This window comes from Marinobacter maritimus, assembly GCF_007671675.1.
GTDB classification, from domain to species: Bacteria; Pseudomonadota; Gammaproteobacteria; order Pseudomonadales; family Oleiphilaceae; genus Marinobacter; species Marinobacter maritimus.
The window spans coordinates 572,956-630,626 of the sequence record NZ_VCGW01000003.1; the positions used below are offsets into that span (position 1 = coordinate 572,956).

Genomic DNA, 57,671 nt, shown 5'->3' on the forward strand with positions numbered 1-57,671 from the left:
ACTTGCCTCGGATTTTGGTTGGTTGTCACCGCCAGCCAGTGGAGCTGACTCATCTCTTTGACCGGAACGGGTTTAGGTTCGGCAGGTTGGCATAGAGCGTTGCGGAAGACTTTGGCCTGTAGGAGCTTACTTCTTGGGCTTAATGGTATCGAGGTAATCCGCCGAAGTCTGCATCATTTGTCGGCGATCCTCAATGAAGTCGGTTCTGTTGTAAGCCCGCCCATGCATATCGGCGACGCGATGGCCTAGCTGCATTTCAATCGGATAAGTCGGCTGTAATGGCGAGTGTTGATGGCGGCCTAGGCCGGTCTTCAGGCGGGCTGTTACACCAGCAGCGTTCTGCTGAGTGGGGAGTATATTGGGTAGTAGGAGAGATGCTTTTTGTTATTGTTGGTCGCAAGATATTGAATATTTTATTAATTTTCTTCCCGCTCTATCTTTAGGTGCAGAACGTCGAGTGAGTCAGCACCGTCCGTTCAGGTCGGATCCAGGCTGCTCAGTGGCTCCGGCAATTCCAGTTTCAGCCGTTGGCGGCTTAGCGGGCAGTCAAACTCAACGCTGACGGCCAGCAGTTGTAAGGGAGCCTTGGCGGGCTTGCCATACAGGCGGTCGCCGACAATGGGGTGGCCTATGCTCTCTAAATGCTTGCGGATCTGGTGTTTGCGGCCTGTTTCGATGTTGATCTGCAGAAGACTGGTTTCGGTGGTTTTATCGGTACTTAGCGTGGAGGCGCGACTGATGGCGGCTTTGCCGTCAATCGGCGTGTCGATCAGTTGATCTTGCACCTCTATAACGCCGGTCACTCTGGCCAGGTAGTGCTTGGTCATGGTGCGCCCGGCGAAGCACTGGGAGAGTGCGCCGGCGGCTTTCGGGTCGTGTGCGATGAGCATGAGCCCGGCGGCATCGGCATCGAGCCGGTGGATAAGGAAGCAGGGGCGCTTTAGCTCAAGCTCCACGCAGCGCAGCAGGCTGCAGTGGTCGCCCCATTGTGAGCCTTGAGCCAGTAAGCCGTGTGGCTTGAACCAGATGCTATAGCGGCTCTTGTCCGCTATCAACGTTGCCGCTTCGGGCTTTCGATCCAGCACGCTCTCGTCGTAGTAAAGCTGGAGTCGCGTGCCAACCTTGAGCTCCTTGGTGGCGCGCCGCAGCCGAACCTGCTTGCCTTTAAGCGTCCACCAGCATGCGCCTTTGTTCATGGCGTCTTTGATGCGCTGGCGCGAAAGCCCTGATTTCCGGCTCAGGGCCTCAATAGCGGTTTCGGGCTGCTCAGTTGTAACGTCAAATTTTCTGCGCATTACTGGCCAGCCTCTCCAGGCTTGATGGCGAGCAGATCGGTTCTCAGGTGAGTGAGCACTTTTTCAGCGGTATTGCCAATAACCCTGGCTCTGAGACCGGTTTTACCACTGGTGCCAATCACCACCATATCGGCTTTCAGCTTGCTGGCAACGCTGGGGATAACCTTGTGTGCCGGGCCAACGGCCAAGTGAATCTGGTTCCGGCTCAGCTTCCAGGTATTGCACAGATGCGTGATGGCGGGCTCCAGCGCCTCCTTGCGCTTATGCTCATGCTCGACCACGTTGATGATCTCAAGATCTGCCAGTACCTCGGAAATGTGCAGGGCGTGCACCAGGTGAATTTCCGTTTCGAAGGCTTTAGCCAGTGTGCTGGCCTGTTCGATGATCTTGGTGTTGAGCGCTTTTTTAACCGGTTTGGTGGAGCTCAGGTCTACCGCTGCCAGAATAGGGTGGGCGTGATTCCACTTTTGCTCTGCGACCAGCATGACCGGCACCGGGCACTCTCTGATCAGGTGCCAGTCGGTAGGCGTATAACGCCAGGTTTCCGAGCGACTACCGGTTTTGATCACCGCTTTGAATCGGTTGGGGTGGCAGTGCTCGATAATCCACTGATGTATGTTCTTTTCCCACACTGTGTGTGTGGTGACGTGCAGGTCGCTGCAGTCTGCAAGAGCCAGCATCTGATCCAGCCAGCGCTGTCGAAGTCCAATCAGGGCGTCCCGGGCACTCTGCTGCACTGCGGGGTCTGAGGGCAGGGCGCCGAGATGTTCATGGGTGAACGCTACTATTTCCAGGTGGGCACCAGTCGCGCGCGCCAGTTCGATTCCCCGGGCCAGAGCTTTCTGGTGCTTGTGGGCCGGATCCATGACAATCAGAAGTTTATCCATGCTGCCTTTCCGTCGTTTTGCTGAGCTTTAGTTTGGTTCTGCGGTGTTGAGCTGCCACATTCTCTGATGTTACCAGTTGTGACGGCATCCGGGATGCGGTGTTTGGTCAAAGGCCGTATAATTAACGGTTTTCCGGGGCCTCGTTAATGGTGGCCAGATCAAGTTCAGGAGTTTTCGAGTCATGAGCCAGGCCGGTGAAACGGGTACGCTGTTTGTTGTTTCTGCTCCATCGGGTGCTGGCAAGACCAGTCTCGTAGCAGAAATGTTGCATGCAGATCAAAAGCTGGGAGTGTCTGTGTCTCATACCACTCGCCCTATGCGTGAAGGCGAGAAAGACGGCATCAACTACCATTTTGTCAGCCGGGATGAGTTTGAAGCCATGATTGCCCGTGGGGACTTCCTGGAGCATGCTGATGTTTTCGGGAATTACTACGGCACGTCTCAGGTTTGGGTTCGGGAAATGCTGGCTCGTGGGCGTGACGTTATTCTGGAGATCGACTGGCAGGGCGCCGCCCAGGTGCGACGCCTTGTTCCTGAATGCGTCAGTGTTTTCATTGTTCCACCTTCGGCTGAAGTCCTGCGGGACCGCCTTGTGGGCAGAGGTACTGATGCGCCCGAAGTGGTAGTGCGGCGCCTCACTGAAGCCCGGGAAGAGTGTCGTCACGCTGCGGAATTTGATTACCTGGTGGTGAATGATGACTTCCACGATGCGCTGGGTGACTTGCTGGCGATTGTGCGCAGCCAGCGTCTGCAGATAGTTGCCCAGCAGGCACGGCATAGACATCTGCTCTCGACGCTTTCAGGGGGAACCGGCAGCGCTGCCTGATACGGGCTTTTTCTGTATACAAATTGTGCCGTTGGCAGTAGACTACGCGGTCTGCTAAATCAGTCATTTTTATTTTGTCGGGGAAGTTATGGCACGAGTTACCGTTGAAGATTGTCTGGAACACGTTGATAACCGTTTCCAGCTGGTCATGTTGGCTACCAAACGTTCCCGTCAGCTTGCCACCAAAGGTGCCGAGCCGATGGTCGCAGAAGAAAACGACAAGCCTACGGTAATCGCCTTGCGCGAAATTGCTGCAGGCTTGGTTAGCCGCGATCTGCTGAACGAAATCGAAGAAGATTAAGAAAGCATTGAAATCTGCCTCCGCAGTTTTATAGTGTATCTATAGATTGTTGCTGGAAGGATAGAGAAAAGACCCGAGTGCATGCATTCGGGTCTTTTTGTTTGTGCTCCCGGTAGCCTTGGGGAACTAATATTACGGAGGTGAAGTGTCGCTTGAGGCTACGGTAGAAGGACTGGCGGGTGACCTCAGTACCTATCTGGATACCAATCGCATTAATCAGGTGCGAAGGGCCTACTATTATGCCGAGCAGGCCCACGAAGGCCAGATGCGCAAAAGCGGTGATCGTTATATCACCCATCCCCTTGCCGTTGCCCATATTCTTGCCGGCCTGAAGCTCGATCATCAGAGCCTTATGGCGGCCATGCTTCATGATGTTATAGAAGATACCGGAATCCCCAAGGATGCACTTGCCGAGCAATTTGGCGAGGATGTGGCGGAGCTTGTGGATGGCGTCAGCAAGTTGACGCAGATAGAGTTTCGCACCCGTGCCGAAGCTCAGGCGGAGAACTTCCAGAAAATGACCCTGGCCATGGCCAGGGATATACGGGTTATTCTGGTCAAACTGGCCGACCGCCTGCACAACATGCGCACTCTGGGTCCCATGCCCTACGAAAAGCGCCAGCGCATTGCTACAGAAACTCTCGATATATACGCCCCCATCGCCAACCGCCTTGGCATGCATGCGATTTCCACCGAGCTGGAAGATCTTGGCTTCGCATCGCTGCACCCGATGCGCTCCCGCTATATCTCCAAAGCCGTCGACAAACTGCGTGGCAGTCACCGTGAGATTATTGAGGATATTCGGGGGCGGCTGCAGGAGAAGCTTGAGGAACGGGCCCTTCCAGGGCGGATACTCGGGCGTGAAAAGCATCTGAACAGCATCTACAACAAGATGAAGCTCAAGCAGAAATCGTTCTACGAAATCATGGACGTATACGCCTTCCGCATCATTACCGATACCGAAGACGACTGCTACAGGATTCTGGGGGCGGTTCACAGTCTTTATAAGCCTATGCCCGGCAGGTTCAAAGATTACATTGCGATGCCCAAGGCCAATGGCTATCAGTCACTGCACACCACCCTGTTCGGTATGCATGTGAATATCGAAATCCAGATCCGCACTGAGGAAATGGAGCATATTGCCAACGATGGTATTGCTGCACACTGGATGTACAAGAACGAGCCGACCAGCGCGACCAGCGTTAACCAGACGAGGGTCGACCGCTGGGTCAAAGGCCTTATGGAAATGCGGGAGCGGGCAGACGACTCTCTCGAGTTTATTGAACACGTAAAAGTGGACCTCTTCCCGGACGAAATCTATGTATTTACCCCAAAGGGTAAAATTATGGAGCTGCCAAGAGGTGCAACCCCGGTAGATTTCGCTTATGCAATCCACACGGATATAGGCAATGCCACCGTGGCTTGCCGGATAAACCGGAATCTCGGTTCTTTGAGCAAGCCCCTGCAGAGCGGACAGACCGTTGAAATCATTACGGCACCTGGTGCTCGTCCTACGCCTGCATGGCTCGGTTTTGTGGTAACCGGCAAGGCCCGTAGCAGCATCCGCCACACTCTCAATAGCCAGAGACTGGCGGAATCGCTGGACCTGGGGCGGGCGTTGCTGAAAAAGTCTCTCAATGGCTTTGGTGCCCGCTTGTCCGATATTGATGATGCCCAGAAACAAGCCGTTGTGACTCACAATCAGGTGAACAGTTTTGATGACCTGATCAGTGATATTGGCTTGGGCAACCGCATGGCTTACCTGGTCGCACGCCAGCTTGTCACGGGTGCTGAAAGCGCAGAATCCAGTGAGTCTGCGAAGAATATTCAAGGTGGTGATGATGCCCCTGTAACCATCCAGGGGACCGAGGGAATGCTGGTTCACTTTGCTACCTGCTGCAAACCGATCCCGGGGGATCCCGTTGTCGGCGTGATGGGGTCTGGCAATGGCATGGTCATCCATTCAGACACCTGCTCTCGCCTGCCGGAAGATAATGAGGGCCGGTCCCGCCTGACCAATCTTACCTGGGCCAAGGATATTACCGATGAGTTCTCCGTAGAGCTGCGCGTTGAACTGGAGCGCCAGCGCGGTGTGATTGCAGAAATCGCCAACGCCGTCGCCATGGCAGATGGCAATATTGAGCGTATTAATGTGGACGAGCAGGACGCCCGTTTTGGCGTGGTCAGCCTGATCGTCAAGGTCCACGGTCGCAAGCACCTGGCTCGCGTAATGCGCCGGGTTCGCAACGTCAAGGCCGTCACGTCGATAAACCGGGTGAAATACTGAACTCGCAGAAGGGGTGTGGTTGACAGTTCCTGTGCCGAAGGGCGACGATTAGTGTTTTAGACGAAAGGAAGTTCAACGGTATGACCAACAAATCCGTAATCCAGACTGAAAATGCACCTCAGGCAATTGGTACCTACTCTCAGGCCGTAAAGGCAGGTGACACGGTTTATATCTCTGGTCAGATTCCGCTGGTCCCCGAGACCATGGAAGTGGTCGGAGGGGACTTCGCTGCCAAAACCCGCCAAGTGTTTGAAAACCTGAAAGCGGTATGTGAAGCGGCTGGCGGCGAGCTGAAGGATATCGTCAAGGTGAACATATATGTGACCGATCTGGCGAACTTTGCCACGGTCAATGAAATTATGGCGACGTATTTTCCGGAGCCTTATCCGGCCCGGGCGGCCGTTGAGGTTTCAGCCCTGCCCAAGGGTGTTCCGGTGGAAATGGAAGCCGTGATGGTGCTGAGCTGACAGCGCTGGGTCGAGGGCGCACAGAACCTCAATGTTTGTAGTTATAAAGGCGGCCTTGGCCGCCTTTATTTTTTCCAGGTCTAGCCTTTCTCAATCATTTCGCGGTATCCAGCCCGGAAATCCGGATAGCGAAAGGTGAATCCGGTTTGTAGCAGGCGCTTATTGTTACAGCGCTTACTGCCAGCCCGGCCGCCTTTTCTGGCGTCTGGCACTGGTTCAGCGCAAGGGACCTGTTGGCGGACCCACTCAACCACCTCATCCAGACGAACCGGCTCGCAGTCGCTGGCCACATAGCAGGTATCCAGAGGCTTTCCGGAAAGCGCCAGCCCGTTGAGCCAGGCCACAGCGGCAGCTGCGTCTTCCTCGTGAATGCGATTGCTGAACGACGCCGGTTTCAACGGGTTCATGCGGCCCTCAATAACCTCCTCCAGAAAACGCCTCCTTGAGGGCCCGTAAATTCCGCTGAAACGGATAATGGTCGCGGGGTGGCCACTGTCCAATGCCGTCTGTTCACCGGCCAGAATTTGCTGACCGGTAACGCGGGCGGGAGAGGCGGCGCTGGTTTCATCGACCAGGCTGTCATCATCCTGCGCGTAGACACTGGTGCTGCTGATAAAAAACAGCCGCTTTAGCGGCTGATCACCCAGCGCCTCAAGCAGATTGGCCAAACCGTTAACATACGCTTCGCGATACCCCTGCTCGTCATAACTCGAGGGGGTCAGGCAGTAGATAACGGTATCCAGATTGTCAGGCAGCTTGCCACCCAGAGACTCCGGGCGAGTCAGATCTGCACCTATACCTTCAACGCCTTCAGGTACTTTTCCCGGATTACGCCGTAATCCGTAAACCTGTGCGGACTCTTTGAGCATAACGGCGATGGCGCCACCGAGCTTGCCACAACCCGCTACGAGAATTCCCGGCATACTATTGCGATCAGCGATTGCCATAGACAATATCAATCCTTATCCTCTAATCCATTAATCAGTGAAACTTCGACCCGTATCCTTTTGACCGGAGATCACCATGACTCTTACCGAGTTACGATACGTCGTTACACTTGCCCGCGAAAGGCATTTTGGCCGCGCCGCCGAGCGCTGCCATGTGAGCCAGCCAACACTCAGCGTTGCGGTCAAAAAACTGGAAGACGAGTTGGGTGTGCCTCTGTTTGAGCGCAGCAAAAGCAGCATTCGCGTAACGGAAACCGGTCAGCGCATTGTAGAGCAAGCCCAGCGTGTTCTGGATCAGGTAGGTGTGATCCGTGATATGGCGCAGGATGGCAAAGATCAGCTGAATTCGCCGCTCAAAGTCGGTGCCATATACACCATAGGCCCTTACCTGTTTCCGCATCTTTTGCCGGAACTTCGTCGTGCGGCGCCAGAAATGCCCCTGTACATCGAAGAAAACTACACTGCCAATCTGCGTCTAAAGCTGCGTCAGTCTGAGCTCGATGCCATTATTATCGCGCTGCCGTTTGAAGAGGCGGAAGTGCTCACGCTGCCGTTATACGACGAGCCCTTTGTTGTGCTTCTGCCGACCGGTCACCCGTTGGCAAAAAAAGAGCACATCACTGGCGCTGAGCTTGCTCGCGAGCAATTACTTCTGCTTGGCCCAGGGCACTGCTTTCGGGATCAGGTGCTCGAATCCTGCCCGCCTCTGGTGGAAGCCGTTACCCGACGCGCTGATGTTGGATCGCCTTCACTGGTTACTGAAGGCAGCTCCCTGGAGACCATACGCCACATGGTTGCCTCCGGCTTGGGGATTACTGTACTACCACTCTCGGCGGCCACGGCCATGCAATACCACAAAAATGTTCTGGTAACCCGGCCTTTCGCCCCGCCAGTGCCTTTCCGTACGGTGGCTTTGGCCTGGCGAGTGACCTTTCCCCGGCCCAAAGCCATTGATGTCCTCTCGCTTGCCGCCAGTCAGTGCCGCGTAATCGAGAAAGCGAAAGTGGACACGCCGGTTGTTGCCGAGACGGACTGATCTCTGCCATGGCCTCACTGGAAGATATCCCTGTTACTGAACTTAAAGGCGTAGGGAGTGCTCTGGCTGAGAAACTTGCGCGGCTGGGTATCGCGTCCTTGCAGGATCTGCTGTTTCACCTTCCCCATCGTTATGAAGACCGTACACGCATCATCCCTATGGGTAGCCTGAGGATCGGCGATGTAGCCGTGGTTGAGGGGGAGGTGATGAGGGTGGACCTGGTGATGGGGCGCCGTCGTAGTTTGCAGGTTACGCTGAAAGACAATAGCGGATTTTTGGTGATGCGCTTTTTTCACTTCAACGCAGCTCAAAAAAACCAGCTGGCTGAAGGCGCGCTGGTTCGATGCTTCGGCGAAGTGCGCCCTGGACGCGCGGGTTACGAGTTTTACCATCCGGAATATCAGGTTAATCCGCCGCCTATGCCTGCAGCCGGGCAGGCAACCCTTACACCGGTTTACCCGCTGACTGAAGGCATTCAGCAGCCCCGCGTCAGAGGGCTGTGTCAGCAGGCCCTGGGGTACCTTCAGCGCCACCCCATACGTGACTGGCTGCCAACCGAACTGTTAGCAGGTTACCAGCTGCCAGGGATCACCGAAGCCGTCCAGATCGTGCATTCTCCGCCGGCCAGTGCGCCGGTCCATCTGCTGATGGAGGGTCGGCATCCGGCGCAGCAACGATTGGTAATGGAGGAGCTGCTTGCTCATCAGCTGAGTATGCTGCAAGTGCGGGAGCAGATTCAGGCGCGCAAAGCACTGCCATTGCTGCCTTCTGGAGATCTGGCTGGGCGCTTCCTTGAAGATTTGCCATTTTCACTGACCGGCGCGCAGCGCCAGGTTGTGAGTGATATCCGTCAGGATCTCAGCCAGCCACTGCCCATGCTCAGATTGGTTCAGGGTGACGTGGGATCAGGTAAAACCGTGGTTGCAGCACTGGCGGCAATTCAGACCATCGGTGCGGGTGCCCAGGTCGCGCTGATGGCACCGACAGAAATACTCGCTGAGCAGCATTATCAGAACTTCCGCAGCTGGCTTGAGCCCCTCGGTATTCAGTTGGCCTGGCTGTCTGGCAAGGTGAAAGGAAAGGCCCGTAAAGAAGCGCTGGAGGCTGTCCATTCAGGTGCCGCCAGTGTGGTAATAGGTACTCACGCGCTGTTTCAGGATGACGTGCAGTTTCACCGTTTGGCTCTGGTTATCGTGGATGAGCAACACCGGTTTGGTGTGCATCAACGCCTGGCACTGAGGGAAAAAGGTGTTGGCGGGACATTGGCGCCGCATCAGCTGATCATGACCGCCACGCCCATCCCGCGTACCTTGGCCATGAGCGCCTACGCAGACCTTGATACCTCGGTGATTGACGAACTACCCCCGGGCCGCAAGCCTATAGAAACGATTGTTATCCCTGATAGCAGGCGAGACGATGTGATTGAGCGTGTGCGTAGCGCCTGCACTGATGGCCGTCAGGCCTATTGGGTCTGTACCCTGATTGAAGAGTCAGAAGCCTTGCAGTGCCAGGCGGCTGAAGTATCTGCGCAAGAGCTGGCTGAGCGTTTGCCGGGGCTTAAGGTCGGGCTCGTTCATGGGCGGCTCAAGTCGGCAGAAAAAGCCGATGTGATGAACAGCTTCAAGCAGGGTGAGCTGGATCTGCTGGTTGCTACAACTGTGATTGAGGTGGGCGTGGATGTACCCAACGCTTCCCTGATTATTATTGAGAATCCGGAGCGTCTTGGTCTCGCCCAACTTCACCAGCTTCGCGGTCGGGTAGGACGTGGCGAACAGGCCAGCTTTTGTGTGCTCATGTACCATCCGCCCCTGTCGGCAAATGGCAAGGCACGGTTGCAGGCCCTGCGTGACAGCCAGGATGGCTTTGTTATTGCAGAGAAGGATCTGGAGATCCGCGGGCCGGGAGAAGTGCTGGGTACGCGCCAGACTGGCATGATGCAGTTTCGGCTGGCAGACTTTGAGAGAGATAAGGGCTGGATTGAGCCGGTGCGAGAGATGGCGCCGGGGCTGATGAAGCACCCCCGGTTAGTGCAGGCTTTGATAAGACGCTGGCTGGGCGAGAAATTACGTTATGGAGATGTATAAACCGGTCTGATACGCAAGGCTGACCGTAGATTCATCTGCATGAATTGTTTCTATATCAACGTTCAGGCCCGAATCATGCCCTATACTGAAAACCCTGCGGCGGACTCCAATCGCCGGATGGCAAGCAGCAATACTCGGGAGAAAATGATGGAATTACCTGTCACAGTTCAGCAAGCTCTGGGCGATGCAGCCAAGGGCGTGTCGCTGAGGGACGCACGCCAGGCAAGCAGACATGAGCTATTGCGGATGGTGTTGCTCAACGACGGGCAAGAAAACCTCCAGGCTATCTGTTGTAAAGAAGACCTGATTGATCTGGAACGGCTGAACAAGGAGTTGGGGCGGGATTTTCGCCTGATGAAATCCCGAGAGCAGGTTCGCGTGAAAGAGCGTGCCGGGCTGAGGGAGCTTCCAGCATTGCCTTCGCTCACAGGCTGGCCCACCATTGTCGATCGCCGGGTGGATGATTTGCCTTCGGTCGCTTTGGAGTTGGGAGAGCAAAATCTGGCGATGGTGATGCCCGCTGAAGATTTTCGCTCATTGACGGAAAATGCAGATCGTCGGTCGTTTACGGTGGCATCGGAAAACATAGCGGTAAACCTGGATGATCCAGATAACGACCGTGTCCAACTGACGTTCGCCATCAAAAAGTTCACCAGCCTTCGCATTCAGCAGCGCCTGGAAGACACGCTGGAGCTTCCGCCGCTGCCGGAAACGGCGCAACGCATCATTCACTTGCGGGTGAACCCGAATGCTGTGATGGGAGATCTGGTGGATATTGTCGAGAGTGACCCCAGCCTGGCAGCTCAGGTTATCAGCTGGGCATCGTCTTCATTTTATGCGGCCGCCGGGCAGGTTCGTTCTGTACACGATGCCATATCAAGAGTGCTCGGGTTTGATATGGTCATGAACCTGGCCATGGGGTTGTCTCTTGGGCGTGCACTCAGGCAGCCTCAGGATCATCCGGACGGGTACGTCGACTACTGGCAGCAAGCCATCTGGCAAGCCCAGTCGGCAGGTGTTCTGGCGAGTATGATGCCCCGTGGTGAGCGCCCTGTATTCGGGCTGGCTTATCTTGCAGGCCTGCTGCATAACTTTGGCTACCTTTTGCTGGCCCAGGTTTTTCCTCCCCATTTCAGCTTGGTATGCCGCTCTCTGGAGGTGAATCCCGGTATCGATTCCTCGGTATCAGAGCATTATCTCTTGGGCATTACCCGTGAACAGATTGCAGCCCAGCTTATGGAGAACTGGGGCATGCCGGATGAGGTCAATCTTGCTCTCAGGTATCAGAAAAACCGGAGCTATAAAGGCGCCAACTGTGTTTATGCCAGGCTTTTATGGTTGGGCCGGCAACTACTTGCGGCCCGAGGTGTGGCTTTGGGCGCAAGCGAGCCCATCGGGCAAGAGATCTATGATGAACTGGGCCTGGATCGCGAGCAGGTAGAAGTGCAGTTTGACGAACTGGTCGCCAGTAAAGATAACATTATGGCGATGGCCGGAATGATGAACCAGCAATAAAAAAACCGGCCTTGTGAAAAAGGCCGGCAAGGCTTCTGCTCATAGCAGAGTCGTCCGAACGTGTCAGGAGAAACAACGCAGGGCGGAAATCGATGCAGTAAAAACTCACCGCCCTATCTTCAATCTAGACAAGGCCTGGGAAAAGAAAAGGGGATTGAGGCGGGGCTCAGAACCTGAGCCCTATGTCACTTTTCATGGTTTGAGCAAGCTGCTGATATTGAATTGGTAAAAGCCCCTTCCGTAATATTTTCAGTTACAAAAAGATACAAAATTAAGATGGGTCAAAAAGTGTGATTCCGGATGGCTGTTGCAGCCCGTCGTATTTCATCGGCGTGGCGTTCTTCTACAGCGAATCGCTCCTTGTCCATTTTCTCCACAAAACGCGCTTCCGTATCCTGGCGTGCCTGATGGGTGGGCATATGGCGGAGTTGCTCATAGACCTCCATAAACACCCCATAGGGTGGTTTTTCCATAAGCTCTGGCGCGAGATGATCAAGAAGACCTTTGATGCGCAGGCACGCTTCTGAGTATTCGACCTGATCTTCCTCTATGGCCATAGCGATAACGCGGATACTGTCGATCATATCCTGGCGCCGCTTCGCCTGAAAAACCTCAGCTTTTTTCTGACGCTTGCGGCTTTCAGACAGCACAGTCATTTGCCGCCGGATAAAGCCCAGCAGCATGAGGATGGCGATAGTGCCAACAGTAATCAGGCTCCATTGCAGCCATTGAGGCATTCTTTTCTCCCTGTTTCGTTCAGGCCGGTATGCGTTGCTGTTCCGGCTGCCAGACTTTGACAGTAACCGGCTGACCATTCAATACGGATGTACCCGCCACCGGATCGGTATCCTGATCACTCAACAAGTCGTTGATACTCGCACCGGCATGGGCGGAGGCTGTGGATTGTCGCGTGCCATCGCGATCATGCCCCCAGCCATGGGGAATTGAAACCACGCCTGGCATCATATCTTCGGTGATCTCCACGGGTAGTATGACCTGACGGTCGGCGGCATTGATCTGCGCCTTGCTGCCTGCTTGAAGGCCGAGACGGCTTGCATCATGTGGATTTATCAGCAGTGTACAGCGGTCCTTGCCCTTCACCAGCCTTCGGCTGTTGTGCATCCATGAATTGTTGCTGCGTACATGGCGCCGTCCAATCAGCAGCAACCCATCCGAAGGCTCTGGCGCAGAGAGTTGCCGGTGCAGGCGTTCAACATCTTCCAGGTAACGCCGGGGAGCCAGGTGTATCTTGCCGTCCCGGGTAAACAGACGGTTGGGCAGCGCGGGCCGTAGAGCGCCCAGGTCAATACCACTGGGATGTTCCTTCAATCGCTTGAGGGAAAGTCCTTTGGGTAGCTCTTGCCATTGTGGGTTGAGTGAGCTCAGTTTGGCGAGACCGCGCAGGGGATGATGTTTCGGGAGCAGGTTCATAATCACGCCTGTAGCGGGTTCCAGCACACCGCGAGCTCGCCCGGTATCGGCACCATAGGGCCCGGTACGAAGCAGTAGATCGATGATCGGGTCGGGGCCTGTCTGCTTGAGCGCCCGCCAGCCCAGCTCGGAGCGGATTGGGAGCGACCCGCCTTTGCGCAGTTTCTCCAGCCTGTGGGCCAGCTCCAGCAGAATTTGCCAGTCATGCCGGCTGTCCGGACCGGCGTCAAACAGTGCCTCGCTGTATTTCGATACGTTACGCACCGCCAACATGTTAAAGATAATGTCGTAATGGCTGCGCTCAAGAGCGGCGGTCGGAGGCAAAATAATGTCTGCATGGCGAGTGGTTTCGTTGATGTAGTAATCCACCGACACCATAAAATCCAGCCCGCTTAAAGCCTCGTCCAGTCGACGCCCATTGGGGCTGGAAAGCACCGGGTTACCCGCTACGGTCACAAACGCGCGGACTTGCCCCTGGCCCGGAGTGAGTATTTCATCCGCCATGGTGCTGGAAGGGTACTCACCGGCAAACTCCGGCAAACCTTTTACGCGGCTGTGGCGTTTGCCGAAATGCCCTTGCTGCCCGGACATGGCGCCCAGGGTGATCAGATCAATGGCAGGCTGAGTGAACATGACGCCGCCTACAGTATCCAGCTTCCCTGTCAGGATATTCAGGCAGTAAGCCAGCCAGGTCGTGATGCTGCCAAACGTCTGGGTGCTGGTGCCCATGCGGGTGTAGAGCGCTGCTTTGGGTGTGTTTGCCAGCTGGTGCGCCAGATCGCGGATGGTCTCAGAGGAAATGCCGGTGCGCTCGGAAACGGCTTCAGGAGTGAAGGGCAGGGACGCCAAGCGCAAAAGATCCAAGTCTTTTATTAGACCTTCTGCGGGACCCGGGTGCACTAACTCATCCGCAAACAGCGTGTTCACCATCGCCATCAGCAGAAACGCATCGGTCCCGGGACGAACAAAATGAAATTCCTCTGCAAGCTTGGCAGTTTCCGTGCGACGTGGATCCACCACAATCATTTTGCCGCCGCGTTGCTTAAGGGCTTTAAGCCGGCCACGGAAGTCCGGCACGGTCATCAGGCTGCCGTTGGAGGCCATGGGGTTTCCGCCAATACAGATAAACAGATCCGTGTTGTCGATATCCGGAATAGGGAACAGAATCTGATGGCCGAACATTTCCAGGCTCGCAAGCATGTGTGGAAGCTGGTCATTGGAGGTTGCGGAGAAACGATTTTGCGTGCCGATGGCCCGTAGGAACGGCATCGTGGCGATGAGCGAGCCGTGGTTGTGCACATTCGGGTTGCCAAGGTAAACGCCAATGCTGTTGCGGCCGTAGGTGCTACGAGCGGTGTGGAGCTTTTCGGCTACCGTTTTGAACGCTTCGTCCCACTCAATTTCCTGCCAGCCGGTGGGGGTTTTGCGAACCGGCTTGCGCAGCCGTTCTGTGTCTTCATGAAGATCTTGCAGGGCCACGGCCTTGGGGCAGATGTGCCCGCGGCTTAACGGATCTTTTTCATCTCCGCGAATGGCGGCAATGCGGCTCCCTTTCACTTCGACGGCAACGCCGCACATGGCTTCGCACAAATGACAGGTGCGGTAGTGAATGCCGTTTTCCATGAACGTGTCTCCAAATCTTTTTGTTGTTTGCGAACGGGTTTCGTTGTGCAACCAGATTAGCAGGAAAACGATTGCTGAGGGAAACAGAGAGTCCTTCGTCCGGGTACAAAAAAGGCCAGTCCGGAGACTGGCCTGAAGAACGCGGCAGCGGGTTTACTGCTCTGCGGGGAGATCTTTTACGGGGTTTGTTATGAAGTTGAGATAGGCTCCACCAACTGGGATTTGTAGCGGTAGATCTATGTTGATCAAGCCGGCATTTGGCACCCCTAAGGTATTTGCTCTGACTTTGATATCGACCAGATTGGTATTGCGTTGTTCTATCTGCATTCGGCCATCATCAAAGAATGTGATGTCACCCTCCAGGTCAAAAACAAACTCCCGAGCGTATAGATCATGAGTTCCGCTGAGGGGGATTTCCATATCCGGCGCATCCAGCATCAACTCCGCTCGTGTCTTGAATACGGGCTGTCCATTTGCTCCCTCCACAATGACTCCGGGAATAAGCTGGTTTCGCGGGCAATCAGGCGCGCTTGCACAACTCGGGTCTTTGGAGTAACGCATACGAATAATTTGCGTATTGGTGATGGACTCTTCCATAAGAGGAATAAAACCCAGAACTTTAAGTTCGACGAACACGCTTATCGATGTTGTTGCCAGCAGAGTGGGGTACAGATCGACCAGAATGCCTTCTTCTCCGGTGGGCTCATAGACCCCGGGACCTTTGACTTCCGTGTTGAGCGCATAGGTCTGATAGATAAACTTGTTTTTAGGGCAGCTTTGATCTGTTTCACAGCCGACGCGGGCGTCCGCCTTTCCGGCAACCAGTCCAGGAGTGGCTGAGGCCTGATTGTTTTTAACACTGAGCTTCGTGGAGTTGGCGGAAGGAGCCCAACCCTCTGCGTCGCTGCCCTCATGATCAAAGGGCTCAAGGCAGGTGGCATCGTCGTTTGAGCTACAGTCGGTCCGGAAGTTGGCATTGGTATCACGGATTGGCAGATTTCTTAGCGGTGTAAACACAGAACCCTGCGCTGCTACGCCTTTGAAATAGATGGCCATTGAGCTGTCGCCACTGCCTCCTCCATTCAGACCCTCGAGCAGGTCGGCTTTAAGAGCGAGTTCATTCGCGCCGCATATCGACGTAGGGTTTTCCTGATTGCAGTCAGGTGTGGCCCTGTCGACTTTCATGGTGTACCGATAAAACGCATCCTGCTCCCATGGCTGGTCCGGGAAGAAGCGAATGCGCTGGTTGTTCTTCTCCAGGCGCCCAGATACGGTTTCGATCGGGTTTTTGTTTGCGTCAACCTTCTCGACGACAAAGGTCTCTTCAGCACGGATTGAACTCAGCTTCATCGGTTGTGAAAACACCACCGTTATGGGGCGGTCTGCTGGCATTTCCGATACGGGAAGCACGTCGCCGGCCTGGCCTCCGGACGTGGCGTCCCAGCACTGGCCATGAACCCCGGCGGCAAGATCGATGTCGTCAAATGTAGTTTCGCAAGGAAAACCCGGGTAAGTTGTCAGCGCAAGAGGCGGAGCCTTGGGCGTTGAGTTGTCTCCGGTCGGGTCGAGTTTGAAGTTCAGTGGAGCAACGGCTGCCACATTGCCAGCCAGATCGGTCAGCCCGTTAATTGTAACTTCATAGTCAACGCCCTGTACCAAACCACCCTTCGGGTTGATGCTGAGTGACGTGCCGTCGAGCCGTGTTTGCAAATCGCTGACGGGTGCACCGCCTGCCTTCAGGGCAATGCCCGTTTCAATCGATTTCGGGTCCAGGGGTTCATCAAAGAACAGGATGACCGGGTCACCAGGGCGGTGCATGGATTGTCTTGTCGCCGGAATGGCGTCAGTGGCACCAGGGGTCCAACTCACCAGCTTGGGTGCCGTGCTGTCGAGCTCACGATCCAGCTCTGCATCAAGGGCAGATTCCGCATCGGTGGCTGCCTGCAGGTGAAAGGCAATGGTTGAGTCGGTGTATTCCTGGCCAAGCAGGTTGGGTTCCACCATGCCAATGGCATCGATCGTGAGTACGCCATCTTTTACGATAGCGATACCGCGCAGCTCCACGCCCATAAGATCCTGCGACAGCGCCGCGTTAGGCTGGGCTTCCGCGGTGTTCATGGACACATCCATGAACAAGGTGATCTGCCGGGGGACGTTGATGTCATCGGTATAGGGGTTCGGGCTCAGGTAACCGGATGCATCGGATAGCATGGTTACCTTGATGTCGCCGGTGGTCTGAAGGATACCGGTTGCAGCATCGAGAACTGGCACCTCTCCGCCTACCAATACGTCCAGACTGGTACTGCGAAGGATGCTGCCTTTGGCGATACGCAGAGGGAGTGCTTCAGTCGCCTCAAATGACGGTGCGAACGCCAATTCGGCAAACAGATCGCCAGTCTGTTGGGACGGTCCGGCCGTTCCCTGAAGTACGGAGTTAAGCGTAACGCCGTTGATAATTGCATTGTTCAGAATAGAGCGTGTTACATCTTCCGGAGCCTCACCAGCGGCCAGTCCCGAATCCACGGCGCTCTGTTTCAAAACGACTGTTGGACCGGTAGCTCTGGGCGTAAAACTGAAATCCTGGGTAAGCCGGTTGTCCTCGGCAGAGTTGGTCAGGCTTGCCAGGTTGGTGAACTTGAGTGTATAGGTTTCACCGCTGTTAAGTACGTCCTGTTTGCCGCCACACTGCTGGGGATCGGATGTGATACACGGATCAACCGTAATGCGGTTGCCTTTGACCAGAACAGTTGCAGGCACTGGCTGATCGTTCTGATCCAGCATTTCAATCGAGCCGCCAAGCTCCTTCCAGTCCGGATGTACCGGCTGAGTCATGGCAAAACGGAACGTGGAAAAGTTCAGGGCCTGAAAACTCTTGTCGCTTTGGTTATCATCCGCGGGTACCTTCCAGGCAACGCCAAAGCTGTCTTCGGTGTTTGCCAGCTCTGCCAGTCCGGAAAAACTGCCGCGGGTCTTGAACTGAATGCCGGGATCACCGACGCCGTTGGGCGTGTCGATCATGCGCCCGCCTTCAGCTTGAAGCGGCTCATTAAAGATGATCGAGTACTCCGATGCGCTGCTCAGGACGCCGGTTGTCGTCAGTTTCAGGCTTCTGCCACCGTCGATCATTTCATTGCTGAACGGTATGGCTGTGCCGTCGGATTCAATGCTGATTTTGTTTGAAAGGTCCGTTGTCTCTTCAGTTATCGCATGGGAAAACCGCAGAACAATGTCTGCTTTCGGGCTAACATCTGCTTGCCCGTCTGCCGGGTATGAGTAGATCACCGAACCGGGTGTAGTTTTCTGGTTTACGGTCTGTTCATCCCCACCACAGGCTGCAAGCAGCAGGGCGGGAATCAGTGCCAGGGTCTTGTTGTACTTCATGGCAAGCCTCTCCTCAGAACTTCAGGGTAACTGAGCCGCTGATAACATGGACGTCGCCGTCTGCTGTTACATCGGTTTCAGTGCCGTCAAAATCCACCAGGGTGAAGTCGCGTTCCTGCAACTGCTGGTACTGGTAACCCAGATCGAAACGAACGGGGTAAGCGAGCAGGCGAGTGCGGTCGTAAGTGGCGCTCAGGCCCAGGCCGACCACAATCTTGTCGGTATCCAGATAGTTGATTTCAGGATTGCGGGTAGACTTCAGCGGTGACTCCTCATAGGCAACACCACCGCGAACCGAAAAGTTTTTGTTGAGAGCGAACTCGGCGCCGATGCGCGGTATCAGGGTATCGTCAAACTGAATGCGGCTGGCGGCCGCCAGTGTTGACTGGTCCTTGATGGTGTCGCCGGCGAACTCTTCCGAGAGCTCAGACCAGTTTTGTTGCTCAATGCTACCGCCAATACGCCAGCTTTCGCCTTTGTACTGCGCACCAAATCCGAACGTTTCCGGCTGGAAGGAGTCGATGGTGGACACCGCAAGACTGAGGCCCGGGTCGGGAATGGTCTGGGTCACGATAATATTGGAGTCCACGGTCGTAGACGCGGAGGATTTGGTGCGATAGGTGAAGGCCGTCTCCCAGCCTTGCAAGAAGCAACTGCTGTCAGGGCAAAAAGTACTGCCCAGATCGATCGTGGTACCAAGAATTGTTTTCAGCGAAGGCTCTGCGTTAACTGCCAAGCGTTCCCGGCTTGTTTCGCCGCCGAGCGTAGAGACGGCATCGAGGTTAGCGGTGGCCTCCAGGGTAATACGGGCGGATACACCGACCGAAATGCCCCGCCAGATCGGTGTTGCACCGCCGATGTTCAGGAACAGGGGTTCTTTGCCATATTGCAGAAACTGACCATTGGCTGAAGTTTGGGAATCAAATGCCAGCATTTCCTTGCCGTATTTTTCCACGCCGGCAATGAATCCCAGATAAATCGGATGGTCAGAGCGGGTAAGAGAGCCAAGGTTGGTTTTCATGCCGATCAACACGTGCTGGCTGGGGGAGTTGGAAACCACGTCGCCATTGGCATTGGGGTTTGCAGACCGCAGTTCCTGCTCAGCGTGCAAGATGCCTGTTGTCAATTCTCCACGTTCATCCCGGGTCAGTCCGGCCGGGTTGTAATAGGTGGCGGATACCTGGTCATTAAACATGGAGAGAGACTGTGCGGTAGCGACGTCTATGGGCATTACGCCATAGGTTGTTCCGATATTACCCATACTGGCTGAGGCCGACATAGACAAGCCTGTGGACACTGTCGCAACTGCAAGGGTCAGCGCCCGAGCGGAAAATCGGGAGGTGGGAACCATTGATACACTCCATTATCTCGTTGTTTTTATACTCTTGCCGTTATTCAGTTCCCCGGGACGGGGTTCCGGACACGACTGGTACATTCGTTCACCCGGGAGTGTATGAGGCTTGTCCTTTCAGGACGTTGGCATTTTTGACACGATATTGTGTCGAAATGACCATGTGCCGTGTTGGGTGATAGAAAACTTAGTTATTACAGCGGGTTACGAGAATGTTAAATCTGTGCTTTGCGTAAGGATACGCAGGCGGGAATTGTAGGCATGGGCCGGCTTTTAGCAGGAAGTGAGAAGTAAACGGAGAAATAAAAGAAGAAGCGCACCCCGCAGGTTGGTGCGGGGTGCGCTGAAACTCGCAGAGCTCAGCTTGCCATGGAAGCTTCATAATCGCGGATCATTCCGTAAAGCTGATCTTTCAGGCTCAGCCGTTTCTTTTTCTGCTCTTCCAGATACTCATCGGAAGTGGTCTCGACACCCTGTTCGATGCGGTACACCTCGTGATCAGTGTCGTGATAGGTTTCGAAGAGCTTGGCAAAATGCTGATCCGTCATTTTCAGTTCATGGATAGCGTCCTTGGATTCCGGCAGTTCACGCAGGAGATCGTGTTTTTCGAGTGACATTCGTTAGTGCTCCCAAGTTTCTATGTGTGTTGTACTATCTCAGTCTAGGATTTTTCACGTTGACCTGCTTGATGCTCGTCAATGTATCCTGAATTCAAGATAGCGCTTTGAGTGCGTGATGGGATCTTACAGGTCAAGTAGGTGCGTGTAGGCGAGATACCCGTAAGCTTGTGATAAAGGGGAGAGAGCTCTCCCCCATGGCTTCCGCTTGACTCAGTTTTCCCTGGTTTCGATCTTGCCTTCCTTGTCCGAAATGACAATTTCCACGCGGCGGTTCTGTTGGCGGCCTGCGGAGGTGTCATTACTGGACACGGGATATTGCTCTCCGTAGCCTTTGGTTTCTACCCTGCGACGCTCAATTCCCTGGGAAACCAATTCATCCCGGACAGCTTGGGCACGACGCTCGGACAGCATCTGATTGTAGGATTCGTCACCTGTGCTGTCAGTGTAGCCTTCCACGCGGACCCTCCGATCCTCATATTCCCGCATGAACTCTGCGAGGCGACCGATGGTCTGCTCTCCGGATGCCTTCAGGTCGGCTTTGTTCAGGTCAAAGAGTACGTCGCCCAGCGTCAGCACCATGCCCCGGTCAGTACGTTCGGCCTGCAGTTCCTCCATCCTCTTACGCAGCATTTCGGCTTCTTTGCGTGCCCGCTCGGCTTCTCCGGACTGCTGGTCAAGCATCAGCTTGCGGCGACGCTCTTCTGCGGAGTCAATCTCGCTCTGCAGCCTTGCCCGCTCGCCCTGCTCATTGGCAATCTGGGCGTGGCGATTCGCCAAGTAGGCCGCCTGTTCAATACGAACGCTGTCGCCGCCATCCTCCAGCAAAGACTCGGCCCGGTTCAGTTGGTCTCTTGCGCTACGAAGCTGTCGGTCACCACTGCGGGCGACATCCGGGTCGTCCTTGATTTTGGCGTAAGAGGCGCGGGCTTCATTTACCATCGCATTGTCTGGTGGCGTTGTGGCGCAGCCGGCGATAAGCACTGACAAGCTCGCGGCAATGCCTAATGTTATGTTGCGTTTGTTCATAACAGTCTCCTTTCCAGATATGGCGATTACTGGTCTTGATTCATTTGCTTGCGCAAGGACTCAATGTTGCTATTGATCTCTTCGACGGCCTGGCGTGCTTTCGCCGTATCAGCGCGTGCGCCGGCGAGTTGTGCATCGACGGTGGCCTGCTCCAGGAGACGCTCGGCTTCTTTATACTTCTCCTGCTCGATCAGGTCTTTTGCGTCCGCCACCTTGTTCTGTGCATTGTTGAGCAGCACCGGCTCATACTCCCGGGCATCTGCAGCAACGGCCTGTTGAAGAGAGGCTTCAGCAGACTGAAGGTCTGAGTCGGGCCGCTCGCCAGGGCTGGCGCAACCGCCTATGGAAAGAGCGATACCGGTAACGCCGGCTGTGTATAACATCGACTTGTACTTGATCATGCACGATCTCCTTTCAGCGATATGTAAGCTTTGCAGGAACGTGTTGGATGCACGAAACAATCCTGCCGCCAAGTTTGACGGGCTCTTGTGAACGGCGAGATGTATTGTAAAACTGCGAAATGTCATGCTCGCCTTGCTTTAACTCTAGCAGGCAGCAGGAAATCAACCATGACTGATTCGCAACAAATTCGGGGGAACGGGCTGTTCAAAGCTGCAGCACAGTTACGCGTTCGATACCTAGGTTGCTGAAATAAAAGGAGTAGAGTGGGCGGTAGTGTAGTGAACAAGCTGTCATAGGGGGCAGGCTGCAGACTAATGAAAGTAGAGCTGTCTGAGGAGTCGTCAGCGAATGTGTTCGTGAGCGCAAAGTATGTCCGGAGGGTTGAACCAAAGTCTGGCCGAGCCGGTTACGGCGCTACATAATCTGTTAAACGAGGCGGGGGAGTGGGTGAGCGGAGTTCGAGCAAATCCCAAAATGACCAAATAGCCATAATGACTACTGAAGATGTCGTTGGCGGATGCCACGTGGAAATTCGAAGCGTGGAGGACCTTTTATAAGCATGTCCGACCCCATTTCGCATTGGAGCGGTCCTCGTTCTCGCACTCGTTGAAGACCTGCTTGAGAAGAATTTCGTGTGCCGCCTCAACGTCTATTCCAGACAGATTAGCGCCGTGCATTTCGTCGTTGACGTATAGGTGCTTTTCGGTCGAATCGTCTGGGTACCAATACTGGAAGTTACAATGCCCAAGTTCCTCGCGCTTGAAGGCCCTAACCGCGGCGTAGAGCTCTTGATCATCCAACATTGCTGCGAGTATCGAAATAAATGGATATAAAATGCTTCCAACGGTCGCGTTCTTACGATAGGTGTCATCGGGCTGAGGATGTTCCAGAAGTTCGTGGTACGCCGTGGTATTGCATGGATGCGGCTTATGGAATCTGTGAGCGAATACAGCGCGGTTGATTATATTCTCCAGCCACCCCCTCAATGCTCTGTTGATCACCATTCACGATGAGCACCAGAACGCCTAACGCGACGTCGATACACTGATCGTCTTTGGTCGGAAGAAGTAGGGCTGGATTATTGTTGACGAGTTCCTTAAGCCTGTCGGCGTAGCTGCTAAAGGTCTCTAAGAGGGCTCTCTGATGCTCCGAATCCTTGTAGAGATTGAGCGCATACCAACGAACCCATAGCGCATATAGAGCCGTTCTTCCGGATCACACCTTGAAACGGGCAACCTGGGTATTGAGCCCCTCAGCAAGTCGTGCCAGTTCTTCGCTGGCAGAAGATACCTGTTCGGTGGAAACCGCAGACTGATCACCCACATCGCGGATCGAGACGACATTCTGATTGATCTCTTCGGCCACGGAGCTTTGCTCTTCAGCCGCCGTTGCAATCTGGCTGTTATACTGGCGGATTTCTTCAACCGCTTGCGCCATTTCCTGAATAACAGTACCGGCCATTTGTGCCCGCTCAAGTGTCTGTTCCGAGAGTTTATTGCCAGCCTCCATACTGGAAACCGACGTTTCGGCACTGGTAACCAGGTTGCTGATCAGGGTTTCAATCTCGGCGGCGGAGCTTTGGGTACGTTGAGCCAGGGACCGCACTTCATCGGCCACCACCGAGAAGCCACGCCCGTGCTCGCCAGCACGGGCGGCCTCTATAGCGGCGTTCAGTGCCAGCAGGTTGGTCTGGTCGGCAACCGACTTGATCACGTCCAGCACAGTCGCAATGTTGTTTGTTTCAGTTTGCAGACCGTTGAGCTGCGCCATCACGTTGGTGCTTTGTTTATTGAGGTCTGCCACCAGCTCCAGGGTTTCCCGGACGGCCTTTTCGCCACTACCCGACTTCTCGCTGGCGTGGTTGGCGGACTCAAAGGCCGCTTCCGCACTTTTTGCAACATCATTGACCGTCGCAACCATCTCATTCATCGCAGTGGCCACTTGGTCGGTTTGGGCTTGTTGTTCTGCTACTCCCTGGCTGGTCTGATTGGTTACTGTAGAAAGCTCTTCGGAGGATGAAGCTATGCTGGACGCTCCGGTTTCGATTTCACGAATCAGTTCTCTGAGGTTGGTTATCATCGTGCCAAAGGCTGCAAGCAACTGTCCGAATTCATCGCCGCGCTCGCTTTGAACATTTACAGTCAGGTCGCCTGAAGCCACCTTGTTGGCGATGCTGACCGCCTCGTTGATTGGCCGGGTGATTGATCGGGTCAGGGCCCACGCAAGGACGATGGTAATCAGGAGGGCAATCACTGTCACGATAATGACTTCGGCAACAGCAAGGTCATATATTTCCTGTAATTCTGTCTCCTCGCCCTGTTTCAGACCCTCCATTGAGTCGATAGTACTGCCTGCAATAGCGTACATCTGCTTTTCTAGAGATCTGGCAATGTCTGCCGGACCGGAGATGCTGGTTTCATACTGTTTGAGCAATTCCTCATAAGACCGAACACCGTCCAGGATCTGTTCTGCCTGCTGCCTGTCCTCGCTGCCAGTGTCTTGCAAATCAATCAGGGGTGTCACAGCCGCTTTAGCCTCATCAAGGTACTTGATGGCGCGCTGGGAGTATTTGGTGTCCTGCGTGATTGTGAAGTTCTTCTCGGCCCTTTCTGCCTCCAGCAACGCAATTTCCGAGGCGTTGGCGTACTTTAGTATCAAAACGCCGCGACTATAGTCACTAAGCGAAAAAATCCCGACAGCAGACACGATGGCGAGCAGGATGAGGAGAACAGCAAAGCTGCCGCCCAGTTTTTTACCAACGGCAAAGTTTCCGAAAAAATGTTTCAGTGGCATTACAATCTCCGATAAAGGACCTTTTAACGGAAATTGCACTAAGCATGCCAACTATTTATTATTTATTTTGCAGTGGCTTATAGTCATTCCTCAAAATTTCAAATCGTGCACTCTCAAAATGGGATTCATATTGGCTCTCGGGCAATTTGCGCTTTATCCCACTGCTGTTTCTTGCGATAAATGGTTGAGGCACCGATTTCCAGAAAGGCAGCAGCCCGCGGCACATTGCCATCGCATTTTTCAATGGCGGATTCGATGATGCGCTTCTCCTCAACCCAGAACGGCAGGATTTCCTGGTTACCTGAATCGGACTGAATGGCCGGAGCAACTTCACCGAGACCTCCTTCGGCTCGTGGTACTGGAGCCACTTCCCCAAATGCCGGAGGGTTATTCCCAGGCGCCCATGCCCTGCTGCTCTTTGACTTCTGAGACCGAATCAGATAGGACACCATCGACACTTCAATGACACTGCCCTCATTCAAAACCACCACATTCCTGACCACGTTGCTCAGCTCCCGGACGTTACCGGGCCAGTCATACTGCATGAAGACTTTCTCAACATCCTTGCTGAAACCTTGAAAATCCTTCTTCTCGTCTTCTGCATACTGTTTTAACAACGACCGAGCGATCAGCATTATGTCGCTTCCACGTTCTCGCAATGGAGGCATATGAACAGGAATTACGTGCAATCGGTAGTACAGGTCTTCACGAAAACGCCCCTCCTGCACTTCGAAGAGTGGATCCCGGTTCGTTGTGCAAATAAAGCGAATATCAACTTTCAGCTCTTTACTGCCTCCCACCGGAGTATAGGTTCCCGACTGGATAAGCCTTAAGAGTTTGCTTTGAAGATCCAGCTGCATTTCTCCAATTTCGTCCAGGAAAAGTGTACCTCCAGACGCTCGCAGAGCAGCGCCGTCTCGAGCCGCAGACGCCCCGGTGAATGCGCCTTTCACGTGGCCAAATATTTCGCTTTCAATGAGATCACGGGGAATTGCGGCACAATTCAAAGCAATAAAAGGGGCGTTGGCCCGAGGGCTCTCCGCGTGCAGAGCCTCTGAGCACAATTCCTTGCCGGTGCCACTCTCACCGGTTATAAAAACCGACGCATTGCTCTTCCCGGCACTTTCGACGATACGGTAAACATTCTGCATGGGCAGTGAGGCACCGATCATCCGATGAAACTGGTCACGCTTGTAGACTTTCTCGTACTGCTGAACAACTTCTTCGAGCTTCTGCTTTTTGAGGATGTTTTGGAGCGTGACCTCTAGGCGGGCCTTGTCGAACGGCTTGGAAATAAAATCGCTGGCACCGCGCTGCATGGCCTCAACCACCATATCAACGGAATCATGAGCGGTGATTACGATGACCGGTAGTGATGGCATCTCAGCCTGAATCTTATCCAGAACGCTCAGACCGCTCATGTCCGGCAACCTGACGTCGGTGATAACCACATCAAAGTTATGCTGGGCTAGCTGTTCCAGAGCTTCCGAGCCGGTATGGGCAACTCGAACAGCATAGTCACTCTGCAGAAAAATTTGATAGGCCATTGCGCTAAATGGGCAGTCCTCCACCAAAAGCACGCCTGGACGATTTTCAATCGACATAATCGCTTCTCTTTATTGGCTGGTTCGAACTACATCTTGTTCAAGATGCCTTCAGATGATCACAATAGTCAGCATATGCAACCTGCGTCTTCTCTGCCACCTGCCATAGTCTGGCAATGGCAGCGCCATCAGAACAGGCACTGGAGTGACTGGCCAAGTCTTCCAGTCCTCTGATCATTTTTTAACGTTTTGCGGAGTAAAGTAGGGGCTAAGTAATGGCTAATCTGGTGGGCAGGCGTATGGAATTGCGAGGCAGGATGTCGGCCACAATTAGTGACCTATGTCACCATAACGTGGCCGTTCCGGCCAAACTATGGTGTCATGACCACAACTTGGTAGTGCAACCATAAATTGGCCGGTTAGGGGGGAGAAGATTTGTCATTGATGCGAATTGCGATCTCAGGCTTTTAAACAAAAGCGGACATTCGATTCAGGGCTTTCTTCCAGAGCCTCCAAGCTAATCACAGCCATTTCATCCAGTATGATTGGCGGAGCAAATTGCAGACGCTGAATGATTACATGGCAGAGATGGCCGTGCTCGGCTAAGCTCTTGTTTTATCAATTTATGTGCAGCGTGATTGATAGCTCAAAGTCAGTAATAATGACGCAGTTCAATTTCTGCAATGATAAAATGCGCTGTCCAATTACTGTTAGGAATATATATGTGGGTCTCCAGTAGAATTCGTTGTGATTCTCATGTGATGACACCGGAATCTTTTCACTTGTTCCAACGCGAGGATTCAAATATTCGGATTCATGAGGTTCGCGAGCATGATCTTGTCTTAACGGTTCGGCCGTTGGACGAGCATGCGTCGGAAACTGAGCGAGTTCATGACTGCCATCGTGTAATCAATGCAATGCTTATCGCTCTCAACGCAGGGTGTCTCGGTACTTTCACGCTCGATGAAGACCCATGGGCCCATCCAATCCTAACTGTAGCCGACGACTTGGAAGGCAGAAACTCTCGAAAAGCAGCGCTAGTCGTAAAACCAAAGACTGCCTATGCAGATCGTCAGCAACTTACTGACCGCGATGTCGAGAATTCTGTTTTGATATTCGGCATTGTTGCTCGCGAGCGCACTTCGGTTCTTACCGGGGAATATATCAGAGGCCTTCTACTCATGCGTATGAACGTGCTTGAGTTGAATTTCCGCAGAGAATCATTTCTTTGCTTTTACCGGGCCTTGGAACACTTTGCAGCTCATCGTATTCTCAAGGTCCGCAAACTCTCCAACGAACTCCGTGATTTACAACGGGCGTTGCGGACTTTGACCAACGATAAAGAGCTTATAGAGGAATTAAGAACGGTCTATAAAATCCGGTCGAGCCAGGTAGCACACTCACAGAATAACCAAGTCGAAATCTCACAAGATGATCTTTTAAAAACAAAAGTTTTTCTCGACTTTATCATGCATAAAACATTCAAGGCTGAAGCTGATGCTGCCATGTTGGCACGCCGTGAGGCAGCGTCACGAGGAGCGTGAGATTCCTAACCATCACAGTCAGGGCGACGGCCGCTTCATTGCGGCTTCGCCTTCATTTCTAAGCCGCGAGTGCGGTGGGCTTTAAAACGAGTAGGGATACGCTTCATATGTATTTTTTTGTGGATGAAAGCGGACATACAGGAACGAACCTGTTTGATGAAAATCAACCAATTCTCAATTATGGTGTGCTGAGTGCTAAAACGAACTTGGACGTTTTGGCTGCTCCCAAGGTAAGAGCGGCCCGCAAGAAACTTGGTGTTAAGCGCTTGCATGCGAATGAGATAGGTTTTGGTGGCTTGGTTCAAATTGTTGATGAATTAGCCGAAATTCAAAAGAAATATAACCCAACATTCGATTTATACAGGGTGGCGAAACCTGATCACGCCATTATTTGCTTCTTCGATCAGGTCTTTGATCAGGGAATGAATCCTGCTGTTGGCTGGATTGGCTACTGGACACCAATGAGGTATGTGTACCTTGGCAAGCTAGCCTTTCTATTTGATGATGATCTTGCACGCCGTGCCTGGGAAGCAAGGATACAGATCAACGATGCAAAAGCTGAGTCTGAGCTTAAATCGATATGCGGGGAGCTATTAGGACGTGTGCATGTTTTGCCTGACGAAAGGTCACGCCAGGTCATAGGCGATACGTTACGGTGGGCAAAGGATCATCCAGAAAAGATTCATTACAACTGCAAATCAAAGAAAGAAGTTTTAACGATTACACCGAACATCATTGGATTTCAGTTTGTAATGCATGGAATTGCTGGTAGAACCAAGAATCCAGACCATGCCAAGAGAATTGTGGTAGATCGGCAGTCTCAGTTCAATAAAGCGCAGAAAGCGTTGGCGGAGTTTTATGATGGAGCAAGAGATGTACCTTGGCTAGTCGGTCCTGGCTTACCGGAGATGGATCTTTCAAATATTCCGAGAGCCCCTCTCAGTTTTGTGGCCGGCACCGATAGTGTTGGCTTAGAGTTGGTCGATGTATATCTATGGTTGTTCAAACAAATTATGGATGAGAAACGGTTGCCGCCAGAATTATCTCCAATTGTTAATCCTCAATTGAGACGCGGAATAACCGATGAAATTTCGATAAACGCGCTTAATTCTAAGTGGTCAAAAATAATTCAGGACCTGCCTGACCCAACGGAAGAACAGCTTGCGAAAGCAAAGGAAATGACCGACTTGGATGAGGCCCGTCGCCAAAATGCTATCCGAAAATAGTTTTACCCAGCGGCCGTTGTGAGGGAGCCGCATAGAGCTGGCGTTCCAATACCACCAATAAAAGCGCGAGGCGCTTTTTTTGATTCATTCCGGAGCATTGAATGAATATCGGACTTTTCGAAAAGCTTATCTATGAGGAAGAGAGCACGACGCTGGACTTTAAGAAACAGCAATACCGCTTTTCGAAAGAAAGCGAAGATGTGAAGTCGGAGCTCTTAAAGGACATCTTGGGATTCGCAAACGCTTGGCGTCGATCTGACGCCTTTATCCTAATTGGCGTAAAGGAAGTTCGTGGAGGTCGCGGTGAAGTCGTTGGCCTAAAACACTCAGAGCACCTAGATGACCATGCACTACAACAGTTTGTGAACAATCTGACAAACCGACCAATCCGCTTCCACTATGAAGCCTTTGAGTTTGAGGGCAAGCAAGTAGGAATAATAAAAATAGAGCAGCAAGATCGTCCCATTTATCTGAAGCGAGATTATGGCAAGCTATCAAAGGAAACGGTTTATGTACGGCGAGGAAGCTCGACAGATCCGACTAAACACGCATCGATAGATGAGATAGCCCGAATGGGGGGGCCATCGCATGAATCCTCTTGCGATTTGGTTGTTGAACTTGCTGACCCGGAAAAAGAAGAATCGCTTGGAGCAAGGATTGATTGGGAGGCAGAAAACTGCTCGGTTCCCGAACAAAGTAAAATTCCGAACTTTCGGCCACCAGAGCCCAGCGATACTTTTGGACTGGGGGCCTCTCTCGTTTCTAGTATTAATAGCATCGACGTTAACACTAGCTATTATCGGGAATTAGCGAACTTCGAGTTTATGCATCGTTTGTTCCGACCCATTCGATTCATGATAAAGAACAAAGGTGAAGTTGCTGCTCGGAACGTTCAGGTCGATTTTAAGGTAATAGGCGACTTTGAAGTAGCCATAGTCGACGATTCTGATTTACCGTCGCGTCCACATAAGAAACACAACCCTCTTTGGATGCATGGTCCACAGGTACTCCCGACCATCAACTCCAAGGTGCCGGGCTCCGTTACAATTGAAGGCCTTGGTGTCGAGGTTGATTGTGGTGACCTGCAACCCGGACGCAAGGTCTGGTCGGAAATTGTTTACCTTGGCTCTAGAAGTAGCCAAGTAATTAAATTAAAAGGCACTATTTTCGCCGACAACTTACCGAAGCCCAAAGAGATTGAGATAGCAATTGATATGACGGTCGTCGAAACTACTCTCAGCATTACTGAGTTGTTGTCACTTTGACGCAGTATCTGGCGGGGTCGTTATCTTTTTCTATCGAACAAGTCGCCGTTGTCGGATAGTTTTTCACAGCTTCGCCTTGCCCAAATTGCTGAAAAACTCAACGTTATCGCACCATCTGAATGTCCGCTTTGCGACCGTCCGGCATCCCACGCGACACCTAAACAAAAGCGGACATTCGGGGGGGAGGCATTCGTAGCGGTGGCCCGGGGTAAGTCCATACCGATAGATAGTGGTATACCAGCGATTAAGCAGCGCATTGTCAAAGTAGCTCGCTGGTTTGCTGTTTTGGGTACACTTGTGTGGGGACGCGGGGACCTAATTGCATAACCAGGCCAGGCACGGCGACGCCTACTACATTGCGGCTTCGCCTCCATTCCGTAGTCGCGCATCTTGGCGGCGTTGGGCGTTGGGCGTTGGGCGTTGGGCATGGGGTAAGTATGAAACTTGCTCGGGCAAATTAGGCTGTAGGGGCGTATTATTTGGACGAAGATGCGTAGAGACTTGAAAGCAGATTGGGAGTCTGTAAGCGATGAGAGAAGAGCTTCAGGACATCGAAAATATAAAAATATTTGCTTTGAGCGTCGCTGAGGTAATGGATTCGCTGTACGAGCGATTTCCAATTCCTTGTAGTTTACCTAGCTCCGAACTTATAAACTCATATGGACCTACTGACGCTGATGTAAAACCACGAAAAGTCGAGGTTGCTGACGGTGATTATTTGGATCTTCTTCCATATGGATTTGATGAATACGCGAGTATAGAAAACGCATCAGGCGAATCCTTCGACGAGAGACGCTGTGCGGAAAAAGGTTATCCATTCCTGTTTTGGACCAAAGAACAGCGTAAGGCAATCAAAAGCAAACACCTCCGCCAACGGCATGTAAAAAGGATTCGGGAGCACTCAATTCGATTTTTGTTGAGAGAAGGATTCATTACAGACGTTGAAGCAAACGATCCCGGAAAACATAAAAACTTCTCTAAGCTGGTAATTACGTCGAAAGGCTTTGCCCAAATGAACAAACAGTTTGAGGGTGGAGTAATTCGCGAAAAATTTCATTTTAGATACGCGAAGGAACTGGCTACGACGGTCAAAGAAGTTGGAGGCGTGGCGCGAGCCGGAGACACCCTGGTTCGCGTTCTATCCGCGTTCTTCATGTAGAGTCAGGGTAAATGTAAAGACACCCAACAAAGCAATCCAGCCGACGCGCTATCGCGCGAGTCTGCTTTCAAGCGTTGATCATCCAATCTGAGTGTCCGCTTTGCGACCTTAGCGTTGACTACGCTTGGAAAGCGGCCATTTTTGCTTACCTAAGTAAGTATAAAGTGGCCAAAACGGCCAGGTTATGGTTTCAATAACACAACTGACGGGGTATTTTCGAGTAATGGTGGGCCCACCTGGACTCGAACCAGGGACCAAAGGATTATGAGTCCTCTGCTCTAACCAACTGAGCTATAGGCCCGTTCAGCGAACGCTGTCAGGAATGTGTTTCCTGTGGGGGAAACAAAGCGGGCGCCATTATACCGGGGAGGTGCGGCGCCCGCTACTGTTGTGTTACTTATCCGTTGCCCTGATCGTCAATAAAGCCGCGGAGGTGGTCGGAACGGGAAGGGTGACGCAGTTTGCGCAGTGCTTTGGCTTCGATTTGGCGAATCCGCTCGCGGGTTACGTCGAACTGTTTGCCGACTTCTTCCAGCGTGTGATCGGTGTTCATCTCGATGCCGAAGCGCATGCGCAGTACTTTGGACTCACGAGCAGTGAGGCCAGCCAATACGGAGCGAGTGGCTTCGCGCAGGCCTTCTGCGGTTGCAGAATCCACCGGCGAGAGCGCCTGGATGTCTTCGATGAAGTCGCCCAAGTGGCTGTCTTCATCGTCACCGATTGGCGTCTCCATGGAGATTGGCTCTTTCGCGATCTTCAGTACCTTGCGAATCTTGTCTTCCGGCATCTCCATGCGCTCGCCCAACTCTTCCGGCGTGGGTTCACGACCCATTTCCTGAAGCATTTGACGGGAAATCCGATTGAGCTTGTTAATGGTCTCAATCATGTGCACCGGGATACGAATGGTGCGAGCCTGATCCGCAATGGAGCGGGTTATGGCCTGACGAATCCACCAGGTGGCGTAGGTTGAGAACTTGTAGCCGCGACGGTACTCAAACTTGTCGACAGCTTTCATCAGGCCGATATTGCCCTCCTGGATCAGATCCAGGAATTGCAGGCCACGGTTGGTGTATTTCTTGGCAATAGAAATAACCAGGCGCAGGTTGGCCTCAACCATTTCTTTCTTGGCGCGACGGGCTCTTGCCTCACCAATGGAAACGCGACGGTTGATCTCCTTGATGTCCACAACGTCCAGATCCACTTCGGTCTGCACATTTTGAATACGCTTCTGGAGCCGAATAATTTCATCAATGCGCTCGCTCATTGGCGCAGCGTAAGCTTTCTTGCTCTTGATGATTTTTTCGGCCCAGTCCTGATTTGCCTCATTGCCCGGGAAGGATTTAATGAAATCCTTGCGCGGCATTTTGCAGTCACGGACGCAGATCTGAAGTATCGCACGCTCATTCTGTCGCACGAGGTCGTTGGTGGAGCGCACAACGTTAACCAGCTCATCAAAAGCTTTGTTGTTCAGCTTGAAGGGCGCAAAAACCTGACCCAGCTCGTTCAGCGCAGCCTGTGTTTTTTTGTCAGCGCGACCGTGCTTTGACAGGGACGCCTCTGCGGTGGTCAGTTTTTCCCTCAGCTGCTCGAAACGCAGACGGGTCTCTTCGGGATCTGGACCGCTCTCGGGTTCTTCTTCCTCTTCGTCTGAATCGTCGTCAGATTCTTCGCCTTCCGGCACCTCCGGTTTTTGCGGAGGTTCCGGCATGAACGGCTCAGCTCCGTCGGGATCAAGGAAGCCGGTAACGATATCGGTGATTCGGCCTTCGTTCTCGATGATGCGGTCGTAGGCCTGAATAACCGTGCCAACGGTGCCGGGGAAGTGAGCAACCGCTGCCATGACATCACGAATGCCTTCTTCGATGCGCTTGGCGATAACTATTTCGCCTTCACGTGTCAGCAGCTCGACGGTGCCCATCTCGCGCATGTACATGCGCACAGGATCCGTAGTGCGGCCGGCATCGGACTCCACAGCGGCGAGGGCAGCAGCGGCTTCAGCGGCTGCGGCTTCGTCGGCGGTTGAGTCGCCGTCGGTCATCAGCAGCGTATCGGCATCCGGTGCCACTTCGGATACCTGGATGCCCATGTCGTTGATCATGCGAATGATGTCTTCGACCTGATCCGGATCGGCAATGTCTTCCGGGAGGTGGTCGTTCACCTCGGCGTAAGTCAGGTAGCCTTGTTCCTTGCCTCTTGCGATGAGGTCTTTCAAACGTGATTTTTGCGAATTGCCTGACATAGACACCCTGTGAACCCGCTTAAATAAAGATAAAATGAAACAGCCATTATAGCTGCCGCTCTAATGCTCTGCCACCGAATGGTTAGATGGTGATCAATGTGCCAAGTTTCAAGTGCTGTTAATCCGGGGTACCCCCGCTTAGCGCTCTCAGCTCTTGCCGCTCCTCGGCAGTAAGGTTTGCGAAATTGCGTAACAATGTGGCCAGCTTTTGCTGCCTTGTTGCTTCTTCGTTCGGGCTCAGTATCTCTCTTGCTGCGGCCAGTGTGCTTTCCCTTGCCGGGATGTGCTCAATGCCGTCAAACAGGTGATAGAACCGCTCGCGTGCCCGGCTGTCGAGAGCCAGTGTTGTTATAAGTGCTTTCCGATTCCGGATATCGTGTTCCAGAATGAAGCCGGCAAATTTTCCGGCCTGAGTGTACTGGCGGGAGTGCTGCGCCAGTTCGGTGACCTCGCTCGCCATATCCGGCGCCTCCAGAAGCGCCAGGCACAGAATGCTGTCTTTGCTCAGCTTTACGTCGATACGCTCTTCAGTAACACGGTCGCGCCGCTCGCCTTTCCAGTTTCCCCGCTGCTGGGGTGGACGGTTCTGCCACTGATTGCGGCCCCCACACAAGCGCAACATTTCGTGCCACATGGCATCCCGCAGGGTGCTCCTGGGCATCTTGTTCAGCAGCGGCTCGGCCCTGGCTCTGAGCTCGCCCCGGTTTTCCGGCAGCTGAAGGTCCAGGCCCTCGCTCTGACGGTCAAAAAGATACCGGGAGAAGGGCGTGGCGCCGTCAATGCGTTTCTGAAAAGCCTCCCGGCCTTCCTTACGTACCAGCGTATCCGGGTCTTCGCCCTGCGGGAGCATCAGGAACTGCAAGTGCAACCCGTCCGCCATAAGTTCAAGGGCATTATCCATCGCGCGATCTGCGGCCCGGAAGCCCGCCTGATCGCCGTCAAAGCAAAACACAACATGCCGTACCTGCTTTAACAGGGCGGTCAGGCTGTCCTGATTTGTTGCTGTGCCAAGCGTTGCAACGGCGTAATGAATGCCATGCTGGGCCAAGGCAATCACGTCCATGTAGCCTTCTACTACGAGCAACTTGTCGAGTTGTTTCAGTACCTGCTTTGCTTCAAACAGGCCGTATATCTGGCGGCTTTTGTGAAATACATCCGACTCCGGAGAGTTGATGTATTTGGCCTTGTCGTCGCCGAGCGTTCGCCCGCCAAACGCTATGGTTTTGCCCCGGCTGTTGCGAATCGGGAACATGACCCGGTTGCGAAACAGATCCCGTGGTCGGCCATATTTGTCAGAGACCGTGCCGGTTTCAATCAGCGGACCCTGTAAATCCTTGTTTGCAGCATCAAACAGGGCTGTGCCTATTGCCGGTGCATAACCCACCTGATATTGCTGGATAATAGTCTCATCCAGCCCCCGCTGTTTCAGATAATCGCGGGCAAAGGCGCCTTGCTGGCCATGCAGCTCCGACTGGTAGAATCGACTGGCGAAATCCAGCGCATCTGTCAGCGTTCTTGCCTGCTGGATTTCCTGCTTGGCAGCCTGGTCGTATGGCACTTCCAGCCCGGCCTTGCGCGCCAACTCTTCGACAGCGTCGGTAAAACCCAGGCCCTCAAATTCACGCACAAAGCTGATCGCATCGCCATGAGCGCCACAGCCGAAACAGTGATAGAAGCCTTTATCCGGCCTTACATTGAATGAGGGCGTTTTTTCATCATGGAACGGGCAGCAGGCCTTATAATTGGCGCCGGCCTTTTTGAGCGTAATGCGCGAGCCGATCAACTCTGCCAGATCTACCCGATCGAGCAGGTCTTCAACGAAGCGTTGGGGGATCAGTCCGCTCATGGAGGCTCCACTTCAGGCCGGCTACATGCCGGGGCCAATAGCCAAAAATGCCGCCGAAGCCAGGCCCCGGCGGCATTTTTTGATCGCTCTGTGCAGCCTGCGGCTTTACAGGCAATCAGTGCTTTGCAGTCAAGCGGCGTCTGCTAAAACTCAGTACAAACGCTCAAACTTGCGCTGTTCACGCTGAAGCTTCTTGAGATGACGCTTAACGGCAGCGGCTGCTTTGCGCTTACGAACGGAAGTCGGCTTTTCATAGTGCTCGCGACGACGTACTTCTGAAAGTACACCCGCTTTTTCGCAAGAACGCTTGAAGCGACGCAGTGCTACGTCAAACGGTTCATTCTCTTTCACTTTAACAGCTGGCATTCGACAATCACCTACCTGATAGATTCGGTTTCATTTAGATGCGCATCTGGCAATGCCAGACCGGCTCGATCCCTGGTCAGATTGGGAAAAACGCGACCAGTTCGTAATTTAGGGCGGCAATGATAGCGCCTGGATCGTGGCAAGGTCAATGTTTGTTCGATGAAACTGCCAGTGAGTTTCGGGTTTCTGCTAAAATGCGCACCGTTTATTCATTTACGCCAACCGATATGGCCAGGTTATATGTTGATTCTGGGTATTGAGACCTCCTGTGATGAAACCGGCGTCGCCTTGTTCGACACCGATAAAGGGCTGCTAAGCCATGCTTTGTTCAGCCAGGTTGACATGCATGCCGATTACGGCGGCGTGGTGCCAGAGTTGGCATCCCGTGACCACGTTCGCAAGCTTCTCCCGCTGTGTGACCAGGTTCTCTCAGGGGCAGGTCTTACTCGTAAGGATATTGAGGGCATTGCTTATACGGCGGGGCCGGGCCTGATTGGCGCTCTTATGGTGGGCGGCTCGGTTGCCCATGCCGTGGCGTTTGCCCTTGATATACCGGTGCTTGGCGTGCATCACATGGAAGGCCATCTGCTGGCGCCCATGCTTGAGGACAACCCGCCGGCATTTCCGTTTGTGGCGCTTCTCGTGTCGGGTGGACATACCCAGCTGGTGCGTGTGGATGGTATTGGCGAATACCAGATGCTCGGTGAATCCGTGGACGATGCCGCCGGAGAAGCGTTCGATAAAACGGCCAAGATGCTGGGGCTGGACTATCCGGGAGGCCCTCGGGTAGCCGCGCTGGCCGAAAAGGGCGTTCCGGGCAAGTACCGGTTCCCGCGACCGATGACGGATCGGCCGGGCCTGGATTTCAGTTTCAGTGGTCTGAAAACCTTTACTCTCAATACGGTCAATGCAGAAAAGAAGTCAGGGGGCGAGCTAAGCGATCAGGTACGTGCTGATATTGCCTTGGCGTTTGAAACGGCGGCGGTTGAGACCCTGGTGATCAAATGCCGCCGAGCGCTTGAGCAAACAGGCTGTCACCGTTTGGTAATTGCGGGAGGCGTGAGCGCCAACAAACGCTTGCGGGCAGGCCTTGAAAAGATGGCTGAAAAACTGCGTGCTCAGGTATTTTATGCGCGTCCGGAGTTCTGTACTGATAATGGGGCGATGATCGCTTACGCTGGAGCTCAACGCATGAAGGCGGGACAACGCGATGGTGAGCGGATTGTTGCCGTTCCCAGATGGCCGATGGACACGCTTCCGGCGCTCACGGATACGCGACTCTCCGGGCTTGTAGATTGAGCCAGAGTGACGTTAAGAGTGGCGCTAGAAGCCGATTTCCCGCCCTTGAGCGAGTCGTATCAGGTTATCTCGATGACGCACGATAATGAGGATCGCCAGCAAACCGAACGTGGGGAGGTTTTCGGGTTCGATGAACGCACTGATGGCCGGGCCGCTTACGATGGCTATCACAGACGCCAGTGCGGAAATCCTCCAGCGCCAGAGTACCAGTAGCCAAAGTGCGGCCATTGCGAGCGTAGTGACCGGTGCCAGGGCAATGCCTGCGCCCAGAGCGGTTGCAACGCCTTTGCCACCCTTGAACCGGTAGAACACTGGAATCATATGTCCGGTAACCGCGCACAGAGCCACCACCGCCTGTACCAGAGGGGATAGTCCGGCATTGTATGCGAGCCAGACGGGCAGCCAGCCTTTTGCTGCATCCAGGGCAAGGGTTATCAGGGCAGGGAGCCAGCCACCGGTGCGGTATACGTTGGTTGCGCCCGGATTGCCCGAGCCCTGGGCTCGTGGGTCGGGTAGCGCCCAGAGTCGGCAAACCGGCAGCGCAAACAGCACCGAGCCACCCAGATAGGCAGCCATGCACAGCAGGACAGTTACTGTCGGATCACTCAGGGCCATTTTGCGAGCTCGGAGACAAAGACGTGTCAGGGTAATGTGTGCGAAAATACCGGCCCCCAATTTGCAGGCCGGTGTGATTACAGTATCCGCAGTCTGTGCGTTATTCAATCAGCAGTGTGTGGGATCACCCCGGGAGCCCCTTTGGCAGACAGCGTATTGATCGAAAGCCTGGTTGTAGAAACCGTAGTGGGTGTATACGACTGGGAGCGCGAAGTGGCCCAGGTACTGGTTCTGGATCTTGAAATGGCCTGGGACAATCGTATTCCCGGCGCGTCTGATGACGTAGCGGACGCCCTCGATTACGCCTCCGTAAGCGCGTTGGCTGTGCAGTGCCTGAAAGAACTCAAGCCAAAGCTGCTCGAACACGGTGCTGAGGTTTTGGCGGAAAGGTTGCAGCGGGAGTTCGGCATCGGCTGGCTTCGGCTGACGCTGCGCAAGCCCGGAGCTGTACCTGCTGCGCGGTCTGTGGGTGTCTGCATTGAAAGATCTGCTTCGAAAGGAGAGCACGGCGGTGGCTGATCAGGTTCCGGTTTATATCAGTATTGGCAGTAACATCGACAGGGAGCACTATGTGCGTGCATCTCTGGATGCTTTAGCAGGCTGGTTTGGTGAACTCGAAATCTCCCCGGTATACGAAAGTGAAGCTGTAGGATTTAATGGCTCACCATTTCTGAATCTGGTTGTGGGTGTGAGAACCCATCTTTCCGTAGGCGAGCTTTCACAGTATTTCAAACAACTGGAAGCCGAAAACGGCCGTCGTCGGGATGCTCCAAAATTTAGCGCAAGAACGCTGGATCTCGATATTTTGACGTACGGAGAAGCGGTCGGCCAACTGGACGGTGTGGAGTTGCCCAGAGGCGAAATTCTCAAAAATGCGTTTGTGCTTCGGCCGCTGGCAGATATTGCTCCGACGGTGAAGCACCCCGTGTGCCGGAAGAGCTACCTTGAGCTTTGGCAGGCTTATAGCACCGACCAGAAACTCTGGCCGGTGAACTTCAGCTGGCAGGGGCGAGCGATTTCACAGGCGGTTCGCTGATTCACAGGCGGTTCGCTGACCGGAAAAACGCAATCAGATTGTCCGTGGCGCTGTCACTTGCTTCGCAGGGTGTGTCCGGTTGCAGCAGCCTTGGCAGGATGTTTTCACCCAGTTTTTTGCCAAGCTCAACGCCCCACTGATCAAACGAATCGATGTCCCAGATAACGCCTTGCACAAAAGTGCGATGTTCGTACAGCGCGATCAGTGCGCCGACGGTTTCCGGAGTCACTTTGTTCATCATCAGCGTATTGCTGGGCTGATTCCCGGGTATTACCTTATGCGGCGCCAGGCGCTCAATATCGGTTTCTGCCATGCCGCTGGCTGCCAGCTCGGCCCTGGCTTCTTCAAGCGTTTTCCCGGTCATCATTGCTCGGGATTGGCCCAGACAGTTGGCGAACAAGTCCGCATGATGTGTCGCGACCGGGTTATGGGTTTGCAGGGGAATGACGAAGTCTGCCGGAATCAATCGGGTGCCCTGGTGAATCAGCTGGTGGTATGCGTGCTGGCCATTGGCGCCGACACCGCCCCAGATTACGGGGCCTGAATGGTAGTCCAGCGTCTCCCCCTGCTGATTCACCCTTTTACCGCTGCTTTCCATGTCCAGCTGCTGCAGATGATCTGGCAAATTGCGCAGGTAATGGTCGTAAGGCAGTATGGCGTGTGTTTCAGCGCCCCAGAAATTGCTGTACCAGATGCCCAGCATCGCCATGACAACGGGCAGATTCTTTTCCAGCGGCGCGTCGCGGAAGTGGGTGTCCATGGCGTAGGCGCCAGCGAGTAGTGCCCGGAAGTTCTCCATACCGATGGTCAGCGCGACAGGCAGGCCGATGGCCGACCATAGCGAGTAACGCCCGCCCACCCAGTCCCACATCGGGAACACGTTTGCCGGATCGATTCCAAAGTCCTGAGCGGCGGCCTTGTTGGCCGTAACGGCCATAAAATGGCTGGCAACTGCTTGCTCGTGACCGATACGTTCTATGAACCAGTCCCGGGCAACTTTGCTGTTTTCCAGGGTTTCCCGCGTGCCGAAGGATTTCGACTGAACCAGAAACAATGTGGTTTCAGGGTCAAGCCTTTCGAGAGTTTCACAGATTTCGGTGCCATCGATGTTGGCCACATAGTGGCAACTCAGACCGGGTGCCCGGAACGGCTGCAATGCCTCGGTCACCAGTTTTGGGCCGAGAAAGGAGCCGCCGATGCCAATGCTGACCACATCGGTAAACGCTTTGCCTGTAAAGCCGGTGCGTGACTGGTTTCGCACGTCCTGAACGAAGGTGTCCATGCGCGCGAGAGTTGCGTTTACCTCGGCGACGACATCCTGGCCATCGACCATGATGGTGTCTGCCCCGGGGTTGCGCAATGCCGTGTGCAGCGCCGGGCGATCTTCGGTAATGTTCACCTTTTCGCCGCGAAGCAAGGCTGCCCTGCGGTCTTCCAGTTTGCAGTGACGAGCCAGCGCCATCAGCGCTTTCAGTACATCGTCGGTAAGCCGGTTTCTGGAGAAATCGAGAGACAGGCCTGCACCATTAATGAAATAACGCTTTGCTCGTTCCGGATCGTCAGCAAAAAGCGTTCTCATGGGGCTGTTTTCCAGGTGCGCCCTAAGGTTCTCCAGTTCCTTCCATTGAGAGGAGTTGGTCAGTGCGGTCTTTGGCGAAGTCATCAGAGAGTCCTTTCCTGGTGGATCGACAAGGCTTCAGCGCGTAACTGAGATGTTGTCGATCAGCCGGGTCGTGCCAAGATAAGCAGCGGCCAGCAGCGTTATATCCCTGTCCTCCGGCGCGGCGGGTTTCAGGGTCTGGCTGTTTGTGATGTTAAAGTAGTCCAGGTGTAGACCGGCCATGCGAAGACTGTCTCCAGCTTCCTGTGCCAGCATCTGAAAATCATTGCGCCCATCGGCAATTTTTGCAGCTGTCGCTTCCAGTATCTGGTAAATGGCCGGGGCAATCTTGCGCTCCGCTTCGGAGAGATAACCGTTGCGCGAGCTCTTTGCCAGGCCATCGTCTTCGCGGACGGTTGGCGCGCCGATCACCTCAACCGGCATCATCAGATCCAGCGTCATCTTGCGGATGACCGCCAGTTGCTGGAAGTCTTTCTCGCCGAACACGGCGAAGTCGGGCTGAATCATGTTGAAAAGAACGGAGACCACCGTCGCGACACCTTCAAAGTGCCCCGGCCGGCTGGCGCCGCAATGCCCATCACTGACTTCCGGCACCACAATGCGAGTATGTCGGGCAAGGCCGCTCGGATAGACTTCCTCGGCAGAGGGCGCAAAAACCAGCGTGTTTCCGGCAGCGCCAAGCTTTTCCTGGTCATCAATCAGGGTGCGGGGGTAGGTGTCGAGGTCTTCATTGGCGCCAAACTGCATCGGGTTAACGAAAATGCTCGTGACCACGATATCGGCTGCTTCTGCTGCTTTGCGGACGAGCGAGATGTGCCCTTCATGCAGGTTGCCCATGGTTGGAACCAGGCCAATGGTTTTTTCCTGCTGACGGTAACCGCGGAGGATGGCACGCAGTTCTTTTAGTGAGTGGACGGTTCTCATGCCTTGAACGTATGCTCCTCGGCGGGAAATGCGCGCTCACGCACGGCTTTTGAGTAGGCCGCGATGGCGCCCTGAATAGAGCCGCTTTCGGCCAGGAAGTCTTTCACGAAACGCGGTTTGCGCCCCGTGGTAATGCCCAGCATGTCGTGCAGCACCAGAATCTGACCATCGGTATCAGCACCTGCCCCAATGCCAATCACAGGCGCTGTGACAGCTTGCGCAATTCGCGCGGCCAGAGGTGCGGGCACGCACTCCAGCAGAATAACGTCAGCACCCGCAGCGACGAGCTCGCAGGCGTGATCTATCATCATATCCGCTGATTTTTCATCGCGGCCCTGAACCTTGTATCCGCCAAGCTTGTTGACGAATTGGGGGGTCAGGCCGAGGTGGGCGCATACCGGCACTGCTCTTTCAGAAAGCGCGGTAATCGTGTCTTTCATCCAGTCGGTGCCTTCGAGCTTCACCATGTGAGCACCTGCCCGCATGAGTTCAGCGGCGTTCTCCAGGGCAGCGTCTACAGTGCCATAACTCATGAAGGGCATATCGGCCATGATCAAAGAGCCGCGGTTGCCTTTGGCGACACAGCTTACGTGATACACGATCTGGTCCATGGTGACGGGTAATGTGCTGTCGTGGCCCTGAAGAACCATGCCCAGCGAGTCACCAATCAGGATGACGTCCACTCCGGCTTCGCTGACAACCTGAGCAAAAGTGGCGTCGTAGGAGGTGAGGGCAGAGAAGGCTTCTCCCCTCTGTTTATATTCCCGCAGGGTATTGATGGTAACAGCCATAAAATCCTTGCCTTTTGGGTAGGTGGGCCAAGACCGTGCCGGGATGACCGGCTTTCAGTTGCTAAGAGTAATCCGGAGGCAGAAGGCGGCGCAACCGGTTGTCTGGGCATTGTGCCCTCAAATCCGCGATTGCGGTACCGTTTGGCAGCGTCAGGTCGGGCTTTAGGTCCAGTAGCGGCTGCAGAGCGAAATCCCGGTTAGGAAGCTCGCGGTGGGGAACGCTAAGCCGGTCGTCGTTGAGTACATGGTTGCCGAAAATCAGCAGATCAAGGTCCAGTGTGCGTGGGCCCCAGTGGCTTAGCCGTTCCCGCCCATGGGCCTGTTCTATGGCTTGAAGCTGATCGAGCAGAGCGTGTGGGCCAAGCCCGGTGCTGAGCCACACTGCGCCGTTTACAAAATCCGGTTGATCCTGGGGGCCAACCGGGCTGCTGGTGTAAAAGGGCGCCTGGGCGATCAGAGTAGTATCGGGTAACGCGGCCAGCTCTGCTACGGCCCTTGCCAGCTGGGCTGCGGGCTCTTGCAGGTTGCTGCCCAGGCCGATGAAGGCATCTGTTCTCATCAGGGTGCTGGCCGTGTGACCGGTTTGCGGCGGCGACGCTTTTTCGGTGCATCGCTGCTGAGTTCGGAAAGCATGCGTTCCTGCCCACGTTCGTCCATACGCTGGAACTCAGTCCACCAATCGCCCAGCCCGGGCTCAATTTCACCGCAAGCTTCCCGAACCAGCAGGAAATCGTAGGCCGCACGGAACCTGGGATGGCTCATGGTTACGAAGGCCCGCTTGCCTTGCCGGCGGGGAAGGCGCATCTGAAGCTCCCAGATTTCTTTCATGGGGCCAGAGAATCGCTTGGGTATAGAGGTTGCCTGCACCTGGCGGCCAATAACTTTGCCAATTGCACCATGAAGCGCCGGCTGCACGGGGTCGCCGTTGTCCTGGCGGTGATGCCACTCTTTTTGCAGAGCGGGCCAGAGCATGGCGGCAAACAGGAAGTAAGGTGTGACAGACTTGCCTTGCGCGATACGCGCATCAGTGTTGCGCAATGCCTGGCGAATCAGCTCGTCAGGCTCGCCAGCCTCGATCGCTTTTACGGTTTCGGGGAATAGTGGGGCCAGCAGGTTATAACGGGTAAGTAGGTCGTAGGTGGCTTCGCCGTGGCCAGCCGAAAACAGTTTCAGGACCTCTTCGAACAGGCGTGCCGCCGGAATGTGAGTCAGCAGCGGGGCCAGTGTTCCGATTGGGGCTTCGGTTTCGGGCTCTATATCAAAGCCAAGCTTGGCAGCAAAGCGGATCGCGCGAAGCATGCGAACCGGATCTTCCCGGTAGCGGGTTTCAGGGTCACCAATCAGCCGGAGTTGCCGGTTACGGAGGTCTTCAATGCCGTTTGCAAAATCAACGACGGTAAAATCGCGGATGCAGTAGTAAAGAGCGTTGACTGTAAAGTCGCGGCGCAGCGCGTCCTCTTCCTGGTTGCCGTAAACATTGTCCCGCAGCAGCAGACCATGTTCGCTGGTTTTGCGATCGTCGTCTGGACTGTCGTTGTCGGCTTCCGCCGCGTTACCACGGAATGTGGTCACTTCAATCACTTCGCGCCCGAATACAACGTGAACGATCCGAAAACGCCGACCTATCAGGCGGGAGTTGCGGAACAGGTCGTGTACTTCTTCCGGGGTTGCGTTGGTGGCTATATCAAAATCTTTGGGCCGCTTCCCCAGAAGGATGTCGCGCACACCGCCGCCTACAAGGTAAGCCTCATAGCCGGAATTGTTGAGTCGGCCGAGAACTTTTTTGGCAGGTTCGCTTATGACTGAGCGTGAGACGTTGTGCTGGTCTCTGGAGATTTCCCGTCGCTGGTAAGCTCGGGCCTTCTTCTTCCCGTTTCCGGGGATGAGAGAGCGGAGCTTGTCGACAGACTGCTCGAAGATGGAGGAAATTGATTTTGGCATTGAAATCCGTGGTTGCGTTGAGCAAAACCGAGAGTTTAACGGTTTGAGCAGGATTTGCACACGTTTGCCTTGGAATCTTGCGTACCCGGATAATCAAAAGGCGGATCCGCTTTCACGAATCCGCCTCCAAAACGTTGACGATCTGCATTGTTTTTATTTTTTAACGGGATTTTTCTCGTTTTTGTACCCCCACTGTATATCCCCAAAATTGGGGCTTCTCAGCAGTGCAAACGGAAAGCTTTGAACACAGTGAGCAGTCAAAGACATCGAACGAGTCATCGGTAGGTGCTGCGTCACCTCAAGGGCGATTCTTCTCTGCATCTCTACAACTCGCACGTGCCAAGGGACTACCAAAAAAGCAAAGTACCCAAAACACTCAATTCGCTCACGTTCTGTTGTTGTTTTTGTTACTGAACGTATTCCCGCGGCTTTTTGTTTTTATTGAAGCGCCGCTTTGACACTCTTGTTTTTGTTGTCGTGCGCTAAATAGGTTGCAGTTGGTGTGCCAGTTTTGGAAACTTGTTTATTAACATACGGTTGGGTTTTTTCGGCCTGTAAGTGTTACCCCGTATTCTGTATAAGTGTTACCCGCAACGAGTGCTTTTTCTGTGAAGTGTTACCAAGGGGAACATGCGGTAACAACTGAGTGATCGTTCATGCTTTTTTGGGGGCAGGCGGGTCATACTCTGAACCATCAGTCCCCGGATTTTTTGCTACGGGGGATGCCAAGGCGCTGCCTGCGCTCCCAGAGGGATTTTCGACTGATGCCCAGTTTCTGAGCCAGCTCTGTTTCACTCATGCGATCCTGGTTTTCAAGCACAAAGTGTTGGAAGTAGTCTTCCAGGGAAAGGTCGCTGGCGCCTTCAGTGTCGCGAGTGCGAAGCTGCTCGTTATCACCCTCCACCAGAGATTCGGGGATGTATTCGTCGCCGCCCTCGCCGTCGAGATCCAGCAGTGAAGGCGTGATGATATCGCCATCGCACAGGATACTGGCCCGCTCAATGGCATTTTCCAACTCCCGTACGTTACCCGGCCAGCGGTGTCGCTCAAGCGTTCGCATTGCTTCAGGGGTCAGGTTCAGGTTCGGCTTGCCCACCCTGCCGCCCTGGGCAACAAGAAATCGCTGCGCGAGTCCGAGGATGTCGCTTTGGCGCTCGCGCAGAGGTGGAATCCGTATCTGCATCACGTTCAGGCGATAGTAGAGGTCTTCGCGGAAACCGCCGGTGCGGGTCATTGCTTTCAGGTTTCGGTGAGTTGCAGCGATCATCCGCACATTGACCTTTCGGCTCTGGGTTGACCCCACTTTGCGGATTTCGCCTTCCTGGAGAACGCGCAGCAGGCGCGCCTGAGCTTCGGCCGGCAGCTCACCGATCTCGTCCAGAAACAGGCTGCCACCATCTGCAGCCTCAATCAGGCCTGTTCGAGCAGAGACTGCACCGGTGAACGCGCCTTTTTCATGGCCGAACAGTTCGGACTCGATAAGGCTTTCGGGAATGGCTGCGCAGTTTACAGAGATCAGCGGTTTCGTAGCGCGGGGACTCAAAAGGTGAAGCGCTCGGGCGACCAGCTCCTTGCCGGTGCCGGATTCGCCCTGCACAAGCACGGTCGTTTCTGTTGGTGCTACTTTGCGTATAAGTGTGAACACCCGCTGCATCGGCTCACACTGGCCGTACATTATGCTGGCGGGATCGCCGTTTTCTGATGGTGCCGCTGAACCGTTCTGACGTTCGGGAGCTGATGACCTGGTGCGAGCAAGAATGTTCTCTACGGCTGCCAGCATTTCATCGTGATCAAAGGGTTTGGCGATGTATTCCACCGCCCCCATTTTCATGGAGTCCACTGCAGAGCGCAGGCTGGCGTAACTGGTCATGATCAATACAGGGGTGTTCGGTGCTCTGTTGATCATTTCCGTGCCGGCGGCACCGGGTAGGCGCAGGTCTGAAATAATCAGGTCAAACTGATCAGGGTCGTGGTCCTGCTCGGCTTCTTCCACTGAGCCGACATCCTCAACGTCATAGCCGGCATGCAGCAGCAGCTTGCGGACGGCGGAGCGAATAATGTCTTCATCTTCCACGATCAGAATACGGGGCATGGTTGTTTCAGAACCTTTCATTCGGGAGGGTGGTGGAATTATCTGTCTCCGGCTCATAAGCGGGCAGTTTCAATGTAACGCAGGTGCCAAGCCCGGTTGCCGGATGGGCAGGACTTTCAACCTGAATGTTGCCGTAGTGTTCTTCAATGATGCTGTATACCAGCGACAGGCCCAGCCCGGTTCCCTTGTTGGTTGCTTTGGTGGTGTAGAAGGGCTCAAACACGTGGTCAAGCTGGTCTGATGGTATTCCTGAGCCCTCGTCAACGACCTCGATCATAGCTGAGTAGCCATCATCCTTGCCAGTGACCCGGATTGCCCCGCCCTCTGGCGACGCGTCCCTGGCGTTAGCCAGCAGATTAACAAAAACCTGCACAAGCCGTTGCTCGTCACCCAGTATCTGGAGGGTTTCGGGGCAGTTGTTGATGTAATGAATGCCAAGCCCCTTGTCGCTCAGGGACAGCAGATTGATGGATTCGTCGACGCAACGGCGGACGCTCACGGGCTCGTATCGGTTCGCCTGAGCATGGTTGCCGGTACGTGCAAAATTCATCAATGATTGCAAAATAGTGGATATGCGCCGGGTTTGCTGTTGTATCTGGCTAGCGGTATCGAGAATTTCCGGATTGTCGGTTTCCAACTTGAGGTTCTGTGCCAGAGACGAAATGCCGGTCACCGGGTTGCCGATTTCGTGCGCGACGCCGGCGGCCAGGCGCCCAACAGAGGCCAGGCGCTCGCTGTGCATCAACTCATCTTCAAGCAACCGGATTTCAGTCTGGTCTTCCACCAAAATGATGCTGCCACCATCCGGGTGGTCAGGCCCACTGAGGGCGGCCTTGTGCAGATTCAGCCAGTGGGGCCTTCCTTTGAGATCAAGCCGGTGTTTGTAGCGATGCAGATCTTCGCCGCTGTTGAAGTCATCCAGCAGGTGGTGCCAGTGGTCTGGCAGCGCCATCAGCCGGGCGCCCACAACATCGTCGGCGGTGATCCCTGTAAGTGCTTCAATGGCATGGTTCCACATGAGAATTTCACCATCTTCACCCACTGAGCAGGCTGGAATTGGCAGGTTCTGCAGGGTCTGACGGTAGTGTCGGCGCAGGTTGTCCAATTCGCCTGCGAGACCGGTCAAACGGTTCTGATAATCCCCTAAAGCGCGTTCTACGTAGCGGATATCCTGAGCCGTACCGCCCCGGGTCATGGGTTTGAAGCCGAGGTGGCGTTTGACCATATCCCTGGCCACTGACGGCCCCAGCAACCCTGAGAGGTTGATTTCAACCTGGTCGCGGAGCCGTCTTAGTTGGTAGGGCCGGTACTCAACATTGGGGAGCTTCAATTGCCCGAGGGCCCGCTCAACTTCCCGCTTCGCCACGTCCAGGCCCAGGGGTTCTGCCATTTGCCGCACAAAGTCAGCGGAGGAGCTTGCAAGCAGTTCGCGGCGCTGCGGGCGGGAGAGCGCGCCCAGAGAGCAAGCCTGTGCTGCGCTTGTCTCTTCGTTGGTGCTTGTGCTGAGAACCGAGATCAATGCAAACACCGTGACGTTCGCGGTCAGGCTGACAAACGTGAAAATGTGCCAGTTGCTGTAATCCGGAATCAGGGGGGCGCCCAGCCACTCAAGCAGGTTGGCGGTATGGGAGAACGGCAATACCAGCGTAATCACCCAGATCACCAGCCCGGCAACAAGCCCTGCAATCAACCCGCGGCGGTTCCCTTCCGGCCAGTAAATAACCCCTAAAGCGCCGGGCAGCAGTTGCAGGGTTCCGGAAAGCGAAATTACCCCGAGAATGGACAAGTCCAGGTTCTTTCCAAGTGTTTCATGGAATAGCAGTGCCAGAAAGATAATTGCGGCAATCAGCAGGCGCTTGGTCCATTGCAGCCAGCGATAGATATCGCCCTGGTCTTTTGGAGTTTTCAGTGGCAACACCACGTGGTTCAACACCATTCCGGCGAGCGCCAGTGTGCTGACAATCATCAGACCGCTGGCCGCAGAAAGCCCGGCAATGTACATAAGCAACGTAAGTGCGGGGCTTTCCAGTGCCTGGGCTATTCCCAGCGTGTAAAAGTTCGGGCCGGTCGCAACCTCCAGGGCCTGGCCGCCCCAAAGAATCAGTGGAACGGGAATGCCCAGTAATAACAGGTAAAGAGGTAGCCCCCAGCTGGCCTTGGCGAGAGCTTTGGGTGACGGGTTTTCGCTGAACGTCATGTGGTACATATGCGGCAGTACCACTGCGCCGGCGAACGACATCAACATAAGTGCGCGCCAGCTGCCGTCATCAACGCTAAGGGACATGGTAGTGGCTGGGGTGGTGTTGCTTTCCAGCCAGACCTCCAGGCCGCCCATGCCATCGAATACGCCGAAGAGAACAACGCCGCCAATGACCAGAAGGGCAAAAAGTTTAACCAGCGAGTCAAAGGCGATGGCGAGTACCAGCCCCGGATGGTTTTCTGCTTCCTGGTTGCGGCGGGCGCCAAACAGCATGGCGAACAACACCACGATCAGGCTGAACATAACGCTGATCAGATGTGGTGAGGTGTCCGGAGCGAGGATGCTGGCAGACGTCGATACCGCCTGTATCTGCATGCTCAGTAGCGAAAGGATGGCAACGCCAGAGCACAGCGTAACCAGCGTCCCCGCCCATTGACTGCGATATCGATAGGCAAACAAATCGGCGAGCGAGGTTAGTTGATAGGCCCGGCCGATCCTCATGATGGGATTGAGCAGAACTGGAGCCAGCAAGAAGGCGCCGCTGATGCCGATATAATAGGCGAGGAAGCCGTATCCGAATTCGGCAGCCATACCGATTGCTGCGTAAACCGCCCAGATTCCCGCGTACACGCCAAGACTGAGAGTGTAAACCAACGGGTGGCGCACCCAGTGGCGGGGCACCAAACCACGCTCGGTTACCCAGGCAATGCCGAACAGGGCAGCAAGGTAGAACAGGCTTGCAAGTAAAAGCCCTGAGGCACTAAAACTCATTGGGGTCCCGCCGCCATTCCAGCCAGAATCCAATAGCTATGAGGCTCGCCCAAATCACGAAGGGGCTGTACCAGGCGTTCCCGGGCGAGGTCCACCAGTCAAGTATGTTGGGTGAAAATATGTAGATGGCCAGAACCAGCAGAAAAACCAGACGGTATATATACATCAGGCATGCTATCCGCGCTGAGGTTTGTGAAAGGCTTTATACCATGTAGATCATCGGTCTGTCAGGTGAATGGCGCCGCGGCGCCAGTGTGTGCGGGCCCACTCGAGGATGGCGTCGACCGACCCTGTCAACAGGGATTGAGGTGGTTGCTGACCCAAGGCACTGAGAGCCTCAAACAGATTGTTTACCGGGCTGCCGTTGTTCAGAGCTGGCGCATGGCTCTGTTTACTCAGTTTTTGCCCCTGATCATTCACGATAACGGGAATGTGAAGCCAGTGTGGTGGCGTTGCTTTCAGGGCGTGGTAAATCTGTAACTGCTGGGCGGTCATGTCGAGCAGGTCCGAGCCGCGCACCACATCGGTAATGCCCTGTTCTATATCATCAATTACGACGGCAAGCTGGTAGGCGAAGAAGCCTTCTTTGCGAAGAAGAACCGGGTCATCGATTTCTGCACGGACACGATGATTTTGCGGCCCCATTAACTGGTCCTGCCACTGGCATTGCTCGTCGTTCAGAGCAAACCGGATGGCGGATGGTTGATTGCTGATTGCCGTATTGCTGTTCCTGCAATGCCGGGGATGTCGGCCATTATTGGCCTGCAGTTGTTTGCGTGAGCAGCTGCAACGATAGGCAGCGCCCTCACTCAGCAAGTGTTCGATGGCTGAGTGGTAGGCCTCGTGCCGTCGAGACTGGAAGAGTACTGGCTCGTCGGAAAACAGGCCGTGGGCGTCAAGGCTGTTGAGGATTTCGACGGTGGCTTCTGGTGGTTCCCGAAGTGGGTCGAGGTCTTCTATGCGGATCAGCCACCGTCCTCCGCAGGACTTCGCTTCGAGGTAGCTGGCCAGAGCGGTGACAAGCGAGCCGAAATGAAGCGGCCCAGTGGGGGAGGGCGCAAAGCGGCCCCGGTAGCTGCGCGAGTTCGTCACAGATACGACAGATTGGCCGGCGGGAGCGTTACGATCTGCGCCGGCCATATCGGTCGAGTTGCTTCAGATGCCAGTCTGGCGTTCGCGGATTTCGGCAAGTGTTTTGCAATCAATACACAATGTCGCGGTTGGGCGTGCTTCAAGGCGACGGATACCGATTTCAACTCCGCACTGGTCGCAAAAGCCGTAATCATCTTTGTCGATGCGGTCGATGGTCTGGTCAATTTTCTTGATCAGTTTGCGCTCGCGATCACGGGTACGCAGCTCCAGGCTGAACTCTTCTTCCTGGGTTGCGCGATCACTGGGATCCGCGTAATTTGCAGCATCCTCCTGCATATGGTGCATGGTGCGATCCACTTCTTCCATAAGCTGTTGCTTCCATTGCAATAACAGCTCTTTGAAGTGCTCCAGCATGCCAGCACTCATGTAGTCTTCACCCTTCTTCATTTCGTAAGGAGTGAAGTTAGTGAAACTTTCGTTTGATGTGTTTGCCATTGAACCCGGCCTCTTTTTTGTACTTCACAGGGACGCTTTGCTTCCCTACCTACGCGCCAGCCCCCGTGGCGGCGCGGCCATAACCTGGATGAAGCGGTCGTCCTGAAACGGGATTTGGCGGAAAATAGCAGATTAGTCACGGGGGTGCCAGTCCTGTGATGCCCACTTCGCATTTGGAGAGCCTATGAAGTTTCCCGAACCCTTGATTGAAGGGCGTCTGATTCAGCGTTACAAGCGCTTTTTAGCCGATGTTCAGTTATCTGACGGCACGCAAGTAACGGCGCATTGCCCGAATACCGGCTCCATGTTGGGCTGCCAGCCAACGGATGGCAGGGTATGGCTGAGCCGTAGTGATAATCCGGCGCGCAAACTGGCCTACACCTGGGAACTTGTTGAAACGATTCCCGGAGTGCTCGCCTGTGTGAATACCGCAAGACCCAATGCTCAGGCACGAGAGGCAATTGAGGCTGGCCGTGTTAGCGAACTGCCCGGGTACAGCCATTGCCGCTCAGAGGTAAAGTATGGCGAGGAAAAAAGCCGGATCGACCTGTTGCTTTCAGGGCATGAGACAGAACCTGATGCTTGGGTAGAGGTAAAGAACGTAACCCTTGAGGAAAACGGCCAAGGCTTCTTTCCCGACGCGGTAACGACCCGAGGGCAGAAGCATTTGCGCGAGCTGATGGCTCAGGTTGCGTTGGGTGATCGCGCTGTGCTGTTTTTCGTGGTGAACCATACAGGCATTGAAACTGTGCGGCCCGCAGATCACATTGACGCGCATTACGGCCAGTTGTTGCGGCAAGCGTGTGATGCGGGTGTGGAAGTGATCGCCTATCGCGCATCCCTGGCCAACGAGGATGGCAGCCCATCTGGTGAGATGACCCTGGCTGAACCGGTGCCGGTTATTCTGGAAGTCTGACTTCCAGACTATCGCCGGCTTCCCGTATATCCAGCGCTGTGAGCGCATCACCCTGGCATGGCCCGGCAATACACTCACCGTCCCGGGGTTTGAACAGGGCACCATGGGTTGAGCACTGAAGGAACAGGTTGTCGGTATCCATGAAGCGACCAGGCATCCAGTTCAGCTCAACCCCCATGTGAGGGCACTTGTTCAGGTAGGCCTTGGGCGTGGTGCCATCCAGAAACGCGAAACCGGTGAGAGGCAGGGTGTCGACATTCAGTTCGGTAGCGGCCAGCGAAAACTCGACAAACTGGCCGCTTTCCAATGTTTGTTTAGAGCATATCGGCTGCCAAAGGTTCGCGTGCCTACCAATCATTGCGGCACACGGTATCGCATTCGCGTGCCGTGGTTCAGAGACATCACTATCTCCTCGGCCTCAAGCTTGTGTGGGAAGAAGCATCCGGAAATCTTGGCACCCGCAATGCTTGCTCCCTCCATGCTCGAATGGCTGAAATCTATGCCCCTGAGATCTGCGCCCCGAAAATAGGCGTGGCTAAGATCAAGTCCTTGAGCATCCAGCCCGCGCAAGTCGAGCCCTCTGAAATCTCCATGGGCAAAACTTGGAAGCTCGCTTCGCGCTGATTTTTCGGCATTGAAGGCTGGAATGTCTTCCTGGCGAAGCGTTTCGTAGAGCGGATCTTTGATATGGCGCACGGCGTCAGTCTCCATGATCGTTCCTTGTAGCGTTTTATTCGGGTTCTTCAGCGGCGTAAAGGCTGCTCAGGCGTGTTAAGACCTTGGTGGTGCTCGCCAATCAATTGGGAGCCAGGCCAAAGTGCTGCCGAATCCTGTCTGCAACCGCTTCGGCTACATGCTCCTGATCGCTGCGCAGGTGAGCCGTGTAGGTTTTCTCTTCAACTGTAAGGGGCTCAAACCAGTCTTTCTGGGCATCCAGAAGTTCTTCTGTTGCCTCCGAGGCGTCGCCCTTGCGTTTGCGCACCCATTCTTTGCGCAGCTCCTCCGGCGCCTCGCAGTGGATCAGCGCAAAGGGAACCCCCTGGCTCTCCGCAGCAGCGGCAAACAGGGCTCGCTCACGTTCTTTCAGGCAGGCCGCATCGACGATCACCGGCAAGCCAGCAGCGAGTAGGTCGCTGGCAAGCGTCGCCAGGCGTGCATAGGTTTTTTCGTTGGCTTCGGCTGAATACAGGTTCTCCCCTGTGGGGGACCGGCTGTCTTCCAGCGGCGCCAGCCCATGCAGCCGCTTGCGTTCAACGTCTGAGCGTAAGCGGATGAGGCCCAGTTCACCCGACATGGCTGCGCTGACACAGGATTTACCGCTGGCAGACAGGCCCACGGTGGCCAGCAGGTAGTGGTTCGGGATACTGCTGTAATCTTCCGCGAGCTGGGCGTAGTCGCGATAGCGCTGCATCAGTCCCTCTTTTTCCTGCTCGCCCAGTGCCGGGTTGGCCATGGTGAAGAGCGCAATCTTGGCACGCACAAGCGCTCGGTAGGCTTTGTAGAGTGGCAGCAGGGGCAGGGCTTCAAAATCGCCGCGATACTCCAGATACGTATTCAGGACCAGGTTTGCCAGAGCGGGCTCGCGCCGGGACTCCAGGTCCATCAGCAAAAAAGCCAGATCATTGATGACATCAATCCAGCGGAAGGGTTCGCTGAATTCGATGCAATCGAAAACCGTCACCTTACCGTCGTAAACGGTAATGTTAGCCAGGTGCAGGTCGCCATGGCACTCACGTACGAAACCATCGCTACGACGCTTTGCAATAAGATTCCGGTGGCGCTCAAAGGTGGTCTGAGTCCAGGCTTCGAGGTTTTCGAGCTGGCTGAGCAGGGGAGCATCGCTGATCAGTGGCCGGATCTGATCAAAGTTTTCCTGCATGGCCTCGTAGACCGCTTCCGGAGTGCCCAGAGGCTTGTCTTCTGGTATCGGTTTCAGGCCGTCGTGGAAATCGGCTACCTGGCGAGCAAGGCTTGAGAGCAATTCTGGCTTGAGTCTTCCAGTTTCCTGTTGCTGGTCAAACAGCTGGTTCTGGCGGAACTGGCGCATTTTCAGTACGTATTCGAACGGTTCACCCTCGCCGCCAATGACCGGCTGCTCCGGGCTTCCGGTAATTGGAAGCACCTCCAGATAAAGCGGTTCTGCCAGGCGACGGTTGAGACGCAGCTCCTCTTCGCAAAAGTGCTTGCGGCGCGCCAGCGTGGAGAAATCAAGAAAACCGAAATCCATCGGTTTTTTGATCTTGTAGGCGTACTGGCCGGTCAGGATTACCAGCGAGATGTGAGTTTCGATGATCTGGAACCCGTCAACCGGATGCTTGTACAGCGCCGGGTTCTGCAGTGCCAGTAACAGATTGTCTGGGGATGTTTCACTCACGGTATGCTCCTCGCTTCCCTGAACTCATTGATTTTTATTGCCCTATCATAGCGACCAGATTACAGAAATAACACATAGTTGGCCTGCCTTATATCGTGTAGGCTTCGTTATAATCCTCCCATGAAAAAAAACCGATCCTCTTCGAAGCAAAACAGAAAAACCAAACGTAAAAACAGCCGGAACGGGCGCAGCGCCTGGTTCTGGAAGATGTTTATCCGTGTGTCTGCTATCGGCCTTGTGTTGCTGGCAGGCTGGATGGTCTATCTCGATGCGGTTGTAACCGACCGGTTTGAGGGGCGGCGTTTTGAAGTGCCCTCGCGAGTATACGCAAGACCTATGGAGCTTTATGACGGCGCGGGCGTGAGTTCCGGAGCGCTGGAGCGGGAGCTGATGCTTTCAGGCTACCGCAAAGGCGACGGCGTGAAACCCGGCAGCTATCGTCGTAACGGCGGACACTTTGTAATCAGCACCCGGGGCTTCCGCTTTCCTGACGGCGATGAACCCCGACGAAAACTCGCGCTGAACATATACGGAGACCGTATTCAGGACTTTTCCGTCTCCACCGGTGACAACGCGGCGATTGTGCGGCTGGAGCCGGCTCGCATTGGTGGCATCTATCCGGCCCACAAAGAAGACCGGATTCTGGTGCAGCTTGAGGATGTGCCAGCATTGTTGCCCACTGCGCTTATGGCGGTAGAAGACCGGAAATTCTACGATCACTTCGGTATTGCCCCGGCCTCCATCGGCCGCGCAATGCTGGCCAACATGCGAGCCGGGCAGATTGTTCAGGGCGGCAGCACCCTGACACAGCAGTTGGTAAAAAACTTCTTTCTTACCCGGGATCAGACCTTGCTGCGCAAGGGCAATGAGGCCCTGATGTCGATCCTGCTGGAGCTGCATTACGAGAAAGACGACATACTGGAAACCTATCTGAACGAAGTCTATCTGGGGCAGGCTGGCACCCGAAGCATCAACGGATTCGGGCTGGCGAGCCAGTTCTACTTTGGTGACTCACTGAAAGACCTGGATGTGCATCAGATTGCCCTGCTCGTGGGGATGGTCAAGGGGCCAAGCTACTACAATCCTCGCCGGCATCCGGAGCGAGCTACCCAGCGCCGGAACCTGGTTATCAGCGAGATGGAAGATGCCGGCCTTATCGATCCAGCGAAAGCGGCCCGTGCTCGAGGTTTATCGCTTGGTGTCAGCGCAAAACCGTCCTATTCGGAGAACCGTTATCCTGCCTATATCGATCTTGTCCGGCGGCACCTGGCACGGGATTACAAGGAAGAGGACCTACGAAGTGAAGGGCTTCGGATATTCACCACCCTTAACCCGGCTATTCAGTATGCCGCTGAGTATGCCGTAACTGACACCTTGCCAAGGTTGGCCAGCGGCGACACGGCCAAGGCTCTTGAAGCTACTCTGGTGGTAACCGCGAAAGACACAGGTGAAGTTTTGGCGCTTGTAGGTGGCAAAGACCCTCAGTTTGCGGGATTCAACCGGGCTCTGGATGCCAATCGCCCGATCGGTTCGCTTATCAAGCCGTTTACTTACCTGACTGCCCTGGAGCAGCCAGAGCGTTATACTCTGATGACGCCGGTGCTGGACAAGTCCTTCACCCTGGAATTTGATGACGGGAAGCGCTGGCAGCCGAAAAACTATGATGGTGAAGAGCGGGGTGAAGTTCCTCTGCATTTAGCCCTTTCGAAGTCTTACAACCTGCCTGCGGTTCGGGTGGGTCTGGATGTTGGTATCCCGGCCGTGCGCAAGACCCTGCGGGCCTTTGGTGTGGTTACGCCGATTTCCGAATACCCATCCATGCTATTGGGTTCGGTTGCGATGAGTCCTGTAACCGTCGCCCAGATTTATCAGGGACTGGCGACGTCCGGATTTAACACGCCGTTACGCACTATACGGGAGGTGACCGATTCTGGCGGTGGAGCGCTTTCACGCTACAGCCTGGAAGTGGATCAGGTTGCGGATCCGGCTGCGGTGCACCTGTTGCAGTACGCAATGCAGGAAACCATGCAGGAAGGCACTGGGCGCTCGGCTTACTACTCGGTTCCAAAGGAGCTGACTCTGGCCGGAAAAACCGGAACGACCGACGATGGCCGCGACTCCTGGTTTGCAGGGTTCAGCGGCGATTTGCTGGCCGTTGCCTGGGTAGGGCGCGACGATAACGGCCCTACGGTATTGACCGGCGCTACCGGGGCTTTACCAGTGTGGGCAAGGTTCATGGCGCAGGTGCCGCAACACGGATTTTCCCCCGTGGTTCCCGATGGCGTCAATTATCATTGGGTAAATCCCGAAAAACAGGCATTAACCGATGAGTATTGCGATAATGCGCGCCTTCTGCCGTTTATATCGGGTAGCGAGCCGACACAGAGAGTGTCTTGCTCCGGAACCCTTGAGCGGAAAATTCGAGGCTGGTTTGAAGGATTGTTCCAATGAGTAGGCAAGGTGTTTTTCACGCAGGTATGTTGGCAGCGCTTTTGGGCCTGGCCGGGTGTGCCTCCGGCCCGGGAGGTTCTATTTATGTGCCGGCAGGTGGCTCCACCCGCGCGCCGGAACCGCCGCAAACCACTAAGGATGGAGAGGAAAGAGAGAGGCCACAGGTTTGGCGCAAAAGTGAACAGCCTGAAGCCGTTGAGCCGGAGCAGACGCAGCGCAGTAATAAGCCGAGTTACCGTGACGCGGGGGATGAGCTGTCACCCGCGGCTTTGAGCCTGGTTCGCGAGGCAGACAAGCTTTTGAAGAGTGGTGATGCACAGGGCGCCATCGTCCGGCTGGAGCGTGCGCAACGGATCGCGCCCAGGTCGGCAGAGGTTTACTTCAAACTGTCGCAAGCCTATGTGGCCGGTAACAAGCTGGGGCCCGCCGAACAGTTTACCTTGAAGGGTTTGTCGCTGGCGGGGAATGATACCCGACTGCAAAGAGCAGGCTGGTTATTGCTGGCGGATATACGCCGGGCCCGGGGTAATGTGGCTGGCGCCAATCACGCAGAAGAGCGGGCGTCTGCCTTGTAATACCTGCTGGAAGGAATACTCCTGCCCAGAGAACTCTCTGGACAGGAGGGGAACTGAAATTACAGCCCGGCGTTTTTGAGCCTGTTGGCGTGTTGCTTGTATACCGCCTTGGGGTCTGTCTCAAACAGGCTGTGCAGGCCCAGAAGTTGATTAACTTCGTCCAGGTGGTTCATGAAGTAGTTGTCTCGAATTACCTTGCCGAAGTGATTGCTGCAACGGCCTACGAGTCCATCATTCTGGCTGAAACCGAACGCTAGTCTGGTTGTGCCGAGCAAGGCGTCTGAGAGATCCAGCACGTTAGTTAGAACCCCGGTCCCGCCCCACGAGTAGAATCGTATGCCGTTTGCTGAATACGCGCCTTCGCCGCAGGCAGAGGCTGGCATGCCAGCCGGCGCAAAGTTATTGAACTCAGCGCTTCCCTGGGAGGTAAGCGATTGCAGGCTGGAGCGTACGTCCTGGTTGTAACCGCCACCGGACAGAGCGTCGATAAGGCCGCCAAGAGCATTGCCCAAGGTCACGGCCAGGCCCTCGCCCGGTGAGTTGTAGATAAGGTCGGCGACGGGGGAGCCGGTATGTGGAGAGCCAACTGACGTTACAGATGCAACCAGGTCAGGGCGAATGGTTGAAACATATCGGGCTGTGGGGCCGCCATGACTATGACCAATCAGATTTACCTTGCCGTGAACAGCCGCGATGGCCTCGATCTGAGGTAGCAGTGCTTCTCCACGGGCAATGGTGCTGTCCAGCGCAGGAACCTGGGTGGTATAGACATCCGCTCCGTTCTTGCGCAGATCCTCTGCGATGCCATACCAATAGTCCACGCCAATGATAGAGTCAAAGCCAAACATGCCGTGAACCAGAACTACCGGATAACGTGTGTCGGCGTAGTTTGCCGGCTTGGAATTCCACCACCAGGCGGCAGAAGGGGCTGACCAGGCAATGGTTACGACCAGTGCTAATGTCTTGATCCAGAGTTTCATTGTCTTTTCCTACAGTTTGATGTTGTGTTTGTTATTC

The 57,671-nt window shown here is 54.6% G+C and carries 48 protein-coding genes, 1 tRNA gene and 1 pseudogene (1 of these 50 running past the window's edge); 18 read left to right on the forward strand and 32 right to left on the reverse strand.

Annotated features, from left to right (window positions below):
- Nucleotides 1–61, forward strand: the final stretch of a protein-coding gene (locus FFI90_RS14775) for a hypothetical protein (protein WP_144778856.1). It extends 548 nt beyond the left edge of the window; the window shows 61 of its 609 coding nt (coding positions 549–609); its start codon lies beyond the left edge, outside the window; its stop codon occupies nucleotides 59–61.
- Between the two features lie 415 nt (nucleotides 62–476).
- Here the strand turns inward: FFI90_RS14775 and FFI90_RS14785 are convergent, their stop codons facing one another.
- Nucleotides 477–1,295, reverse strand: a complete 819-nt coding sequence (locus tag FFI90_RS14785) for an RluA family pseudouridine synthase (RefSeq protein ID WP_144778857.1) — start codon at nucleotides 1,293–1,295, stop codon at nucleotides 477–479.
- Complete coding sequence (locus tag FFI90_RS14790; RefSeq protein WP_144778859.1) at nucleotides 1,295–2,182, reverse strand: universal stress protein; 888 nt, start codon at nucleotides 2,180–2,182, stop codon at nucleotides 1,295–1,297. The genes FFI90_RS14785 and FFI90_RS14790 overlap by 1 nt, the downstream gene beginning before the upstream one ends.
- Nucleotides 2,183–2,363: 181 nt before the next feature.
- Here FFI90_RS14790 and gmk point away from each other — a divergent pair, with 181 nt between their 5' ends.
- The 4 genes from gmk (at nucleotide 2,364) to FFI90_RS14810 (ending at nucleotide 6,063) form a co-directional block, all read left to right on the forward strand.
- Complete coding sequence (gmk, locus tag FFI90_RS14795; RefSeq protein ID WP_144778861.1) at nucleotides 2,364–3,008, forward strand: guanylate kinase; 645 nt, start codon at nucleotides 2,364–2,366, stop codon at nucleotides 3,006–3,008.
- 88 nt (nucleotides 3,009–3,096) lie between these two features.
- Nucleotides 3,097–3,309 carry a DNA-directed RNA polymerase subunit omega gene (rpoZ, locus tag FFI90_RS14800; RefSeq protein WP_096783603.1) on the forward strand — a complete coding sequence of 71 codons (213 nt, stop codon included), beginning with the start codon at nucleotides 3,097–3,099 and terminating at the stop codon, nucleotides 3,307–3,309.
- 145 nt (nucleotides 3,310–3,454) lie between these two features.
- The gene (locus FFI90_RS14805; RefSeq protein ID WP_144778863.1) at nucleotides 3,455–5,596 is read left to right on the forward strand and encodes a RelA/SpoT family protein; all 2,142 of its coding nucleotides are present in this window, start codon (nucleotides 3,455–3,457) and stop codon (nucleotides 5,594–5,596) included.
- Between the two features lie 80 nt (nucleotides 5,597–5,676).
- Nucleotides 5,677–6,063, forward strand: a complete 387-nt coding sequence (locus tag FFI90_RS14810; protein ID WP_144778865.1) for a RidA family protein — start codon at nucleotides 5,677–5,679, stop codon at nucleotides 6,061–6,063.
- Between the two features lie 80 nt (nucleotides 6,064–6,143).
- Here the strand turns inward: FFI90_RS14810 and FFI90_RS14815 are convergent, their stop codons facing one another.
- Entirely contained in the window at nucleotides 6,144–7,010 is an 867-nt protein-coding gene (locus tag FFI90_RS14815) for an NAD-dependent epimerase/dehydratase family protein (RefSeq protein ID WP_144778867.1), read from the reverse strand.
- 76 nt (nucleotides 7,011–7,086) lie between these two features.
- On the opposite strand from FFI90_RS14815, the gene FFI90_RS14820 reads away from it, so the two are divergent.
- The 3 genes from FFI90_RS14820 (at nucleotide 7,087) to FFI90_RS14830 (ending at nucleotide 11,645) form a co-directional block, all read left to right on the forward strand.
- A complete protein-coding gene (locus FFI90_RS14820) occupies nucleotides 7,087–8,046 on the forward strand; it encodes a hydrogen peroxide-inducible genes activator (RefSeq protein WP_144778869.1) in 960 nt (319 codons plus the stop codon).
- 8 nt (nucleotides 8,047–8,054) lie between these two features.
- Nucleotides 8,055–10,130: an ATP-dependent DNA helicase RecG gene (gene recG / locus FFI90_RS14825; protein WP_144778872.1), complete on the forward strand. Its 2,076-nt coding sequence runs from the start codon at nucleotides 8,055–8,057 to the stop codon at nucleotides 10,128–10,130.
- Nucleotides 10,131–10,277: 147 nt separating this feature from the next.
- On the forward strand, nucleotides 10,278–11,645 hold the full coding sequence (locus tag FFI90_RS14830; protein ID WP_144779038.1) for an aminoacyl-tRNA deacylase and HDOD domain-containing protein: 1,368 nt from the start codon (nucleotides 10,278–10,280) through the stop codon (nucleotides 11,643–11,645).
- Nucleotides 11,646–11,926: 281 nt separating this feature from the next.
- Here the strand turns inward: FFI90_RS14830 and FFI90_RS14835 are convergent, their stop codons facing one another.
- The 10 genes from FFI90_RS14835 to FFI90_RS14880 all read right to left on the reverse strand — a co-directional run bounded on the left by FFI90_RS14835 (nucleotide 11,927) and on the right by FFI90_RS14880 (nucleotide 25,876).
- Complete coding sequence (locus tag FFI90_RS14835) at nucleotides 11,927–12,382, reverse strand: DUF2489 domain-containing protein (RefSeq protein ID WP_144778874.1); 456 nt, start codon at nucleotides 12,380–12,382, stop codon at nucleotides 11,927–11,929.
- 19 nt (nucleotides 12,383–12,401) lie between these two features.
- The gene (locus tag FFI90_RS14840; protein WP_144778876.1) at nucleotides 12,402–14,699 is read right to left on the reverse strand and encodes a molybdopterin-dependent oxidoreductase; all 2,298 of its coding nucleotides are present in this window, start codon (nucleotides 14,697–14,699) and stop codon (nucleotides 12,402–12,404) included.
- 153 nt (nucleotides 14,700–14,852) lie between these two features.
- The gene (locus FFI90_RS14845; RefSeq protein WP_144778878.1) at nucleotides 14,853–18,080 is read right to left on the reverse strand and encodes an Ig-like domain-containing domain; all 3,228 of its coding nucleotides are present in this window, start codon (nucleotides 18,078–18,080) and stop codon (nucleotides 14,853–14,855) included.
- 13 nt (nucleotides 18,081–18,093) lie between these two features.
- Nucleotides 18,094–19,431: an alkane uptake protein AupA gene (gene aupA / locus FFI90_RS14850; protein WP_144778880.1), complete on the reverse strand. Its 1,338-nt coding sequence runs from the start codon at nucleotides 19,429–19,431 to the stop codon at nucleotides 18,094–18,096.
- Between the two features lie 359 nt (nucleotides 19,432–19,790).
- A complete protein-coding gene (locus FFI90_RS14855) occupies nucleotides 19,791–20,048 on the reverse strand; it encodes an HP1242/YdcH family protein (protein WP_144778882.1) in 258 nt (85 codons plus the stop codon).
- Nucleotides 20,049–20,261: 213 nt separating this feature from the next.
- Nucleotides 20,262–21,077 carry an OmpA family protein gene (locus tag FFI90_RS14860; RefSeq protein ID WP_144778884.1) on the reverse strand — a complete coding sequence of 272 codons (816 nt, stop codon included), beginning with the start codon at nucleotides 21,075–21,077 and terminating at the stop codon, nucleotides 20,262–20,264.
- A gap of 26 nt (nucleotides 21,078–21,103) precedes the next feature.
- A complete protein-coding gene (locus FFI90_RS14865) occupies nucleotides 21,104–21,478 on the reverse strand; it encodes a DUF4398 domain-containing protein (RefSeq protein ID WP_144778886.1) in 375 nt (124 codons plus the stop codon).
- A 552-nt stretch (nucleotides 21,479–22,030) separates the two neighbouring features.
- On the reverse strand, nucleotides 22,031–22,483 hold the full coding sequence (locus FFI90_RS14870) for a hypothetical protein (RefSeq protein ID WP_144778888.1): 453 nt from the start codon (nucleotides 22,481–22,483) through the stop codon (nucleotides 22,031–22,033).
- A 211-nt stretch (nucleotides 22,484–22,694) separates the two neighbouring features.
- The gene (locus FFI90_RS14875) at nucleotides 22,695–24,272 is read right to left on the reverse strand and encodes a methyl-accepting chemotaxis protein (RefSeq protein ID WP_186317996.1); all 1,578 of its coding nucleotides are present in this window, start codon (nucleotides 24,270–24,272) and stop codon (nucleotides 22,695–22,697) included.
- A 125-nt stretch (nucleotides 24,273–24,397) separates the two neighbouring features.
- Entirely contained in the window at nucleotides 24,398–25,876 is a 1,479-nt protein-coding gene (locus FFI90_RS14880) for a sigma-54-dependent transcriptional regulator (protein ID WP_144778890.1), read from the reverse strand.
- 722 nt (nucleotides 25,877–26,598) lie between these two features.
- Here FFI90_RS14880 and FFI90_RS14885 point away from each other — a divergent pair.
- The 4 genes from FFI90_RS14885 (at nucleotide 26,599) to FFI90_RS14900 (ending at nucleotide 31,010) form a co-directional block, all read left to right on the forward strand.
- Nucleotides 26,599–27,360, forward strand: a complete 762-nt coding sequence (locus FFI90_RS14885) for a hypothetical protein (RefSeq protein WP_144778891.1) — start codon at nucleotides 26,599–26,601, stop codon at nucleotides 27,358–27,360.
- A 107-nt stretch (nucleotides 27,361–27,467) separates the two neighbouring features.
- A complete protein-coding gene (locus tag FFI90_RS14890; protein WP_144778894.1) occupies nucleotides 27,468–28,586 on the forward strand; it encodes a DUF3800 domain-containing protein in 1,119 nt (372 codons plus the stop codon).
- A gap of 101 nt (nucleotides 28,587–28,687) precedes the next feature.
- The gene (locus FFI90_RS14895) at nucleotides 28,688–29,851 is read left to right on the forward strand and encodes an AlbA family DNA-binding domain-containing protein (RefSeq protein WP_144778896.1); all 1,164 of its coding nucleotides are present in this window, start codon (nucleotides 28,688–28,690) and stop codon (nucleotides 29,849–29,851) included.
- A gap of 529 nt (nucleotides 29,852–30,380) precedes the next feature.
- Complete coding sequence (locus FFI90_RS14900; RefSeq protein WP_144778898.1) at nucleotides 30,381–31,010, forward strand: hypothetical protein; 630 nt, start codon at nucleotides 30,381–30,383, stop codon at nucleotides 31,008–31,010.
- Here the strand turns inward: FFI90_RS14900 and FFI90_RS20525 are convergent.
- From FFI90_RS20525 to rpsU, 5 genes and pseudogenes are all read right to left on the reverse strand, one after another.
- Nucleotides 30,990–31,055, reverse strand: a pseudogene (locus tag FFI90_RS20525) (cytochrome b6-f complex subunit PetN); the annotation flags it as partial. The gene FFI90_RS14900 and the pseudogene FFI90_RS20525 sit on opposite strands and share 21 nt — an antisense overlap.
- A gap of 179 nt (nucleotides 31,056–31,234) precedes the next feature.
- Nucleotides 31,235–31,311 (reverse strand) — tRNA-Ile (locus FFI90_RS14910).
- A 96-nt stretch (nucleotides 31,312–31,407) separates the two neighbouring features.
- Nucleotides 31,408–33,249 (reverse strand): RNA polymerase sigma factor RpoD, encoded by a 1,842-nt coding sequence (gene rpoD / locus FFI90_RS14915; protein WP_144778900.1) that lies wholly within the window; start codon nucleotides 33,247–33,249, stop codon nucleotides 31,408–31,410.
- Nucleotides 33,250–33,367: 118 nt separating this feature from the next.
- Nucleotides 33,368–35,095: a DNA primase gene (dnaG, locus tag FFI90_RS14920; RefSeq protein WP_144778902.1), complete on the reverse strand. Its 1,728-nt coding sequence runs from the start codon at nucleotides 35,093–35,095 to the stop codon at nucleotides 33,368–33,370.
- Between the two features lie 150 nt (nucleotides 35,096–35,245).
- Complete coding sequence (rpsU, locus tag FFI90_RS14925) at nucleotides 35,246–35,461, reverse strand: 30S ribosomal protein S21 (protein ID WP_072794797.1); 216 nt, start codon at nucleotides 35,459–35,461, stop codon at nucleotides 35,246–35,248.
- 240 nt (nucleotides 35,462–35,701) lie between these two features.
- Here rpsU and tsaD point away from each other — a divergent pair, with 240 nt between their 5' ends.
- On the forward strand, nucleotides 35,702–36,760 hold the full coding sequence (tsaD, locus tag FFI90_RS14930) for a tRNA (adenosine(37)-N6)-threonylcarbamoyltransferase complex transferase subunit TsaD (protein WP_144778904.1): 1,059 nt from the start codon (nucleotides 35,702–35,704) through the stop codon (nucleotides 36,758–36,760).
- 24 nt (nucleotides 36,761–36,784) lie between these two features.
- Here tsaD and plsY read toward each other — a convergent pair whose 3' ends face one another.
- A complete protein-coding gene (gene plsY / locus FFI90_RS14935; RefSeq protein ID WP_144778906.1) occupies nucleotides 36,785–37,375 on the reverse strand; it encodes a glycerol-3-phosphate 1-O-acyltransferase PlsY in 591 nt (196 codons plus the stop codon).
- A gap of 141 nt (nucleotides 37,376–37,516) precedes the next feature.
- Here plsY and FFI90_RS14940 point away from each other — a divergent pair, with 141 nt between their 5' ends.
- Together FFI90_RS14940 and folK (FFI90_RS14945) are read left to right on the forward strand one after the other, a co-directional pair.
- On the forward strand, nucleotides 37,517–37,894 hold the full coding sequence (locus FFI90_RS14940) for a dihydroneopterin aldolase (protein WP_144778908.1): 378 nt from the start codon (nucleotides 37,517–37,519) through the stop codon (nucleotides 37,892–37,894).
- Entirely contained in the window at nucleotides 37,887–38,411 is a 525-nt protein-coding gene (gene folK, locus FFI90_RS14945) for a 2-amino-4-hydroxy-6-hydroxymethyldihydropteridine diphosphokinase (RefSeq protein ID WP_144778910.1), read from the forward strand. The genes FFI90_RS14940 and folK (FFI90_RS14945) overlap by 8 nt, the downstream gene beginning before the upstream one ends.
- 1 nt (nucleotide 38,412) lies before the next feature.
- Here the strand turns inward: folK (FFI90_RS14945) and pgi are convergent, their stop codons facing one another.
- From pgi to dksA, 9 genes are all read right to left on the reverse strand, one after another.
- A complete protein-coding gene (pgi, locus tag FFI90_RS14950; protein ID WP_144778912.1) occupies nucleotides 38,413–40,074 on the reverse strand; it encodes a glucose-6-phosphate isomerase in 1,662 nt (553 codons plus the stop codon).
- A 33-nt stretch (nucleotides 40,075–40,107) separates the two neighbouring features.
- Nucleotides 40,108–40,956 (reverse strand): pantoate--beta-alanine ligase, encoded by an 849-nt coding sequence (gene panC, locus FFI90_RS14955; protein ID WP_144778914.1) that lies wholly within the window; start codon nucleotides 40,954–40,956, stop codon nucleotides 40,108–40,110.
- The gene (gene panB, locus FFI90_RS14960; RefSeq protein ID WP_144778916.1) at nucleotides 40,953–41,747 is read right to left on the reverse strand and encodes a 3-methyl-2-oxobutanoate hydroxymethyltransferase; all 795 of its coding nucleotides are present in this window, start codon (nucleotides 41,745–41,747) and stop codon (nucleotides 40,953–40,955) included. Before panB ends, panC begins: the two co-directional genes overlap by 4 nt.
- Nucleotides 41,748–41,808: 61 nt before the next feature.
- Nucleotides 41,809–42,306 carry a 2-amino-4-hydroxy-6-hydroxymethyldihydropteridine diphosphokinase gene (gene folK / locus FFI90_RS14965; protein ID WP_144778918.1) on the reverse strand — a complete coding sequence of 166 codons (498 nt, stop codon included), beginning with the start codon at nucleotides 42,304–42,306 and terminating at the stop codon, nucleotides 41,809–41,811.
- Nucleotides 42,306–43,688 (reverse strand): polynucleotide adenylyltransferase PcnB, encoded by a 1,383-nt coding sequence (pcnB, locus tag FFI90_RS14970; protein ID WP_144778920.1) that lies wholly within the window; start codon nucleotides 43,686–43,688, stop codon nucleotides 42,306–42,308. Before pcnB ends, folK (FFI90_RS14965) begins: the two co-directional genes overlap by 1 nt.
- 694 nt (nucleotides 43,689–44,382) lie before the next feature.
- Entirely contained in the window at nucleotides 44,383–45,780 is a 1,398-nt protein-coding gene (locus FFI90_RS14980) for a sigma-54-dependent transcriptional regulator (RefSeq protein ID WP_144778922.1), read from the reverse strand.
- 7 nt (nucleotides 45,781–45,787) lie between these two features.
- Nucleotides 45,788–48,751 carry a sensor histidine kinase gene (locus FFI90_RS14985; protein ID WP_144778924.1) on the reverse strand — a complete coding sequence of 988 codons (2,964 nt, stop codon included), beginning with the start codon at nucleotides 48,749–48,751 and terminating at the stop codon, nucleotides 45,788–45,790.
- Between the two features lie 216 nt (nucleotides 48,752–48,967).
- On the reverse strand, nucleotides 48,968–49,891 hold the full coding sequence (gene gluQRS / locus FFI90_RS14990) for a tRNA glutamyl-Q(34) synthetase GluQRS (protein WP_144778926.1): 924 nt from the start codon (nucleotides 49,889–49,891) through the stop codon (nucleotides 48,968–48,970).
- Between the two features lie 15 nt (nucleotides 49,892–49,906).
- The gene (gene dksA / locus FFI90_RS14995) at nucleotides 49,907–50,338 is read right to left on the reverse strand and encodes an RNA polymerase-binding protein DksA (protein WP_144778927.1); all 432 of its coding nucleotides are present in this window, start codon (nucleotides 50,336–50,338) and stop codon (nucleotides 49,907–49,909) included.
- A 184-nt stretch (nucleotides 50,339–50,522) separates the two neighbouring features.
- On the opposite strand from dksA, the gene sfsA reads away from it, so the two are divergent.
- Nucleotides 50,523–51,254 (forward strand): DNA/RNA nuclease SfsA, encoded by a 732-nt coding sequence (gene sfsA, locus FFI90_RS15000; protein WP_144778929.1) that lies wholly within the window; start codon nucleotides 50,523–50,525, stop codon nucleotides 51,252–51,254.
- Here sfsA and FFI90_RS15005 read toward each other — a convergent pair.
- The 3 genes from FFI90_RS15005 to FFI90_RS15015 form a co-directional block, all read right to left on the reverse strand.
- Entirely contained in the window at nucleotides 51,238–51,612 is a 375-nt protein-coding gene (locus tag FFI90_RS15005) for a Rieske (2Fe-2S) protein (protein ID WP_144778931.1), read from the reverse strand. The genes sfsA and FFI90_RS15005 overlap by 17 nt on opposite strands.
- Nucleotides 51,609–51,965, reverse strand: a complete 357-nt coding sequence (locus FFI90_RS15010; protein ID WP_144778933.1) for a pentapeptide repeat-containing protein — start codon at nucleotides 51,963–51,965, stop codon at nucleotides 51,609–51,611. Before FFI90_RS15010 ends, FFI90_RS15005 begins: the two co-directional genes overlap by 4 nt.
- A gap of 85 nt (nucleotides 51,966–52,050) precedes the next feature.
- Nucleotides 52,051–53,628, reverse strand: a complete 1,578-nt coding sequence (locus FFI90_RS15015; protein WP_144778935.1) for a bifunctional aminoglycoside phosphotransferase/ATP-binding protein — start codon at nucleotides 53,626–53,628, stop codon at nucleotides 52,051–52,053.
- A 207-nt stretch (nucleotides 53,629–53,835) separates the two neighbouring features.
- On the opposite strand from FFI90_RS15015, the gene mrcB reads away from it, so the two are divergent.
- Both mrcB and FFI90_RS15025 read left to right on the forward strand, forming a co-directional pair.
- Nucleotides 53,836–56,079, forward strand: coding sequence for a penicillin-binding protein 1B (mrcB, locus tag FFI90_RS15020; protein ID WP_246123594.1), 2,244 nt, complete (start codon nucleotides 53,836–53,838; stop codon nucleotides 56,077–56,079).
- Entirely contained in the window at nucleotides 56,076–56,654 is a 579-nt protein-coding gene (locus FFI90_RS15025) for a tetratricopeptide repeat protein (protein ID WP_144778939.1), read from the forward strand. The genes mrcB and FFI90_RS15025 overlap by 4 nt, the downstream gene beginning before the upstream one ends.
- 59 nt (nucleotides 56,655–56,713) lie before the next feature.
- On the opposite strand, the gene FFI90_RS15030 is transcribed toward FFI90_RS15025, so the two are convergent.
- On the reverse strand, nucleotides 56,714–57,634 hold the full coding sequence (locus tag FFI90_RS15030) for a lipase family alpha/beta hydrolase (protein WP_144778941.1): 921 nt from the start codon (nucleotides 57,632–57,634) through the stop codon (nucleotides 56,714–56,716).
- Between the last annotated feature and the right edge of the window lie 37 nt (nucleotides 57,635–57,671).

Bases quoted from the DNA above. Each gene is read 5' to 3' on its own strand.
- FFI90_RS14840 (WP_144778876.1), bottom strand. From the start codon at position 14,699: ATGGAAAACGGCATTCACTACCGCACCTGTCATTTGTGCGAAGCCATG.
- dnaG (WP_144778902.1), bottom strand. From the start codon at position 35,095: ATGAGCGGACTGATCCCCCAACGCTTCGTTGAAGACCTGCTCGATCGG.
- FFI90_RS14855 (WP_144778882.1), bottom strand. From the start codon at position 20,048: ATGTCACTCGAAAAACACGATCTCCTGCGTGAACTGCCGGAATCCAAG.
- panB (WP_144778916.1), bottom strand. From the start codon at position 41,747: ATGGCTGTTACCATCAATACCCTGCGGGAATATAAACAGAGGGGAGAA.
- recG (WP_144778872.1), top strand. From the start codon at position 8,055: ATGGCCTCACTGGAAGATATCCCTGTTACTGAACTTAAAGGCGTAGGG.
- FFI90_RS14880 (WP_144778890.1), bottom strand. From the start codon at position 25,876: ATGTCGATTGAAAATCGTCCAGGCGTGCTTTTGGTGGAGGACTGCCCA.
- rpsU (WP_072794797.1), bottom strand. From the start codon at position 35,461: ATGCCAGCTGTTAAAGTGAAAGAGAATGAACCGTTTGACGTAGCACTG.
- rpoZ (WP_096783603.1), top strand. From the start codon at position 3,097: ATGGCACGAGTTACCGTTGAAGATTGTCTGGAACACGTTGATAACCGT.
- FFI90_RS15025 (WP_144778939.1), top strand. From the start codon at position 56,076: ATGAGTAGGCAAGGTGTTTTTCACGCAGGTATGTTGGCAGCGCTTTTG.
- FFI90_RS14895 (WP_144778896.1), top strand. From the start codon at position 28,688: ATGAATATCGGACTTTTCGAAAAGCTTATCTATGAGGAAGAGAGCACG.
- FFI90_RS14900 (WP_144778898.1), top strand. From the start codon at position 30,381: ATGAGAGAAGAGCTTCAGGACATCGAAAATATAAAAATATTTGCTTTG.
- FFI90_RS14985 (WP_144778924.1), bottom strand. From the start codon at position 48,751: ATGAGTTTTAGTGCCTCAGGGCTTTTACTTGCAAGCCTGTTCTACCTT.
- folK (WP_144778918.1), bottom strand. From the start codon at position 42,306: ATGAGAACAGATGCCTTCATCGGCCTGGGCAGCAACCTGCAAGAGCCC.
- sfsA (WP_144778929.1), top strand. From the start codon at position 50,523: ATGAAGTTTCCCGAACCCTTGATTGAAGGGCGTCTGATTCAGCGTTAC.
- FFI90_RS14865 (WP_144778886.1), bottom strand. From the start codon at position 21,478: ATGATCAAGTACAAGTCGATGTTATACACAGCCGGCGTTACCGGTATC.
- FFI90_RS14860 (WP_144778884.1), bottom strand. From the start codon at position 21,077: ATGAACAAACGCAACATAACATTAGGCATTGCCGCGAGCTTGTCAGTG.
- FFI90_RS14870 (WP_144778888.1), bottom strand. From the start codon at position 22,483: ATGGTGATCAACAGAGCATTGAGGGGGTGGCTGGAGAATATAATCAAC.
- FFI90_RS14890 (WP_144778894.1), top strand. From the start codon at position 27,468: ATGTATTTTTTTGTGGATGAAAGCGGACATACAGGAACGAACCTGTTT.
- FFI90_RS14815 (WP_144778867.1), bottom strand. From the start codon at position 7,010: ATGGCAATCGCTGATCGCAATAGTATGCCGGGAATTCTCGTAGCGGGT.
- pgi (WP_144778912.1), bottom strand. From the start codon at position 40,074: ATGACTTCGCCAAAGACCGCACTGACCAACTCCTCTCAATGGAAGGAA.
- FFI90_RS15030 (WP_144778941.1), bottom strand. From the start codon at position 57,634: ATGAAACTCTGGATCAAGACATTAGCACTGGTCGTAACCATTGCCTGG.
- panC (WP_144778914.1), bottom strand. From the start codon at position 40,956: ATGAGAACCGTCCACTCACTAAAAGAACTGCGTGCCATCCTCCGCGGT.
- dksA (WP_144778927.1), bottom strand. From the start codon at position 50,338: ATGGCAAACACATCAAACGAAAGTTTCACTAACTTCACTCCTTACGAA.
- FFI90_RS14875 (WP_186317996.1), bottom strand. From the start codon at position 24,272: ATGCCACTGAAACATTTTTTCGGAAACTTTGCCGTTGGTAAAAAACTG.
- FFI90_RS14845 (WP_144778878.1), bottom strand. From the start codon at position 18,080: ATGAAGTACAACAAGACCCTGGCACTGATTCCCGCCCTGCTGCTTGCA.
- FFI90_RS14830 (WP_144779038.1), top strand. From the start codon at position 10,278: ATGGAATTACCTGTCACAGTTCAGCAAGCTCTGGGCGATGCAGCCAAG.
- FFI90_RS14980 (WP_144778922.1), bottom strand. From the start codon at position 45,780: ATGCCCCGTATTCTGATCGTGGAAGATGAAGACATTATTCGCTCCGCC.
- FFI90_RS14835 (WP_144778874.1), bottom strand. From the start codon at position 12,382: ATGCCTCAATGGCTGCAATGGAGCCTGATTACTGTTGGCACTATCGCC.
- pcnB (WP_144778920.1), bottom strand. From the start codon at position 43,688: ATGCCAAAATCAATTTCCTCCATCTTCGAGCAGTCTGTCGACAAGCTC.
- gmk (WP_144778861.1), top strand. From the start codon at position 2,364: ATGAGCCAGGCCGGTGAAACGGGTACGCTGTTTGTTGTTTCTGCTCCA.
- aupA (WP_144778880.1), bottom strand. From the start codon at position 19,431: ATGGTTCCCACCTCCCGATTTTCCGCTCGGGCGCTGACCCTTGCAGTT.
- plsY (WP_144778906.1), bottom strand. From the start codon at position 37,375: ATGGCCCTGAGTGATCCGACAGTAACTGTCCTGCTGTGCATGGCTGCC.
- rpoD (WP_144778900.1), bottom strand. From the start codon at position 33,249: ATGTCAGGCAATTCGCAAAAATCACGTTTGAAAGACCTCATCGCAAGA.
- tsaD (WP_144778904.1), top strand. From the start codon at position 35,702: ATGTTGATTCTGGGTATTGAGACCTCCTGTGATGAAACCGGCGTCGCC.
- FFI90_RS14790 (WP_144778859.1), bottom strand. From the start codon at position 2,182: ATGGATAAACTTCTGATTGTCATGGATCCGGCCCACAAGCACCAGAAA.
- FFI90_RS14785 (WP_144778857.1), bottom strand. From the start codon at position 1,295: ATGCGCAGAAAATTTGACGTTACAACTGAGCAGCCCGAAACCGCTATT.
- gluQRS (WP_144778926.1), bottom strand. From the start codon at position 49,891: ATGGCCGGCGCAGATCGTAACGCTCCCGCCGGCCAATCTGTCGTATCT.
- mrcB (WP_246123594.1), top strand. From the start codon at position 53,836: ATGTTTATCCGTGTGTCTGCTATCGGCCTTGTGTTGCTGGCAGGCTGG.
- FFI90_RS14810 (WP_144778865.1), top strand. From the start codon at position 5,677: ATGACCAACAAATCCGTAATCCAGACTGAAAATGCACCTCAGGCAATT.
- FFI90_RS14820 (WP_144778869.1), top strand. From the start codon at position 7,087: ATGACTCTTACCGAGTTACGATACGTCGTTACACTTGCCCGCGAAAGG.
- FFI90_RS15010 (WP_144778933.1), bottom strand. From the start codon at position 51,965: ATGGAGACTGACGCCGTGCGCCATATCAAAGATCCGCTCTACGAAACG.
- FFI90_RS15005 (WP_144778931.1), bottom strand. From the start codon at position 51,612: ATGATTGGTAGGCACGCGAACCTTTGGCAGCCGATATGCTCTAAACAA.